We start from the raw sequence: 52728 nt of genomic DNA on the forward strand, positions 1-52728 counted from the left end.
CGCAGCGGTGGGCGGTGCAACGGCGCCGGCAGGTGCATCGGGCGCGGCGGTGGCCGCACCGGCTTCGGGATCGGCCGAATCGCCGAACCCGGCCAGCGAAACGAACGTGCCGGCGATGCAGGTGGCGCCGCCGTCGCCGGGCGGGTTCCGCTTCCCGAGCATCCGGCTGCACTGACGGATTTACATTCGTTACAGCCGGAAACGATTCAGTCGGTAGCGTGCGCGAACTTGCGCGTAAGCTACCTGCTCCAACCTCCGCATCGACTCATTCATGCAGGTCACTATGATGAAAAAACTGTTCCTGATCCCCGTTTTCGCGGCGCTGTTCTCGTTCGGCAGCGCAGCCCACGCGCAAGTCGACCAGTCGAACCCGCAAGCGCTGATCAAGACGGCGACGCAGCAGGTGCTCGACGAAGTCAAACAGCAGACGATCAAGCAGGGCGACACCAATCGCATCATTACGATCGTCAACAAGGACATCCTGCCGTACACCGATTTCCGCCGCACCACGCAGCTCGCGATGGGCCGCAACTGGCGCACCGCGACGGCCGAGCAGCAGCAACAGGTTCAGGAGCAGTTCAAGCTGCTGCTGATCCGCACGTATTCGGGCGCGCTGGCGCAGCTGAAGCCGGACCAGCAGATCCAGTACCCGCCGTTCCGCGCCGATCCGGCCGATACCGACGTCGTGGTCAAGACGGTCGCGATGAACAACGGCCAGCCGGTCCAGATCGACTACCGCCTGTACAAGTCGGCCAACGGCTGGAAGGTGTATGACCTGAACGTGCTCGGCGCGTGGCTGATCCAGACGTACCAGCAGCAGTTCAACGAGAAGATCCAGCAAAGCGGCGTGGACGGCCTGATCCAGTTCCTCACGCAGCGCAACCAGCAACTTGCCGCCGGCAAGCAAGCGTCGTGAGCGGCTTCGAAGCCGGCTCCTCGCTGACCGTCGCGAGCGCGAAGTCCGCGCTCGCGGACGGTCTTGCGCGCATCGGCGCGGGCGCGACCGCCGTCGATTGCGCGGCGCTGACGCAGTTCGACTCGTCCGCGCTCGCCGTGCTGCTCGCATGGCAACGTGCCGCCAAAGCGCGCGGCACGGCCCTCGACATCCTCAATCTCCCTCCGAAGCTCGCCAGCCTCGCGCGCGCCTACGGCGTCGACGCGCTCATCGAAGGCACCGGGCGACATTGACCCTGTCCGACCGGAGCCTGCCGCGCCGCCCGGCGCGCGCAAGCTTCAGGCCGCGTGCTTCCGGCACCGGCTCCACCAGCCGGTTTGCCCTATAATCAAGCGTTTTGCGGGGCAGCCAATCGGCGTCCGGCCCCCATTTTCATTCGCAGCAAGCACAGAATAGGCGTCGCGGCCCTTGCGTCGCGCACAGTCATGTCAGCCATAGAAATCCGTCACGTCAAGAAGCGCTACAAGTCGCTTCAGGCGCTCAAGGGCGTCAGCCTGTCGGTCGAGGAAGGCGAGTTTTTCGGTCTGCTCGGCCCCAACGGCGCAGGCAAGACCACGCTCATCAGTATCCTCGCCGGGCTTGCCCGGGCCGACGAAGGCAGTATCTCGGTGCGCGGTCACGACGTCGTCAAGGACTTCCGTGGTGCGCGTCGCGCACTCGGCGTCGTGCCGCAGGAACTCGTGTTCGATCCGTTCTTCACCGTCCGCGAGACGCTGCGGATCCAGTCCGGTTATTTCGGGCTGCGCCGCAACGACGACTGGATCGACGAAGTGATGGCCAATCTCGACCTCACCGAGAAGGCCGACGCGAACATGCGCGCGCTGTCGGGCGGGATGAAGCGCCGCGTGCTGGTCGCGCAGGCGCTCGTGCACCGGCCGCCCGTGATCGTGCTCGACGAACCGACCGCCGGCGTCGACGTCGAATTGCGCCAGACGCTGTGGAAATTCATTTCGCGCCTGAACCGCGAAGGCCACACGATCGTGCTGACCACCCATTACCTCGAGGAAGCCGAGTCGCTGTGCGACCGCATCGCGATGCTGCGCCGTGGCGAAGTGGTTGCGCTCGACCGCACCGACGCGCTGCTGCGCCGCTTCGCGGGGCTGCAGCTCTACCTGCGCCTCGCGACCGGCGCGCTGCCGTCCGAGCTGCGCGGGCTGGAGTCCGACCCGGCCGCCCGCGCGCCGGGCGAGCACCTGCTGCGCCTGACGAGCTACGACGATGTCGAGCGGATCCTCGCGCAATGCCGCGCGGCGGGCTGCACGTTCGACGAGATCGAGGTCCGCAAGGCCGACCTCGAAGATGTGTTCGTCCAGGTGATGAACGGGGCAGACGTCATCGAGGGATTGGCATGAGCGGGTTTCAAACGCTGTTCTACAAGGAACTGCTGCGTTTCTGGAAGGTGTCGTTTCAGACGGTGTGCGCACCGATCGTCACGGCGCTGCTGTACCTGACGATCTTCGGCCACGCGCTGTCGGGCCGCGTCGAGGTCTATCCGGGCGTCGAGTACGTGAGCTTCCTCGTGCCGGGCCTCGTGATGATGAGCGTGCTGCAGAACGCGTTCGCGAACAGCTCGTCGTCGCTGATCCAGTCGAAGATCACCGGCAACCTCGTGTTCATGCTGCTGCCGCCGCTGTCGTACCGCGACATCTTCGGCGCGTACGTGCTCGCGTCCGTGGTGCGCGGCCTCGCGGTCGGCACGGGTGTGTTCGTCGTGACGATCTGGTTTATCCCGATGCATTTCGCGGCGCCGCTGTTCATCATTGCGTTCGCGCTGCTCGGCTCGGCGATCCTCGGCACGCTCGGCCTGATCGCCGGGATCTGGGCCGAGAAGTTCGACCAGCTCGCGGCGTTCCAGAACTTCCTGATCATGCCGCTGACGTTCCTGTCCGGCGTGTTCTATTCGACGCACTCGCTGCCGCCCGTGTGGCGTGAGATCTCGCGTCTCAATCCGTTTTTCTACATGATCGACGGCTTCCGTTTCGGGTTCTTCGGCGCGTCCGACATCAACCCGTTCGCGAGCCTCGCGATCGTCACCGGTTTCTTCGTGCTGCTCGCGCTGATCGCGATGCGGCTGCTCGCGACCGGCTACAAACTGCGTCATTGATATCGACAGGCAGCGGGCCGCCATCCAGGCGGCGCGCGCCGACAGGAGCCTTACACCATGTTGCCGACTCCCGAACAGGTCAAGCAATACATCGCCGGCGGTCTCGCCTGCACGCATCTGGAAGTCGAAGGCGACGGCCAGCATTTCTTCGCGACGATCGTGTCCGCTGCCTTCGAAGGCAAGCGGCCGATCCAGCGGCACCAGCTCGTCTACGCGGCGCTCGGCGATCGCATGAAGCAGGAAATTCACGCGCTCAGCATGAAGACGCTGACGCCCGCCGAATGGCAGAACGCATAAACGGAAATCACTGAGTGCAAGTCACCGTCAACGAGCGCGACGCCGTCCAGAGCGTCGCCACGGCACACCCGGCCGCCAACGGGGAATCGCATGGCCATGGGATGGACAAGCTCGTGATCGAAGGCGGCCACCGTCTGTCGGGCGAGATCGTCGTGTCGGGCGCGAAGAATGCCGCGCTGCCGATTCTGTGCGCGGGGCTGCTCACCGGGGACCCGGTCGATCTCGACAACGTGCCGAATCTCAAGGACGTGCGTACCACGCTGAAGGTGCTGAACCAGATGGGCGTGAAGAGCGAGACCGACGGCTGCCGCGTGCAGCTCGACGCGTCGCGCGTCGACAACCTCGTCGCGCCGTACGAGCTCGTGAAGACGATGCGAGCGTCGATCCTCGTGCTCGGGCCGCTGCTCGCGCGCTTCGGCGAGGCGAAGGTGTCGCTGCCGGGCGGCTGCGCGATCGGTGCGCGTCCGGTCGACCAGCACATCAAGGGCCTGCAGGCGATGGGCGCCGAGATCAGCATCGAGCACGGCTTCATCGAAGCCCGCGCGAAGCGCCTGAAGGGCGCGCGCATCGTGACCGACATGATCACGGTGACGGGCACGGAAAACCTGCTGATGGCCGCGACGCTCGCCGATGGCGAGACGGTGATCGAAAATGCCGCGCGCGAGCCGGAAGTGAGCGATCTCGCACACTTGCTGGTCGCGATGGGCGCGAAAATCGACGGCATCGGCACCGATCGACTCGTGATCCAGGGCGTCGAGCGGCTGCACGGCGCACGCCATTCGGTGATCCCCGATCGTATCGAGGCCGGCACGTTCCTGTGCGCGGTCGCGGCGGCCGGCGGCGACGTGATGCTGACGGGCGTGCGCCCGCACATCCTCGACGCGGTGATCGACAAGCTGCGCGAAGCCGGCGTGTCGATCGAGGAAGGCGACAGTTGGCTGCGCGTGAAGATGGACCGCCGGCCGTCGGCGGTGACGATCCGCACGTCGGAATACCCGGCGTTCCCGACCGACATGCAGGCGCAGTTCATGGCCCTCAATACGGTCGCGACGGGTACCGCGCAGGTCGTCGAAACCATTTTCGAGAACCGTTTCATGCACGTGCAGGAGCTGAACCGGCTCGGCGCGAACATCACGATCGACGGCAACACCGCGCTCGTGACGGGTGTCGACAAGCTGTCGGGCGCGAACGTGATGGCGACCGACCTGCGTGCGTCGGCGAGCCTCGTGATCGCCGGGCTGCGTGCCGACGGCGAAACGCTGGTCGACCGCATCTATCACCTCGATCGCGGCTACGACCGCATGGAAGCCAAACTGACCGCCGTCGGCGCGAACGTGCGCCGCCTTTCCGGGAGCCAAGCATGACCGCGCCGCTGACCCTTGCCCTGTCGAAGGGCCGGATTTTCGAGGAAACCCTGCCGCTGCTGGCCGCGGCCGGCGTGCAGGTCACCGAGGATCCGGAAACGTCGCGCAAGCTGATCCTGCCGACGACGAACCCCGACCTGCGCGTGATCATCGTGCGCGCGAGCGACGTGCCGACCTATGTCGAATACGGCGCGGCCGACTTCGGCGTGGCCGGCAAGGACGTGCTGGTCGAGCACGGCGGCTCGGGCCTGTACCAGCCGATCGATCTGAACATTGCGCGCTGCCGGATGTCGGTGGCCGTGTCGGCCGGTTTCGACTATGCGAGCGCCGTGCGCCAGGGCGCGCGCCTGCGCGTCGCGACGAAGTACGTCGAAACCGCACGCGAACACTTTGCCGCGAAGGGCGTGCACGTCGACCTGATCAAGCTGTACGGCTCGATGGAGCTTGCGCCGCTGGTCGGGCTGGCCGACGCGATCGTCGACCTGGTCAGCTCGGGCGGCACGCTGAAGGCGAACAATCTGGTCGAGGTCGAGGAGATCATGGCGATCTCGTCGCGCCTCGTCGTGAACCAGGCTGCGCTGAAGTTGAAGCGCACGGCACTCAAGCCGATCCTCGACGCGTTCGAACGCGCGTCGCAGAATGGCGGTTGAGCGCATCACCGTAACGGAACTCCCATGTCCATCACCATCCGCAAGCTCGATTCGACGAGCGAAGGCTTCGGCGCCGCACTGCGCGCGCTGCTCGCATTCGAGGCGAGCGAAGACGCGGCGATCGAGCAATCGGTCGCGCAGATCCTCGCCGACGTGAAGTCGCGCGGCGACGCCGCGGTGCTCGAGTACACGAACCGCTTCGACCGGCTGAGCGCGAACAGCATCGCCGCGCTGGAGCTGCCGCAGGACGCGCTGCAGACGGCGCTCGACGGCCTCGCGCCGAAGGCGCGCGCGGCGCTGGAAGCGGCTGCCGCGCGAGTGCGCGCGTACCACGAGAAGCAGAAGATCGAGTGCGGCACGCATAGCTGGCAGTACACGGAAAGCGACGGCACGGTGCTCGGCCAGAAGGTCACGCCGCTCGACCGCGTCGGCCTGTACGTGCCGGGCGGCAAGGCCGCGTATCCGTCGTCGGTGCTGATGAACGCGATTCCCGCGCGCGTCGCGGGCGTCGGCGAGATCGTGATGGTCGTGCCGACGCCGGACGGCGTGAAGAACGACCTCGTGCTCGCCGCGGCGCTGCTCGGCGGCGTCGATCGCGTGTTCACGATCGGCGGCGCGCAGGCGGTTGGCGCGTTGGCATACGGCACGGCGACGGTACCGGCCGTCGACAAGATCTGCGGCCCCGGCAACGCGTACGTCGCGTCGGCGAAGCGCCGCGTGTTCGGCACGGTCGGCATCGACATGATCGCCGGGCCGTCGGAAATCCTCGTGCTGTGCGACGGCACGACCGATCCGAACTGGGTCGCGATGGACCTGTTCTCGCAGGCCGAGCACGACGAGCTCGCGCAATCGATCCTGCTGTGCCCGGATGGTGCGTTCCTCGAGCGCGTCGAAAAGGCGATCGACGAGCTGCTGCCGTCGATGCCGCGCCAGGACGTGATCCGCGCGTCGCTCGAAGGCCGCGGCGCGCTGATCAAGGTGCGCGACATGGCCGAAGCCTGCCGGATCGCGAACGACATCGCGCCCGAGCACCTGGAAATCTCCGCGCTGGAGCCGCAGCAATGGGGCCAGCAGATTCGCCATGCGGGCGCGATCTTCCTCGGCCGCTACACGAGCGAGAGCCTCGGCGACTACTGCGCAGGCCCGAACCACGTGCTGCCGACGTCGCGCACCGCGCGTTTCTCGTCGCCGCTCGGCGTGTACGACTTCATCAAGCGCTCGAGCCTGATCGAGGTCAGCGCAGAAGGCGCGCAGACGCTCGGCGAGATCGCATCGGAGCTCGCGTACGGCGAGGGGCTGCAGGCGCACGCGAAGAGCGCCGAGTTCCGGATGAGGCACTGACCACCCGCTGCGCGGGGCCGCGGCTGGCGCTGACGTGCCGCCCGGCCTGCCCCTGAAGGCCGGGGCTGGAGACACCTGTGCAGGGCGGCAGCCGCCGCCTTGCCGAACATTTGACGCCGGCGCGACGCACGCCGGCTTGAGACCATGACGACGCCACAAGACATCATCCGCCGCGACGTGCTCGCGATGACGAGCTACCCGGTGCCGGACGCGAGCGGGTTCGTGAAGCTCGACGCGATGGAGAACCCGTACCCGCTGCCCGAACCGCTCGCCGCGGCGCTCGGCGAGCGTCTCGCGCAGGTCGCGCTGAACCGCTACCCGGCGCCGCGCCCGGCCGCGCTGCTCGACAAGCTGCGCCACGCGATGGCCGTGCCGGCCGGCTGCGACGTGCTGCTCGGCAACGGCTCGGACGAAATCATCAGCATGATGTCGATGGCCTGTGCGAAGCCGGGCGCGAAGGTGCTCGCGCCGGTGCCGGGCTTCGTGATGTACGAACTGTCCGCGAAGCTCGCGCAGCTGGAATTCGTCGGCGTGCCGCTGAAGGCCGACCTGACGCTCGACGTCGACGCGATGCTCGCGGCGATCGCCGAGCATCGTCCGGCGATCGTCTATCTCGCGTACCCGAACAACCCGACCGGCACGCTGTACGACGATGCCGACATCGAACGGATCGTCGTGGCCGCGCGGCACAGCCTGGTCGTGATCGACGAGGCGTACCAGCCGTTCGCCGTTCGTTCGTGGCTGCCGCGCGCGGCCGAATTCGACAACGTCGTCGTGATGCGCACGGTGTCGAAGCTCGGCCTCGCGGGCATCCGTCTCGGCTATCTGGTCGGTTCGCCCGCGTGGCTGACCGAATTCGACAAGGTGCGCCCGCCGTACAACATCAATGTGCTGACCCAGGCGACCGCCGATTTCCTGCTCGACCACCTCGACGTGCTCGATGCGCAGGCGGCCGACCTGCGTGCGGAACGCACGCGTCTCGCACAGGAAGTGGCCGCGCTGCCGGGCACGAAGGTGTTCCCGAGCGCCGGCAATTTCCTGCTGGTGCGCGTGCCGGACGCGGCTGCCGTGTTCGACGTGCTGCTCACCGAGCGGGTGTTGGTCAAAAACGTGAGTAAAATGCATCCGTTGCTGGCTGAATGCGTGCGGCTGACCGTCGGTTCTCCCGACGAAAACGCGCGCCTGCTGGCCGCTTTGAAACTCGCGCTGCCCGGTTGAGCCTCTGGGCGCCGCAGCGCGAAACGATCAATCCCCATTTACATCGACTCAGTCAAGGAATTGCCATGCGTGTGGCGGAAGTCGTTCGCAATACCAGCGAAACGCAGATCCGTGTGAAGCTCAATCTCGACGGCACGGGCCAGCAGAAGCTGGCTACCGGCGTGCCGTTCCTCGACCATATGCTCGACCAGATCGCTCGACACGGTCTGGTCGATCTCGAGGTTGAAGCGCATGGCGATACGCACATCGACGACCACCACACGGTCGAGGATGTCGGCATCACGCTCGGACAGGCCGTCGCGAAGGCGATCGGCGACCGCAAGGGCATCCGCCGCTACGGCCATTCGTACGTGCCGCTCGACGAGGCGCTGTCGCGCGTCGTGATCGACTTCTCGGGCCGGCCGGGCCTCGAATTCCACGTGCCGTTCACGCGGGCGCGGATCGGCACGTTCGACGTCGACCTGTCGATCGAGTTCTTCCGCGGTTTCGTGAACCACGCGGGCGTCACGCTGCACATCGACAACCTGCGCGGGATCAACGCGCACCATCAGCTCGAAACGGTGTTCAAGGCCTTCGGCCGTGCGCTGCGCGCGGCGGTGGAGCTGGACGAGCGTGCGGCGGGGCAGATCCCGTCGACGAAGGGCAGTCTCTGAACCTGAACTGACCGGACGGAGCGTCAAGGACAACCTCACGGCTTCGGCGCGCGGCGCCGGCTTGCGATGGATCTGCTCAAATCGTTCATTTCGCTGCTTGCGCTGATCAACCCGGTCGGTGCGGTGCCGTTCTTCCTGAGCCTGACGGCGCAGCAGACGGATGCCGAGCGGCGGCGCACGATCCGGATCGCGTCGGTGTCGGTGTTCTGCGTGATCACGGTGACGACGCTGCTCGGGCAGCAGATCATCAACTTCTTCGGCATTTCGGTCGGGTCGCTCGAAGTGGGCGGCGGGATCATCATGCTGCTGATGGCGATCAACATGCTGAACGCGCAGATCGGCAACACGCGATCGACGCCGGAGGAGCGCCACGAGGCCGAGCTGAAGGACAACATCGCGGTCGTGCCGCTGGCGATTCCGCTGCTCACGGGCCCCGGCTCGATCAGCACGGTGATCATCTATGCGGCGAACTCGCATCACTGGTATGAGCGGGCCGGGCTGGTCGCGATCGGCGCGGTCCTGGCTTTTCTGTGTTTCGTCGCGATGCGGCTCGCCGAGCCGATCGCGAACTGGATCGGCCGCACGGGCATCAACATCGCCACGCGGCTGATGGGTCTGATGCTGTCGGCGCTGGCGGTGGAATTCATCGTCAATGGACTGAGGGCGCTACTGCCTGCACTGAGATGAAAACTTCGATTGCGATTGTGGATTATGGGATGGGCAACCTGCGCTCGGTCGCGCAGGCGCTCAGGAAGGCCGAACCGGCCGCCGACGTGGCGATCGTCGACACGCCGGCCGCGATCCGCGCGGCCGACCGTGTCGTGCTGCCCGGCCAGGGTGCGATGCCCGACTGCATGCGCTCCCTCGGCGAATCGGGCCTGCAGGAGGCCGTGATCGAGGCCTCGCGCACGAAGCCGCTGCTTGGCGTGTGTGTCGGCGAGCAGATGCTGTTCGACTGGAGCGCGGAAGGTGACACGAAGGGCCTCGGCCTGTTGCCCGGCAAGGTCGTGCGTTTCGAGCTCGACGGCCGCCTGCAGGACGACGGCTCGCGCTTCAAGGTGCCGCAGATGGGCTGGAACCGCGTGCGCCAGTCGCAGCCGCACCCGCTGTGGGACGGCGTGCCCGACGACGCGTATTTCTACTTCGTGCACAGCTATTACGTAACGCCGGACAACCCGGCTCATACGGTGGGCGAAACGGCTTACGGTGCGCCGTTTACGTCCGCGGTCGCGCGGGATAATCTCTTCGCGACCCAATTCCACCCCGAGAAAAGCGCGGAGGTCGGGTTGCGTCTGTATCGCAACTTCGTACACTGGAAGCCGTGAACGTCGCGTGCGTGCCACAGTCGGCGGGCCGGAAAGGCCTGTCGCATGGGGCTCGCGCGCCTAAGCGCCGAAAGAGTTGTACTAAACTAGCGAGACGGCGCGGTACCGGATTGGCCGGTACGCGCCGGATTCTTTTCTTTTTCCACGACGACACCCGATTGCTATGTTGCTGATTCCGGCCATCGATCTCAAAGACGGTCAGTGTGTGCGCCTCAAACAGGGCGATATGGACCAGGCTACGATTTTCTCCGAGGACCCGGCGGCGATGGCCCGCAAGTGGGTCGATCTCGGCGCCCGGCGGCTCCATCTCGTCGACCTGAACGGCGCGTTCGCCGGCAAGCCGAAGAATCTCGAGGCGATCGAAGCGATCCTCGACGAAGTCGGCGATGAAATCCCCGTACAGCTCGGCGGCGGCATCCGCAGCCTCGAGACGATCGAGAAGTATCTCGACGCGGGCCTGTCCTACGTGATCATCGGCACGGCGGCCGTGAAGGATCCGGGCTTCCTGCAGGACGCGTGCACCGCGTTCGCCGGCAGCATCATCGTCGGGCTGGACGCGAAGGACGGCAAGGTCGCGACCGACGGCTGGAGCAAGCTGACGGGCCACGAAGTGATCGATCTCGCGAAGAAGTTCGAGGACTACGGCGTCGAATCGATCGTCTACACGGACATCGGCCGCGACGGGATGCTGCAGGGCATCAACATCGAGGCGACCGTGAAGCTCGCGCAGGCGGTCGGCATCCCGGTGATCGCCAGCGGCGGCCTGTCGAACCTCACGGACATCGAGAACCTGTGCGAAGTGGAAGAGCACGGCGTCGAAGGCGTGATCTGCGGCCGTGCGATCTACTCCGGCGATCTCGATTTCGCGGCCGCGCAAAAGCGTGCGGACGAACTGAACGGCGAACTCGACAACGCGTAAGCGCGGTTGTCCCGCTCGCCGGGGCTGCCTGCGGGCGGCCCCGACCGGAAGCCTCGCGCGAGGCTTTCCGTAACCGGCCGTCCCATCGCGGCATTTGGCGCAACATCATGGCTCTAGCTAAACGCATCATCCCCTGCCTGGACGTGACTGCCGGGCGTGTCGTCAAGGGCGTCAATTTCGTCGAGCTGCGCGACGCCGGCGACCCCGTCGAGATCGCCCGCCGCTATGACGACCAGGGCGCCGACGAACTGACGTTCCTCGACATCACCGCGACGTCCGACCAGCGCGACCTGATCCTGCCGATCATCGAAGCCGTTGCGTCGCAGGTCTTCATTCCGCTGACCGTCGGCGGCGGCGTGCGTGCCGTCGAGGACGTACGGCGCCTGCTGAACGCGGGTGCGGACAAGGTCAGCATGAATTCGTCGGCGGTCGCGAACCCGCAGCTCGTGCGCGACGCAGCCGACAAGTACGGCTCGCAGTGCATCGTCGTCGCGATCGACGCGAAGCGCGTGTCGGCCGATGGCGAGACGCCGCGCTGGGAAGTCTTCACGCACGGCGGCCGCAAGAACACGGGCCTCGACGCGATCGAATGGGCGCGCAAGATGGCCGAGCTTGGCGCGGGCGAGATCCTGCTCACGAGCATGGACCGCGACGGCACCAAGTCGGGCTTCGACCTCGCGCTCACGCGCGGCGTGTCGGACGCGGTGCCGGTGCCGGTGATCGCATCGGGCGGGGTCGGCTCGCTGCAGCACCTGGCCGACGGCATCAAGGACGGCCGCGCCGACGCGGTGCTGGCCGCAAGTATCTTCCACTACGGCGAGCACACGGTTGGCGAGGCGAAGCGCTTCATGGCCGACCAGGGCATCCCGGTGAGGCTGTGATGAATACGGAAACGAATGCATTGCCCGCGTGGCTCGACAAGGTCCGCTGGGACGACAACGGCCTTGTGCCGGTGATCGCGCAGGAAGCGTCGACGAACGACGTGCTGATGTTCGCGTGGATGAACCGCGAGGCACTGGCGAAGACGATCGAGACGCAGCGCGCGGTCTACTATTCGCGTTCGCGCAAGCGCCTGTGGTTCAAGGGCGAGGAGTCGGGCCACGTGCAGCACGTGCACGAGGTGCGGCTCGATTGCGACGAGGACGTCGTGCTGCTGAAGGTCGAGCAGGTGTCGGGCATCGCGTGCCACACCGGCCGGCATTCGTGCTTCTTCCAGAAATTCGAAGGCACCGTCGACAACGGCGACTGGGTTGCGGTCGAACCGGTGCTGAAAGATCCCGAACACATCTACAAATGACGCAATCGACCGAAGACACGCTGCTGCGCCTCGCGGCCGTGATCGATAGCCGCAAGGGCGGCGATCCCGATCAATCGTACGTATCGCGCCTGTTCCACAAGGGCGACGACGCGGTGCTGAAGAAGATCGGCGAAGAGGCGACGGAAGTCGTGCTGGCCGCGAAGGACGTGCGCCAGGGCGGCGCGCCGACCGCGCTCGTCGGCGAGGTGGCCGACCTGTGGTTCCACTGCCTCGTGATGCTGTCGCATTTCGACCTGAGCCCGGCCGACGTGATCGCCGAGCTCGAGCGCCGCGAAGGGCTGTCGGGTATCGAAGAGAAGGCCCTGCGCAAGCGTCGCGAGCGCGAGGAAAACGGCGGGTGACAGGCCCTTGTCGCGGGATGGCCACAGTGCGGTAAGCTGTAAGAATTGTCATCTAACGGGGGTAGCATCATGACCGATACGCCAAGCCAGTTTCCGCCGCCGTCGGTGCCGGGGGCCGCGGACGCCGAGCGCCTGAACGGGCTGCGCACGCTGACTCACGTGCTCTACGGCCTCTATGCGTTTCATTGGCTGACGGGCGGCGTCACGGGCATCATCGCGATCATCATCAACTACGTGAAGCGCGACGATGTGGCCGGCACGCCGTATGCGGCTCACTTCGAGTGGCAGATCCGCACGTTCTGGCGCGCGCTGATCGCGTACGTGATCGGGTTCGCGCTGATGTTCGTGGTGGTCGGATTCGCAGTGATGTTTGTCACATGGATCTGGACGCTGTACCGTATCATCAAGGGTTGGCTGTACCTGAACGACAACAAGCCGCTCGATCCGCAGGCCTGGTTCTGACCGGCCACGGGCGGGCGTCTGCAGGAGCAACATGAGTCACGATCCGAATTGCCTGTTCTGCAAGATCGCGGCAGGCGAGATCCCGAGCACGAAGGTGCACGAGGACGACGAATTCGTCGCGTTCCGCGACATCCGCCCGGCGGCCGAGACGCACGTGCTCGTGATTCCGCGCCAGCATCTGCCGACGCTGTCGGCGGCGAGCGACGCCGATGCACCGATGCTCGGCCGGCTGATGCTGCTCGTCTCGCGTCTCGCCAGCCAGCTCGGCGTCGCGTATACGGGTGGCGAAACCGGTTTCCGTACGGTGATCAATACGGGCCCGGGCGGCGGGCAGGAGGTCTACCACCTGCACGCACATATCCTGGCCGGCCCGCGCCCCTGGCAGCGGATGGGTTGACGGCGCGGGGCGTTTCCCCGCATCGATAGTCGAAGCCGGCGCGTTGCCGGCGATTTGCGCCGCGTAGCGGCGTGGTTGAGGAGAGGTTTCATCATGGGTGGATTGAGCATTTGGCACTGGCTGATCGTGCTGCTGATCGTCGCGCTGGTTTTCGGTACGAAGAAGCTGCGCAACATCGGTAACGATCTCGGCAGCGCCGTGAAGGGTTTCAAGGACGGCATGAAGGACGGTGAAGCACCGGCGGACGCGCAGCAACTGCCGCGTTCGGGCTCGGTCGACGTCAACGCGAAGGAAACGACGCGTTCCGACTCGAACAAGGCGTAAAGCCGGCACGCTGACAGGCATTCGCGATGCTGGATCTCGGTCTTTCGAAGATGGCGCTGATCGGCGTCGTCGCGCTCGTGGTGCTCGGCCCCGAGCGCTTGCCGCGCGTCGCGCGTACGGCAGGCGCGCTGTTCGGCCGTGCGCAGCGGTACATCAACGACGTGAAGGCCGAGGTCTCGCGCGAAATCGAACTCGACGCACTGCGGACGATGAAGACCGATTTCGAGGCGGCCGCGCGCAATGTCGAAACGACGATTCACGACAACCTGCGTGAGCACGAGAAGGAACTGAACGACACGTGGCATTCCGCGGTCGGTGGTCTCAACGAAGCGGCGGGCGACGCCGGTTCGACCGGTTCCGGCACCTCCGCCGCGCCGTCGTGGCGCGGCAGTTCGGCCGCGCTCGCGCCAAAGCGACGCAACTGGCGCGTCAAGCAGGCGGCTGCGCCTGCCTGGTACAAGCGCGCGACCACCCGCCGTACGCACGTGCAGTCGGGCGCCGCGCGTGTCGCGCGCCACCAGCCGGCCAGCCTGCGCCGGCCGACGCGCTTCTTCTGAGCGAGCGCATGCTCGCTCGTCAATCCTACCGAGGGCCGGCGTGAGCGACCCCCAGCAGAACCCGGGCGACGCCCCGGAAGAAACCTTCATTTCCCATCTCGTCGAGCTTCGCGATCGCATCATTCGCGCGGGCGCGGCCGTGATCGTCGTGTTCCTCGGGCTCGTCTACTGGGCGCCCGACATCTTCCGGCTGCTCGCGCGGCCGCTGATGGAGAATCTGCCGAAGGACGGCAAGATGATCGTCACCGACGTCACCGGCTCGTTCTTCGTGCCGATGAAGGTCACGATGCTCGTCGCGCTCGTGATCGCGCTGCCGATCGTGCTGTACCAGATCTGGGCGTTCGTCGCGCCGGGGCTGTACCAGCACGAGAAGAAGCTCGTCGCGCCGCTCGTCGGCAGCAGTTACCTGCTGTTCCTGTGCGGGATGGCGTTCGCGTACTTTCTCGTGTTCCCGACGATCTTCCGCGTGATGGCGCACTACAACGCGCCGCTCGGGGCGGAAATGACAACCGACATCGACAACTACCTGAGCTTCGTGCTCGGGATGTTCATCGCGTTCGGGGTCACGTTCGAGGTGCCGATCGTCGTCGTGCTGCTCGTCCGGATGGGCGTGCTGTCGCTGAAGAAGCTGAAAGAGATGCGGCCGTACGTGATCGTCGGCGCGTTCGTCGTCGCGGCGGTCGTCACGCCGCCGGACGTCTTCTCGCAACTGATGCTCGCGCTCCCGCTGGTCGTGCTGTTCGAGATCGGGCTGCTGGCCGCGCGGTTCTTCGTGCCGAAGAAGCCGGCCGAGGAAGGCGAGGCGGAGAACGGCGAAGCCGCCAGTTGATGGCAGTGCACCGGGCGGTGCGCGGCGGCCGGGCTTCCGGCGCCAGGCTTGAGCAAAGCCTAATGGCGTAGTTGGTCGGAAAGCGGATGGCGAGGCCATCCTCCCGGCAACAAGATGATCTTTCGATGCAAAGCAAAAGGGCAGCCAACCGGCTGCCCTTTTTCGTTTCTGACGTGTCCGGCATGCGGCTGCACGCCGCTCGCCTGACGTCACTCGGTATCGCTGTCCTGCTCGTCGAGCGTCTGCTTCGGTGGCGGCGGGCGCTTGCCGATCACCACGTTCACGTCGAACTCCTTGCCCTTGCGCACGACGTGCACCTTGGTCGGCGTGCCGGGCTTGATCTGCGCGACGGTGTTCAGCAGCTTCGTGGTGTCGGTGATCTCGTCGCCGTTGACCGAGACCAGGATGTCGCCTGGCTTGATGCCGGCCTTGTCGGCCGGGCCGCCCTGCAGCACGCCGGCGACGATCGCGCCCGATTTCTGGGTCAGCCCGAACGACTCGGCGATCTCCGGCGTGACGTCCTGCGGTTCGACGCCGATCCAGCCGCGCGTGACCGAGCCGGACGTGATGATGCTCTCCAGCACCGTGCGCGCGGTCGATACGGGGATCGCGAAGCCGATGCCGAGCGAGCCGCCCGAGCGCGAGTAGATCGCCGTGTTGATGCCGAGCAGGTTGCCGTTCACGTCGACCAGCGCACCGCCCGAGTTGCCGGGATTGATCGGCGCATCGGTCTGGATGAAGTTCTCGAACGTGTTGATGCCGAGGTGATTGCGGCCGAGCGCGCTGATGATCCCCATCGTGACCGTCTGGCCGACGCCAAACGGGTTGCCGATCGCGAGTACGACGTCGCCGACCCGCGACTGGTCGGAGCGGCCGAGCGTGATCGTCGGCAGGTTCGTCATGTTGATCTTGAGCACGGCGAGATCGGTTTCGGGATCGCTGCCGATTACTTTCGCGGTGGCCGTGCGGCCGTCGGCGAGCGCGACTTCGATCTGGTCCGCGCCGTCCACGACGTGCTGGTTCGTTAGAATGTAACCTTCAGGGCTCACGATAACGCCCGAGCCGAGGTTGGCGGCTGGTTCGTCCTGCTGCTTGCGGGCGTTGCGGTCGCCGAAGAAGTAGCGGAACAGCGGATCTTTCGCGCGAGGGTCGGGCGGCAGCGAGCCGTCCTTGCTGGAGAAGACGTTGACGACGGCCGGCATCGCCTTCTGCGCGGCTTCGGCGTACGACGTGGTCGCCGGCGCACCGCCGATGCCCGGCGCGACTTCCCGCAGCGCAACGATCGGCGTGGCGAGCTGCTTGCCGAGCTGTCCTTGCCGTTGCAGCCATTGCGGCTTGAGCGTCACGACGATGAACATCAGCGCGAGCAGCACGGTAACCGCCTGCGCGAAGAACAGCCAGAAGCGTCTAAGCATCTGAATGGATTAGAGGTTTATATGGATCGGATCGAACTTGAATTGTACTTGAACAATACCCTTGAAACCGCGCGCTTCAAGGACTATTGCCCGAATGGCCTCCAGGTCGAGGGGCGCCGCAAGATCGAGAAGATCGCCACTGGCGTGACGGCGTCGGTCGCGTTTCTCGAAGCCGCGCTCGAATGGGGGGCAGATGCCGTGCTCGTCCATCACGGCTATTTCTGGCGCAACGAGCCGCCGCAGATCACCGGCCGCAAGTACCAGCGCCTGAAGCTGCTGCTCGCGAACGACCTGAACCTGTTCGCGTTCCACCTGCCGCTCGACGCGCATCCCGAATTCGGCAACAACGCGCAGCTCGGCGAGCGGCTCGGCCTGATCGGCGAGCAGCGTTTCGGCGAAGGCGACCTCGGCTGGATGGCGACGCTGCCGATGCCGGTCACGCTCGAGCACTTCGTTGCGAAGGTCGAGCGCACGCTCGGCCGTACGCCGCTCGTGCTCGGCGATCTGGACATGCAGCTGCGCCGCATCGCGTGGTGCACGGGCGCCGCGCAAAGCTATTTCGACGCGGCGATCGAGGCCGGGGCGGATGTGTTCCTGACCGGCGAGGTGTCCGAATACGTGACGCACACGGCCGCCGAGAGCGGCGTCGCGTTCGTTGCGGCAGGGCACCATGCGACCGAGCGCTACGGAATCCAGGCACTTGGCGCCCACTTGTCCGAAGAATTCGATATCGAACACCTTTTTATCGATATCCATAACCCGGTCTGAATATCGGATTTGCGGCAGCGCATCGAAATTTCGCAATGTAGTGGATGCTTAAAAGCGAAATGATTTAATCGCTCCGATAGTGGGGGAAAACCCTTGACTATCAATCACTTCGAAGGGATTTTCATCTCCGGGCCTTGTAAATGGCGGCTCCATTCGAGCAAACTAGCGGCGGAATGGAAAGTCGTGACGGAAAATCCAACTCAGAAGTGGGGCGTGTGATGCGAGACAAGGAAGAGAAACGCGTCGACAGCGGCCGCCGTACCTGGCTGATTGCGACATCCGTAGCAGGTGGCGTGGGAGGCGTAGCCACCGTCATACCTTTCGCGGCGTCGCTTGCGCCGTCCGCGAAAGCGAAAGCGGCCGGTGCACCGGTCGAAGTCGACATCAGCGGGCTGAAGCCCGGTGAAATGGTGACCGTGCCGTGGCGCGGCAAGCCGGTGTGGATCCTGAACCGCACCGATGCGATGCTGGCCGACGTGGTCAAGGCCGACAAGGAAGTGGCCGATCCGACCACTGAAAAGCCCTATACGATGCCGTTGCCCGCGTATTGCGCGAACGAATATCGCTCGCGGGCCGATCGCAAGAACATTCTCGTCGTGATGGCCGTGTGTACGCACCTCGGCTGCACGCCAAGCCAACGCTTCACGCCGGGTCCGCAGCCGAACCTGCCGGACGACTGGCCGGGCGGTTTCCTCTGCCCGTGCCATGGTTCGACCTACGACCTCGCCGGCCGTGTGTTCAAGAACAAACCGGCGCCTCAGAATCTCGACATCCCGCCCTACATGTTCACGTCGGCAACGACCCTCGTGATCGGCAAGGACGAGAAAGGAGAAGCGTGATGGCCGACAACAAGGAAGTCTCCACGACAGGTCTCACCGGCTGGATCGATCAGCGCTTCCCGCTCACGTCCACCTGGAAGAAGCACGTTTCCGAGTACTACGCGCCGAAGAACTTCAACTTCTGGTACTTCTTCGGCTCCCTCGCGCTGCTGGTGCTCGTCAACCAGATCGTCACGGGCATTTTCCTGACGATGAACTACAAGCCCGACTCGACGCTCGCGTTCGCGTCGGTCGAGTACATCATGCGCGAGGTGCCGTGGGGCTGGCTGATCCGCTACATGCACTCCACGGGCGCGTCGATGTTCTTCGTGGTCGTTTATCTGCACATGTTCCGCGGGCTGCTTTACGGGTCGTACCGCAAGCCGCGCGAACTCGTGTGGATCTTCGGCTGCGCGATCTTCCTGTGCCTGATGGCCGAGGCGTTCTTCGGCTACCTGCTGCCGTGGGGCCAGATGTCGTTCTGGGGCGCACAGGTGATCGTCAACCTGTTCTCGGCGATCCCGTTCGTCGGCCCTGACCTGTCGCTGTGGATTCGCGGCGACTACGTCGTGTCGGACGTCACGCTGAACCGCTTCTTCGCGTTCCACGTGATCGCGATTCCGCTCGTGCTGGTCGGCCTCGTGATCGCGCACCTCGTCGCGCTGCACGAAGTGGGGTCGAACAACCCGGACGGTATCGAGATCAAGGCGAAGAAGGACGAGAACGGCATTCCGCTCGACGGCATCCCGTTCCACCCGTACTACTCGGTGCACGATTTCCTCGGCGTGTGCGGGTTCCTGATGGTGTTCGCGCTGATCGTGTTCTTCTCGCCGGAGATGGGCGGCTACTTCCTCGAGGCGAACAACTTCGTCCCGGCGAATCCGCTGCAGACGCCGCCCGAGATCGCGCCGGTCTGGTACTTCACCGCGTTCTACGCGATGCTGCGTGCGACCACCGACCCGTTCAAGATCGTGCTGATGATCGTGATTGCGCTGCTCGGCGTGCTCGCGCTGATCCGCGCGCGCGGCAAGTGGAAGGTTGGCCTGCCGGTGCTGGCCGCGGCGATCGTCGTGTTCATGTACCTGACGGAGTCGAAGTTCTGGGGTGTCGTCGTAATGGGTTCGGCGGTTATCACGCTGTTCTTCCTGCCGTGGCTCGACCGCAGCCCGGTGAAGTCGATCCGCTACCGGCCGCTGTTCCACAAGGTGTTCCTCGGGATCTTCGTCGTGGCGTTCCTGACCCTCGGGTTCCTCGGCACGCGACCGCCATCCCCGGCCTCGACACTGATCGCGCAGGCCTGTGCGCTGATCTACTTCGCGTTCTTCCTCGGCATGCCCGTCTGGACGCCGCTTGGCACGTTCAAGCAGCCGCCGGAGCGGGTGCGCTTCAAGCCCCATTAACGTGAGCGAGGAGAGAACGACATGAAGAAACTGCTTTCGACACTCGCGCTGATCGGGGCGACGGCGTGCGCACTGCTGGTGGCGCCGGCGGTTCGGGCGGAAGGTAATTTTCCGCTCGACCGGGCGCCCGATAACACGGAAAATCTCGTTTCGCTTCAGCACGGCGCGCAATTGTTTGTAAACTATTGCCTGAACTGCCACAGCGCGAACCTGATGCGCTACAACCGTCTGACGGATCTGGGCATATCCCAGAAGGAGATCGAAAAGAATCTCCTGTTCACGACCGACAAGGTCGGCAACACGATGTCCGTCGCGATGCGGCCCGAAGACGCGAAGAACTGGCTCGGCACCTCGCCGCCCGACCTGTCGGTCGAGGAGCGCGCGCGCGGCCGCGACTGGCTGTATACGTATCTGCGGAGTTTCTACCGCGACGATACGCGGCCGAGCGGCTGGAACAACGCGGTGTTCGAGAACGTCGGCATGCCCCATGTACTGTGGCAGCTGCAGGGGCAGCGCACTGCCAAATTCGAAGACAAGACGGACGAGGAGACGGGCGAGAAGGCCCATACGCTCGTCGGCTTCCAGCAGGTCACACCGGGGACATTGTCCGCGGTGGATTATGATTCTGCGGTTGCCGACCTGGTGGCGTACATGACCTGGATGTCCGAGCCGGCTCAGCAGACCCGCAAACGCCTCGGCGTATGGGTGCTGATCTTTCTCGGTGTCCTGACTTTCCTGGCCTGGCGGCTCAATGCCGCGTACTGGAAAGATATCAAGTAATCACGCCTGACCGGCGTGGGGCCGGCGCAAGGTGGAACCCCGGAAGGGGTTCGCCGCGTGCCGGCCCTCGGCTTTTTTGAGGAAACGCAAACATGATGGTTCTGTATTCCGGCACAACTTGCCCGTTCTCCCAGCGTTGCCGGCTGGTGCTGTTCGAGAAGGGCATGGACTTCGAAATCCGTGACGTCGACCTGTTCAACAAGCCGGAAGACATTTCGGTGATGAACCCGTACGGTCAGGTGCCGATCCTGGTCGAGCGCGACCTGATCCTGTACGAATCGAACATCATCAACGAGTACATCGACGAGCGCTTCCCGCATCCGCAACTGATGCCGGCCGACCCCGTGCAGCGCGCACGTGCACGCCTGTTCCTGCTCAACTTCGAGAAGGAACTGTTCGTCCACGTCAGCACGCTCGAGAACGAGAAGGGCAAGGCAGCAGAGAAGAACCACGAGAAGGCACGCCTCGCGATCCGCGATCGCCTGACGCAGCTCGCGCCGATCTTCGTGAAGAACAAGTACATGCTCGGCGAGGAATTCTCGATGCTCGACGTCGCGATCGCGCCGCTGCTGTGGCGTCTGGATCACTACGGCATCGAGCTGTCGAAGAACGCTGCGCCGCTGATGAAGTACGCCGAGCGGATCTTCAGCCGTCCGGCCTACATCGAAGCACTGACGCCGTCCGAAAAGGTCATGCGTCGTTGATGGTGCAATGAGTGCATGACGGAGAGGGCGGCGCGGCATGCCGCGCCCCCGCTCCGGGTTCGAGGATTGTGATGCAAGAGATTTCAACGAAGCCTTATCTGCTGCGCGCGCTGTACGAGTGGTGCACCGATAACGGTTACACGCCGCATATCGCGGTGAGGGTCGACAACTCGACGCGCGTGCCGCGTCAGTTCGTGCGTGACGGCGAGATCGTGCTCAACATCAGCTTCGAGGCGACGAGCCAGTTGCAGATGGGCAACGAGTGGATCGAGTTCACGGCCCGGTTCTCCGGGAAGGCGCACAAGATCGAGATTCCGGTTGCCAACGTGCTTGCGATCTATGCGCGCGAGAACGGGCAGGGCATGGCGTTCCAGGTCGATGCGGTTGCGGGCGAAGGCGCGGATTCGGGTGCGTTCGACGATGAAGCTGTGCAGACGGATGATGCGCAGCGCGACGAATCGCCTGCTGCGTTGACGCCGGTTGCCGACAGCGGCGCGAACGAGGAACCCTCCGAAGGCGCCGACGAGCCGCCGAAAACCGACGGCGATGGCGACGGTGCAAAAGGTGGCAGCAGACCTCGCCTCAAGATCGTGAAATGAGGTAGAATCTCGCGCTACGCCGGCTTAGCTCATCTGGTAGAGCAGTTGATTTGTAATCATCAGGTGGCGGGTTCGAGTCCTGCAGCCGGCACCAAATTGAACGAAGGGCCGGGAGATCTTGTCTCCCGGCCCTTTGTCGTTTCTGCGGTCGCGTTCCCTTTGCCCAGAAAAAGAAAAATGCAGATCGGTAAGATGTGGTGCTTCACCGTCTTGGTTTCGGTACTGGCAGGTGGTAGTACTGCCGCGTTTTCCCGACCGTTGGCGCAAGACTGTCTGACGCAAGCCGAAGTCCAGGAGATGGATCGCAACTTCTGGGCGACATTCCCGTCGCCGGACGGTTTCGCGACGTATGCGGCGCCGACGTTTTCGCTGGGGACCAACATCACGGAACTGTCGCAGTCGCTTGCGGCCATGACGAGCGGTCCGGCACGGGCGCGTGCTGTTGCCACATTCCTGGCACAGCATCCGGACGTGTTCGGGTCGTTCAAGAACGCGCATGACTCGGCATATCTGTTCTATCCCGGACACGACCACAGCCCCGATGCCGTGCGTACGTCGTCGACGCTCCCCGTCGGGCAGTGCGTTTCCGAATTCAATTACTCGATCGATACAAGCCGTGCCCAGTGCGTGGCCGGGCAGCGCATTCGCGCATACAGCCTGTCGTTCATCAAGAACAAGGGACGCGTGATGCTGCGAACGGGTGTGCTCGGGCTCGACGCCTGTAATTGAACCGCGCGCCGGCGAACGGCATGGCGGTAGCGTCATCCCTCAGGGGGCAGCGCATGGAGGCAGATAACATCGCATCTCCCCGAACAACCCGCATACGCACGACTGACCGGCGGCATCTCCCGCTGCCCGTGCACGCGAATCCGCAACCGTCCCAACAGATCGCGCTCGACACGATCGATCGCTGCGTACGCGACGATCACGCCGCGATGCGCCTGCGCGAACCGCTCCGGATCGAGCCGCTGCATCAGTTCCTTGAGCGGCGTGCGAATCACGAGCCGTTCGCCGGCCGTGACGACTTCCGTGTATTTCTCCGATGTCTGGAGGTACAGCATGTCGTTGACCGATATGAGACGCGTTGCATCTTTCACGCCTATGTTAGCCAGCGGATCTGTGTGGCGTCCCACGCTTGCGCTGCCTGTGCGAGCGCATCGTCCCGCGCTTGCGTCTGCCCGGCGACGCGAGCCTGCTCGTCACGTTGATGCTGACGTTCGTCGCCGAAACCGGCATCCATTACGCGGTCGCCGTGCACGCGCCGTGGGCCGCGACGAGTGGCTTCGTGATGCTGTCGTTCGCGGTATGGGGCGTGCTCGTCGGGATGACGCTCGGGCGCGCGCCGAACGTGGTCGTGCGCCGCATGCGCCATGCGAACGGATCGAAGCATGGGAGTTTCCCGTATTCGGTCGATCCGCGATGAAGGGTGCGAAACGGCTTGCGAGCGGGCAACTGGCGGCCTGACAAGCGATGCGGCCCGTCTTCGTCAATCGTCGGGGCACCGAACCGAAACCGTGTGTGGCGCGCACCGATTTGCGCCCCGTTTTCCTGTCACGGTCGCGTCATGACGCGACCATAACGTTGCACGTTCCCGTCGCGGCGGCACCGCCGGACCGGGAACGTGCGCGACCCGCTCGCGACGACGTGCCCGCGTCGCAGGTGGGGGCCGATCGGGATCTCGCTCCCGGCGGCGCAGCGGTCATGCATCGCGCCATTTCATTCGAAAATACGATCGACGACGGTTCGAACCGGACCGCGGACGATCAGGAGACAGGGACCATGCTGAGTCCGCATGAATTCTCGATGCTGTTGCGCGTTGCGCGTGCGCCGGACAGCGTCGATCCGTCGAATCCGGCCTTTGCCGTGCTGGTCGAGAAGCGGCTGGTCGACGATACGCAGGTGCGCATGAATGCCGTGGCCGCGCGTCCGGCGCTGACACCGATCGGCCAGATGCTGCTGGCGCGCTTCGACGAAGCGGCTTGAGGGGAAGCGTCACGCCTTCATCGAGACGAAGGGCGTGACGCGTTGAAGCGCCGGGCTGCTTACTGTGCGACCGGCACGGTCACGTCGCTGCCGAACCAGTGCATCGAGATCTTCTTCAGCGTGCCGTCCTTGTGCAGTGAGTCGAGCGCGTCGTTGATCGCCTTCTCGAACTTCGGGTTGCCCTTGCGGAACGGGATCGCCATTTCCTGCTTGCCGCCGTTCAGCACCGCACCCGCGCGCAGCGGCAGGTTCGACGTCTTGATCATGTACGGCAGCATCAGACGATCGTCGAGCGTCGCCTCGATCCGGCCCGCGGCGAGGTCGCGCAGCTTCTCCGGCGCGCCCGGATACGTCTGCACCTCGATGCCCGGCACGGTGCGCGCCATCTGGTCATAGTTGGTGCCGAGCGTCACGCCGAGCTTCTTGCCCTTGAAGTCGTCGAGCGACTTGAAGTTGCGCGTGTCGTCCTTGCGCTGGATCAGCTGCGCGGCCGAGTACGTGTATGGCTCGCTGAAGTCGAGCGCTTCCTTGCGCTGCGGCGTGATCGTGACCTGGTTGACGATCACGTCGAACTTGCCGGCTTGCAGGCCGGCGATGATGCCGCTCCATTCGGTCGGGACGAACTGCGTCTTCACGCCGAGCTTGCCGGCGACCGCGTTCGCGACGTCGACGTCGAATCCCTCGAGTTGCCCCGACGTCCCGCGCGAGTTGAACGGCGGATACGTGCCTTCGAGGCCGACGCGCAGCACACCGGCTTTCTTCACCGAATCGAGCAGGTCGTCCGCGTGAGCGGCGACGGCCGTGAAGCCGAGGGCCGACGCGAGCAGCAGGCCCGACAGCAGGAACTTCGAACGTTTCATCGCAGATCTCCAGTAGTCAGCGTGGTGTGGGGGAGCGCCGGGCGCGGCGGGCCGCAATACAGGCACGTAGACACTACTCGCAACCGGGACGCACCGGAAGTCGAATTGGCCCTGATTGAAAGCGATTTCATGGGGCGCTGCGGACGACAAACAGCCGATGGAATCGTCACGCGTCGGCCGGTTGGCGGCGTGCAATCGGCCTGCCTGACCCGCGCTGACTGGTTTCGATTGTCGAGAAAATGTTCTTTTAAATCAGGTCATTTTTTCAAATCGTGCCGTAATTTGTCTGTAAAATCGCGCGGAAGAAATCGAATACTGCGCCATCCGAGGGCGCGTCAGAAGAAGAAAGGCCGTTGCCATGAACATGCAGAACACAATCGCCGCATTGCGCGGCGGATTGCTTCAGCAGGACCGGTTGTTGAAGCTCGATACGCCATTGGGGGCCAACGTCCTGACCGTTCAGCGGGCGGTCGGCCGCTCGCGTATCGGGCGCGCGTACGAGTTCACGCTCGACGTGCTGTCGACCGACAGTAATGTGGAGCTTAAAAAGCTGATCGCACAGCCTGTCACGTTGTGGATCCAGCAGGGCGATCTCGGCTACCGGCCGATCAACGGGTACGTGCATACCGCGCGCCGATTGGGCGCCGATGGCGGGCTCACGACCTATCAGCTCGCGTTCGCCGATTTCACCCATTTCCTCAAGTTCCGTCGCGATCAACGACTCTGGAACGACACGACCGTCGACCAGATCATCTCCGACGTGCTGAACAAGCACCCGCAGGCACAGGGGCATTTCCGCTTCGCGCTGTCGAAGCCGCTGCCGAGCCGGTCGTACACGCGCCAGCACGACACCGACTGGCATTTCGTGCATCGGCTGATGGAGAGCGAAGGGCTCTACTGCGCATGGCAGCAGGCCGACGACGGCAAGTCGCATACGCTCGTCATCACCGACAACCTGCAGGCGTTCGCGCCGCTGTCGCCGGAAACCGTGCGCTTTTATCGCGGCGGCGCGGCCAGCGAAGCTGACGCGTTCACGCAATGGTCGGGTACGCGCATGCTGCAGAGCGTGACGCGCACCACGCGCACGTTCGACTACAAGAATCCTTCGCAGCCGTCGAACCCGAAAGGCACGTCGCTGCCGACGATGGGCGGCCAGGGCGAGTTGCCGGATCAGCTCGAAGTCTACGAATACACCGGCGCCTACACGTATCTCGACCAGACGCGCGGTGACCATCTGACGAAGGTCAGGATGGAGGAGTGGGAGTCGCAGGCGAAGCGTTTCCATGCCACAGGCGGTGTGCGCGCGATCGATGCCGGCCGGCGCTTCACGCTTGCCGATCATCCCGTGCATGACCGCGATCCAGCCGATCAGCGCGAGTTTGCCGCGATCGAGGTGGCGTGGTGGATCGAGAACAACCTGCCTGTCGCAAGCGACGCCGCGGACTTTCCATATAGTCTGCGCGAAGCGTTGGCGCAGGTGCAGGATGGCCACGGCGCCGATCCCGCGTTTCGCGTGCCGCACCATGACGGTTCCGTCGGCTTCTATCTCGTCGAAGTCGAAGCGCAACGCGTGAGCGTGCCGTATCGCAGCCCGTTCGAGCATCACAAGCCGGAGATGCATCTCGAGACGGCCATCGTCGTCGGGCCGCAGGGCGAAGAGGTTTATACCGACGAGCTGAACCGGATTCGCGTGCAGTTCGTGTGGGACCGGTTGAATCCCGGCGACGAGAATGCGTCGTGCTGGGTGCGTGTCGTGCAGTCGGATACGGGCGGCGGCTACGGCGGCGTGCACGTGCCGCGCATCGGCGAGGAAGTGCTGATCGATTACGTCGGCGGCGACTGCGACCGGCCGCTGGCGGTCGGGCGCGTGTACAACGGCGCGAACCAGCCGCAATGGCATTCCGACGGGATTCTTTCCGGGTATCGGTCGAAGGAGTATTCGGGCGGCGGCTACAACCAGCTCGTGATGGACGACGCGACCGGGCAGAACCGCGTGCAGCTGATGAGCAGCAGCGCGAACAGCCTGCTGCATCTGGGCTACATCATCGACCAGAGCGGCAATTCGCGCGGGTCGTATCTCGGCAGCGGGTTCGATTTGCGCTCGGATGCGTATGGCGCCGTGCGGGCGAGCCAGGGGCTCTATGTGACCACGCATCCGAAGGCGGCGAACAGCCAGCCGCTCGACGTGAAGGAGGCGCAGGAGCAGCTCGTGACGGGCGAGAGCCTCGTCGAGGCGATGTCGGGTGTGAGCGAGCAGCATCAGGCGGAAAGCCTGAAGGACGCGCACGACACGATGCGCGCGTTCACCGATGCGACGCAGGACAGCGCATCGGGCACATCGTCGGGCGGACGCACGGCGAACGGCGGGACGGGCAACGCGAACGCGTTCAAGGAGCCGGTGATGCTGTTCGGCAGCCCGTCAGGGATCGGGATGTCGACGCAGCAGTCGGTGCATGTGGCCGCGAACGATCACGTGAACGTGGCGAGCGGACAGAGCGTGCACGTTGCGGCGGGCAAGTCTCTGATCGGGAGCATCGGGCAGAAGCTGAGCCTGTTCGTGCAGAACGCGGGGATGAAGCTGTTCGCGGGCAAGGGCAAGGTCGAGATCCAGGCGCAGTCGGACAACATCGAGGTGACCGCGCAAAAGGCGGTGAAGGTGGTGTCGGCGACGGACCGGATCGAGATCGCGGCCGATCAGGGGATTCTGCTGACGAGCGGTGGCGGGTATATCCGCATTCAAGGCGGGAACATCGAGATCCATACGCCGGGGGCGGTGGATGTGAAGGGGGCGTCGCATACGTTCGCGGGGCCGGCGAGCATGGGGTATCCGTTGCCGAGTCCAAGGCCGGATCAGCCGGGGCAGTTGGAGCTGTTTCACAAGTATGTGAACGGCGAGGCGGTGAAGGGCGGGTTGTTCACGGTGAGAGACGTGAACGGTGCGGTGCTGAAGAAGGGGGCGCTCGACAACAGCGGGTATACGGTTGTGAGCGGGCTGCCACCGGGGGCGGTGCGCGTCGAGTTCGGGAAGGATCCGCGCGAGTCGGATCAACCGGCGAATTATTTCAAGGAAGCGAAGTGGCCGGCGGAGCCGGTCGCACCGTCGCCGGAGGTCGCGCAGGCGGCGGCGACCGGGCAGCTCGCCAGCCAGTTGAAGGGGATGGCGCCCGCGGCGGCGACGGCTGCGATGGGGCTGGCGAGTGGAGGTGGTGCCGGTGCTGCGCTGGGCGGACTGGCAAGCTCTGCGTTGCCGGCTGCGGCTGGTGCGCTAGGTGGTGCAGGCGCGGTGTCTGCATTGCAGACGGCTTCGAGTCTGGGCAGCGCCGCGAAGCAGGTGGCCGGAATGGTGCAGGCCGCGCGTCAGGGCGGGCTCGCGGCGTTGGCCGCGCCTGCTGCGAACGCGGCATCCGGGGCGTTGCAGGGTGTGCTGCCGGGTGTTGCAGGGATCGCCGGCAAGGGCGCCACGACGGTGGCATCGGCTGCCGGTGCCACTGGTATGAAACTGCCGACCAGTGGGTTCGGCGGACCGCTGAAATCCTGAGAGGGCGGCGTATCAGCCGTCTAGAACAACAAATCGCGATTTGAACGAAGAACGACATGGCACAACAACTTCCGCCGGGCGCCGAGAAGGAACAGGCCGTTACCTGGCTCAGCGATGTTTCGGCCAAGGACGTCGCGGCAGTCGGCAACCGCTTTGATGCGTGGTTGCGCAAGATCAGCGGCAACCACATCACGTTTGAGGACGTGAAGACGTTTGCCGGTGCGGTGCCGATTGTCGGCAACATCATGGCAATGGTTGACGCGCTCGGCGATATCGCCGAAATCGTCGAGAAGCGCGGCGGCCAGGTGCTCGACTACATGAGCCTCGCGATCAACCTGCTCGGCATCATTCCGATTCCGCCGACGCTCGCGCCATTCCGGATGTCGGCGCGCCCGCTGCTCGCACTCGTTCGTCACGAATTGCTGATGACGCGCAACAATCTCGGCGCGGCGATCATCTCCGTGCTGGTTACGCACATCAACGCGACTTGCGCGACCGAGATCGAGGATTTTCTCAACAAGTTGAAGGTCGGCCTCGTCGAACTGCTCAACGGATGCGCGTCGAAGTGCGAGGAGCTGATGCTCGCGCTGGCGACCGGCATGGACAAGGCGCTGCACGGACAGCTCTTCGATGCCAACGCCAATCTGAAGCGCCAGCAGCAGCTCGCGAAGAAGATGGCGGACAACAGGCCCTGGTACAGCCCCAGTCGGGTGGGTGACGGCATCCAGTTCGCGTACGAGGGCACGAAGGCGCTCGGCAAGAAGGTCGCCAACAAGACGGCGGGCACGATGGCGAAACTCGCGCCGGATGCCTGGCTCGAGCCGTTTCGCGGCACGGTGACCTTCCTTCGGACCGAAGCGCCGAAGATCGCGACGTCGATCCGTTCGCTCGCCGGCAGCGAGGAAGGCAAGATGATGTGGCTGGTTTTGCAGCTGATCGAGGCTGTTGGGCGCGTCAAGGCACGCGCGAAGCTTCACGAGCAGAGTGCGGACGTCAAGGCGGGCGGGAAGAGTCAGGCGAAGAAGACGCGGGAGCAGGAGGGGCTCGAGAAGACCAACGGTCAGGCGCCGGCGGAGGGGCCGGGGAAGAGCGGATGCAAGGCATGCGGGCTGGGTGCGTCGCCGGCCTCGATCGATTTCGCGTTCGGCGACGAAACGTTCTCGCACGTGGATTTCGAGTTGCCGGGCGCGCTGCCGCTCGTCTGGGAGCGTACGTATCGTTCGCGGCTCTCCGCGTATGACGATGGCGAACTGGGCGCGCGCTGGATTACGCCGTATACGACCCGGATCGATATCGAGAACGGGCGGTGGGTCTATCGCGATGCGGAAGGGCGCAGCATCGACTATCCGGCGCTCGCGGCCGGCGCGGTGCACGACGACCTGTCGGAGAACCTGACGCTGTCGCGTCTCGACGAGACGTGGGTGACGATCGCCTACGGCCACGCCGCGCTGCACGTGTACGAGCGCCGCGGCGACGCGTTCCGGCTCGCGATGCAGAAGGACCGCGCAGGCAACACGATCACGCTCGACTACGATACGCTCGATCGCCTCGCGCGCCTGATCGACGCGAGCGGCAACGTGCTCGCGTTCGAGCACGACAAGCATGGCCGCATCGTGCAGATCGAGCAGGTGCTGAAGGACGGCGGGCGCCGCGCCCTGGCGAGCTACGAATACGACGGCGAAGGCGATCTCGTGCGCGCGGCCGATCGCCATCGCAACACCCGGACCTATCAGTACCATCGCCATCTCGTGACGCGCTATACCGATCGCACGGGGCGCGGGATGACGCTCGAGTGGGACGGCGCGGATGCGGACGACAATGCGGACGCGAAGTGCATCCGCGAATACGCGGACGACGGCAGCCTCGATATCCGGCTCGCGTGGAACCCGAACATCCGCCTGACCTATGTGACCGATGCACTGGGCCAGATGACGCGGTACTACTTCAACATCCACGGCTACGTGTACCGGATCGTCTATCCGGACGGCAACCAGGAGTGGTTCCGGCGCGACGCCCATCACAATCTGGTGCTGCACATCCGGCAGGACGGCGGCATCGAACGGATGGAGTACGACGCACGCGGCAATCTCGTTCAGCATGAGCGCGCGGACGGCAGCGTCGTCGAGATGGCATACGACGACAAGGACCAGATGGTTCGCCTCGTCGATCCGAACGGGCATGCGTGGCAGCGGAAGTACGACGATGCGGGCAATCTCGTCGAGGAGATCGATCCGCTCGCGCACGCGACGAAGTACGGCTACAACGACCAGGGGCTGCCGGTGACGATCACCGATGCCAAGGGCGGCTCGAAGTCGATCGAATACACCGACGCGGGGCAATTGGCGAGCTATACCGATTGTTCCGGAAAGAAGACGGAGTGGCGGTACGACGACGTTGGCCGCGTGTCCGAATCGAAAGACGCGTCCGGCGGCGTGGTTGCCTATGGTTATGGCCCGAACGGGCAGTTGGCCGAGATTCGTTCGCCCGCCGGCGTCGAGCGGGTGCAATACGATGCCGAGGGGCGGCTGCTGCGGCATACCGATCAGCTCAACCGGTCGACCGGATACAGCTACGATGCCGCCGGCCGGATCGCGAGCCGCGCCGATGCGCTCGGGCAGACGCTGGCGTATCGCTACGATCGCCTGGGCCGGCTGAGCGTGCTGACCGATGCGAACCTTGCGACGTACCAGTTCCGCTACGACCCGGCGGGGCGCCTGATCGAGGAAGTTGGCTTCGACGGGAAGTCCACGCGCTATGGATACGATCAGGAAAGCGGCAGCCTCGCTTCCGTCGATGAGGCGGGGTGCGTGACGTCGATCGATTCGGACGCGTACGGCCGCCTGCTGAAGCGGGTTGCCGGGGAGCGCGACGAGCGCTTTGCCTACGATCCGGGCGGCCGGTTGATCGAGGCGGTGAATCGATACAGCCGCGTCCAGTTCTTCTTCGATCCTGTCGGCAATCTGGTGCGCGAACATCACGCTTACGACCTGTTCGGCGAGCGGCGCAGCTATGTGTGGCACCACGAATACGACGAACTCGGCAATCGGCGGAAGACCGTGCGCCCGGATGGCCACACGGTCGACTGGCTGATGTATGGCTCGGGGCACGTGCATGGGATGCTGCTGGACGGCGAGGAGCGCGTGCAGTTCGAGCGCGACGACCTGCACCGGGAAACGGTGCGCGTGCTGTCGAGCGAAGTCGGGCAGCGCACGGCCTACGATCCGGCGGGGCGGGTGTTGCAGCAGACGGTTCAGCGGTCGACGTCGCCGGCGCCGTTGGTCGAGCGGCGGTATCGCTACGGTGCGGCGGGGCAGTTGTCGCGCATCGAGGACAGCCGCAAGGGCGGGACGGACTATCGGTACGATCCGGTCGGCCGGTTGATCGAGGCGATCAGCCCGGTCGCGAAGGAGCGGTTTGCGTTCGATCCGGCGAGCAACATCGTCGATCCGGTGCAGGCAAGAGAGGTGCCGGCGTCGCGGCCGAGCCCGGTCAGGGCGGAGAGCACGCTGCCGGTCGATGTGCCGAAGGTGCTGGGCAATCTGTTGAAGTCATATGCGGGGACGCACTTCGAGTACGACGCGCGCGGGAACCTGGTGCGCAAACGCACGCCGGCGGGCGAGCAGGAATACGAGTGGGACGAATTCAATCGCCTGCTGTCGGCGCGGGTTGCCGAGGCGTCGAGGCAGAGCCAGTCACGGTATTTCTACGACGCGTTCGGTCGGCGGATCGCGAAGGAGGTGAACGGCGAGCGCACGGTGTTCGGGTGGGACGGCGACACGCTGGCGTATGAAAGCGATGGCGAGCGCGGGACGCACTATATCTACGAGCCGGGCACGTTCGTGCCGCTGGCGCAGTACGTGGCCGAGCCGGTCGAAGGGATCGAGACGCCGGAGTGGAAGAGTACCGACCGGTATGTGCCGGAGGAGGACCCGCTTCAGAAGGTGCCGGAACGGCGGGCCGGCGCGAAGCTGTTCTATTACCACTGTGACCAGATCGGCACGCCGCAGCTTCTCACGGATGACTATGGGGACGTGGTGTGGGAGGCGTCGTACAAGGCGTGGGGGGAAGCGCGGGAGGTGATTGCGCGGGCCTCGAAGGCGGCGGGGATCGTGGCGCGGAATTCGTTGCGGTTTCAGGGGCAGCAGGTTGATGAGGAGTCGGGGCTCGCCTATAACCGGCACCGATACTATGATCCGAGTAGCGGACGGTTCATCTCGAAAGACCCGATCGGGCTCGCTGGCGGCATCAATGTCTATCAGTACGCGCCTAACCCGACGCTGTGGATTGATCCATTGGGGTTGAGCCGCTTCAAGAAGACGACATGGGGGCCGTGTAAGAGAGGGACAGGTCTTTCGTACACTGTTTTCCAGCAAGATATCGACTGGGATATGGAGCACCGGGGAAAGACGAATTTGCAGCGAGCGATGGAAGGTGGAGCGCCTTTCATGATGAAGGATGGTGTACCGCAACAAATTCAGTTGCACCATTCGCGTCAACAATCGATAGGTCCGCTATTTGAGGTAACGACTAGCACGCATAGAGCGGCAAGCGGCGCCGGCCGGGAGGCGCTGCATCCGTTCGGGAGTCAAAAGAATCCAGATTTCCCAGTGGACCGGAGCGCGTTCGACGTAGACAGAAATCAATATTGGAAAGATCGCGCTGCTGCTGCCAATGAGTCTAGGAATGGAGGGTGTAAGTGATGATTCCATCGAAGGTTGAATCGCATCTGGCTACGGCCACCGGTGACGTGACTCGAACTGATCCGAAATCGGCAGAGCAAGTGCTCCGCAGTTTGGGCATAGACTCGGGTTCCGAATTTGGCGAGTTCTATCTGAAATATCAAGGGAGCTTTGTAAGCCCACGCCCTGTAGCAGAGCTTCTTGATATCGAAGGACCAGCGATACCAGCGATACCCGATCAGACAGACTATGTCCGCGATCGATACCATGTTCCTGAGCGATACCTTGCGCTTACTTCAGATGAGAGCGAGGGGATGTATCTGTATTGCAAGGACGATGAGGCCGTCTACGACCTCGACATTGGGGCGCTAGATGACTTCTTGGATGGGAATGTGCCAGCGCGCTGGGCGACCTTCAATGACTTCTTAGTTTGGTACTTTGATTTGGTGCCGTAACGACGGAGGGCCGCGTAAGCGGCCCTTGTTGTTTTAGGGCGGGCAACTCGGTGTAATCCGGTAGATTGGGCCCGTGTGCCTAGATCGAAAAAGTTCGTATCGAAGGATCCCATCGGGCTGGCGGGCGGGATCAACGTTTATCAATACGGCCGAAACCCGATTGGTTGGACAGACCCCCTAGGGTTGATGCCTTGGAAGTGGAATGAAAACGGCATGGGCCACCACATGGTATGGAGAAAGAAGGCCGAATCGTGTGGATTGAAGCACTTGGCTACTAAGCGTGACACTCCAACGTATTTCCCGAAACCGTATAAAAAGGGTGATCATGAGGAATTGCACCGAGTGCAAGGTGTATTCCTAGGGGGGCGTCAAGGAGATTGGTCGGGCACCCCTGACGAACTGCTCGCTGCCTCTGGTAAAGGACTCGAAGGTATGACAATGAAAGGGGATCTCAGAATTCCATCGACTGGTGAGGTTCTCGCTAAGGATGTCACCCCTTCAGAAGCCTACAAGACGTTAATGGAGTGGCATGCCACTCAGCTTAAGAAAGACTGCTCGTAACATGAGGAAACGGCAATGGTAATTGGCGAAATTGACGTTGAAGCAAACGGTATTGTTTTGTTGGATCAAGAGGTACTTCATGAGACTCTCGGGTGGAGACCGGTGGTGCCCGGTGAGCGTGATCTTATGAGTGAATTCTTCAGCTCCGATCTCGGGGATGAGGTTGTCAAAAAGGGAGCGATAGTCCCGCTACTATCAATTGATGACGGCGGCTATGAGATTATTTGTCGATTGTCCAGTGAGCGAAGTACTGTTGAAGATCTTGTCGTTACAAGAAATGGTTGCTTTCCCTTGTTGGTAGAGGAGGGCGCACGCTTCTATGACCTGGAAAATTTGATGCACTGGCCACCTAGTGAGGTTGGTGTAGATTCGCAGCTGAGATCCGGGTTCTACTCAGTGACAATAAACGGATTTAGATCTGTCGAGTCTGGAAGAATTGTCAGAGCTGGTTATGAATTCGTATGTGAACCCACTGACGAGTTAATTGAATTTTCTGCGGAAATCGATAAATATATGCGTGTTTTTTTCTAAATGGCTGAAACTCTGAATGTCGTATCGACGTCTCCCCCGATTTGAGTAGCGCGGCGATTTAGAGTCCAATCACGTAGTCAGGAGATTGGACATGAAGAAGCGATTCACCGAAGAGCAAATCATCGGCTTCCTGCGGGAGGCAGACCTGACCCCATCCGGCGTTGTGTTTTTCGACGACGTCGAGGATCCCGGAGCCTGTCGACGTGCCGCATTTGCGGCGGATGGAGGCGGTCTGATTGTGTTGACCATTCACGCCGCCGCGGTGGGAGACGTCGTCATGTTTGCGTCCGACAGGCACATCGATTCCGCGCGGCATTGGCGTGTCGTGGCGCCGGGCGCGTTCGCACACTGGAATGAAGCTTTTGACTTCGTGTATTTCCGGGAGCCGATATAAGGTCGCTTTTTTGGGGGCATACCCGTGCCACTGGCTTGGTCAAACGAGGAATTCGACCGCGAGCAACTTGGCCGGGAACAATGGCAGGCGGATCTCACGGGTACGAAATTGGCATAATCACGGCTCGCTGCACGAGCGCGACAGCAACCACGCGCGTGCGCCGTGATGCAATCCAAGGCGGAGAAGGCGGCGATTCGCCGGCTCGATCCACGCCCCGACGCATTTGCCCCAGCCATAACCGCACTACCCATGTCGACCACTTTCGTGACTGAAGCATCGCTGAAACACATCCTCGAACGCCCGGGCGACTTCGCCGGATGGCTTTACTTGCCGCCCATGCCGTGGACGCTCGATACCGAAGGCGTGTTCTCCGAAGACACCATGGATGCGGACGACGATGCTGTATCTGCCATCGCGAATCAACCCGGCTGGCGGATCACCTTGGACAGCGCGACGATCGAGGACATCGTGATCAACGCCCACGATCAGGTTGACGAACCGACCGTTGGGCAACTGCTCGACGCGTTCGTTTTCTATGTCGAGAACGATGCGTTCATCCTGTTCTGACGACATGGCCTGCAGCGAGTCGCCATGAAATCCTGGCATGACGTGCTGATTGCAGCCGATCCGCCCGTACGATTTCTAGAGCGGCATGCATTTTGGGGTGCCGCCTATCGTGGCGACCCGGTGGCACATAACGTTGTCCGGGATGCGGCGATCGCACGTCACTTCGCGACCGATGATTCGTTCGACGACCCCGACCATCCTGAATTCTCGGCGCGGACCGGGCTTCCATTCGAAAACGGTGTCGAGGATCTGGACGAATACTTTGCAGGCATGCTGCTCGACGACAGGGGCTGGCCCATGCAGTCATGTATTACGTCAACGCCCCGATAAAAGGCGTGGTCGTCAGTGTCGATTCGCAGGTGAAATCGGCGCATGCGGTAGACGTTGTGAAGGAGCGGTTTGGTTTGGCTGCCACCGATTTAAAGTGGGTTACGAGTATCGAGTAGCGTATCGAGCCGAGTGCAACGAGCCGAACGTCGCTCGGTCAACGTAATCCGTCCGTTTGAGCAAGCAGCGAAGGCCACCGAATGCGAACGACAAAAGTGATCGAGGAAACCTACATCGGTAACCGTTCGCACGTGACGGAAGCGCAATGCGACAGTGTTGCGCAAGCCATCTCGGCAGTCGACAGGTTGAATGGTCGCGATCGCTCGACTGTCTCATTCGAGACGAGCGATGGAGTGGTGATGACGATTGGCGGCGGTAACGACGGCCGGTATGTCGTCTTTATCGCATCGAGCTTCGATGCCGAGTTGCTGAGCCTGACGACACCTGAGGCGCCGATGGAAGTAGCGATCGAACTCGTTGCCGGCGGCCAGCGTGGCAGTTACCCAGCGCAGGAGTGCGTGGATCGCATGACGACTGCGAAAGCGGTCGCCTATTTCGTATCGTCTGGTCTGGCCGATCCACAGCTATGCTGGCAAGCTGGTTAGTGCGCCACGGGACAGGAAGAGCATGACGAACATGACAGACGATCCGGCTGGGCTGCGTGCCCGTCAGGAAGCCATTTGTGCGCGATACAACCTGCCTGTTGTCGAACCTGAAGACATGGTTGCCGTCGCTATGTCGACGCTCGGGAACGCGCCTGTCTATGGCACGCGCATCACGCTGTCCGAAGGTCAGAACGTAAGCTGGTTTTTTCATTGCGGCGAATACTCGGATGCCGACGATTTTTATCAGCCACTGCATGCCACGCATCTATCTGCATTCCTGCCGCTGGTCTTGCCTTATCTGATGCTGCCGGCCGGCGCACGTTTCATCATCGATGACACTGGCTACGAGGACATCTGGATGGATCCGCTCGACAGCGAGGCATCGCGGTGAGTGCACGGCAGACCTTCCGCAAGGCATTGATGCTGCTGGATCGTGGCATGACGGATCGTGGCGAAGCAGCGCTGTGTCTCGCGCTGGCCGAGGCCGAGCAGGAAGGGGATCGCGTGGCGCTCGCGCAGTCGCTCGTCGCACTCGGGGATCTGATGTGTGAAACGTCACGTGGCGTATCGGCACGACCGCTCGTGGAGCGGGCGCTTGCAGCAGCAAGCGATACCGATGCCGGCGTGCTGGCGTTCGAGCGTGACAAGGCAGAGCAATTGCTGGCACGTATCGAGTGCGAACGTATCGGATTGCATATTCATGGGCTGGAAGATTTCAAGAATAGAACCTTCAAGCTGGCCGAATTCATTGCCGTTGTCCGTGCGAAGGCTGAACGGCGGGAGGGTTACGATCCCGCGTGGCTATACGATGTCTACGGTGAGGACAGCGACGCGCAACTGCGTCCGCACCATACGATTTACATCGGCGATACGGTACAGGTCGACGACGAGGAGCGCGAGATCTACCCTGAAAAGGTCGCCGAGCTGGGTTACGTATTCCAGTACTCGTGCGAGCACTTTCAGGACGTCGTCGATCTGGCCTATCGTCAGAAACCGGACGCATCGATCGAGGATGTCGTCCGCTGCCTCAACCATTTCGATCGCTACGACGACTTCCTCGATCTGGGGCCGTATGGCGAGCAGTCGCAAGCGTGACTGAACAAGATGCGACAATAAAAAAGGACCGCTCGGCGATCCTTTTTTATTGTAAAGCGTTGCCCGGGCAACTCGCACCCCTCAAGGCAACGAAATCGTCAAATTAGCCGACTCCGGCCCCACCTTGATGACTTGAGAATAAGGCGCCAGCGCCTGCAGCGTCTTGTCCTTCAGATACGTATTCAGCCCGAGATACCCGAGCAGCGCCACCAACGCAAACACCGCCCCAATCGCCCAAACCGGCACTTCACGCTTGAGTCGATGCGCGATCTGATCCGGCAGCGGCCAATGCGGCGCGAACGGCGCCCGCTTGCCCTTCATGTGCGCGATCTCGTCCCCCAGCCGCGCGGTGAGGTACGCCAGCTTCTCCGGCCCTTCCAGCAGATACTTCCCCTGGAACCCGAGCAGCAGGCACATGTGAAACACCTCGAGCGACTGCAGCCGCGCCGCGCCCTGCGCGCGACATTCCTCGAGATACTGGAAGAACTTCTCGCCCGCGAGCTGCTCACCGAACAGCACGAGCTGCAGCGGCCGGCGTTCCCAGTCCGTGCGGATCTTGAACTGCGACGACAGCACCATCTCGTCGATCGCCGCGCAGAACGCGAACTTCGCGCCGTACACGTCTTCTGCCGCGATATTCAGCTTCTTCGCGCCGCGCTCGAAATCCGACAGGAATTCCTGGATCCGCGTGCTGAATTCGCCCGCGCTCTCCGGCTCCCGCCCATTCTTGAGCAGGAACAGCATGAAGAACCCGTCGTATAGCAGGTCGAGCAGCGAACGGGCCTGGAACGAGGCGTCGGTCGACGCCGGCGTATGCAAGGGGGCCGGCGCGTTGTCGCCGAACAGGGAAGGCGCGTAGCTCATGATGTGACCGCGATCAGTTCGAATTTCAGGTCATTGATGCCAGTCGGCGCGTAGATCATCGCGGACTGGGCCTGCAGCATGCGCTCGTACAGCGCGCCACGCGAATCGAGCGCGAAGTAGCAGGCGCCCGGGCGTACCGGAATCGCGGGCGGCACCTGCGGCGTGTACGAGAGCCGCACGCCGGGCATCGCCGACAGCACGAGCTTGTCGACGTCGTCGGGCGCACCGACCTTGAAACGGGCCGGCACCGCATCGACGAGCTCGACGCTCGGCATGTCCGCGGACACCGCCAGGTAGAACTCGGTCTTGTCGTCGATCTTGCCGGAATCGAGGCGGCCGAGGTGGAACGACGGGCGCACCTCGTCGAGCGTGATCGCGAAGTAGCGCGTCGAGATCACGGTGTCGAGCAGCTCGCGCAGCATCAGGTCGAGACGCGCGAAGCTCGGGCCCGGATCGTCGTGGCGGTACACCGGCAGGTCGGCGAGCGTATAGCCCTTCGAGAACGTCATCAGCTGGCCTGCGAGGCGCAGCAGTTCCTGGAACAGCCGCTCCGGATGCAGCGCCGAATGCTGGTGCAGGTGCGCGAGCGTTGCGAACGCGGCGTTCGCGGTGTGCAGCAGCCAGAACGACGCGATGTCGCCCGAGCGGAATTCGATGATGTTCTTCGACGGCTCGCGGTGGAAGCCGTACAGCGCGTTCACCTTCGCCTGCAGCGCGTCGACGAGCTGGCGCAGCCGCTGGTGGAGGATCGGCGACGCGTCGATCGCGAGGCACGGCGGCACGAAGCTGTCGTCGATCTCGAAGCCGGACGTCGCGGTGCGGCGCACGCGCACGAGCGGCACCGACAGCAGCTGGTCGCGCGGTTCGCTGTGCGCGATCAGCTTGACCTGCGTCTTCAGGAACGTGATGTCGGCTTCGGCCGCATCGGTAAAGTTGTCGCCGACGCTGGTCTGCTCGCTGACGAAGCGCGTCATGAAGCCGGCGGCCGGATCGTCGCTGTAGTTGGTGCCGTTCTCGCGCAGCGGGTGCAGCGCGAGATAGAACACGAATTCGTTGATGCCGTCGGGCAGCGTGTCCAGCGCGATCGGCGGCGGCAGGTCGTCGGCCTGCGGCGCGGCATACAGCGCGCCGTCCGGGAACACGAGCGCCAGCTCGGCGACCCGCAGCACGTTGCTGCCGAGCGCATCGCGGTCGATGCGCACCGAGCGCACGCCCCAGTTGTACGGCTGGATCGCCTGGATCGATTCGAACAGGCGCGCTTCGTGGTACGCGTCCTGCCGCTGAAAGTGTTGAGGCCGGAGGAACAGCCCTTCCCCCCACAGCACCTTGGCCGAATAACTCATGTCAAATCCGGTTAATGTCGCGTTGCGATGTAATCGATTTGTTCGTGCCCGAATTAAATCGCCAATTGTTAACTCTTGTTAATTGACATTCGTGCGTCATTGTTTAACCGCAGGAGACCGAAGAAAGCAAATTCAGCGGTTGCGAAGGCGCACCCTGTTGCGGTGCGATGACAGTGCCGTCGGTGACCGTCATCGCGCAATTATGCAGGCCGATGATTATGCCGGATTTCTCCGACTTCACCGGATCGAACGTCAGTTTCCATCGTTGTAGTGCGGGATCGCGGAACAGCGCGACGATGCCGAATGCCTGTGCTTCGCGCGAAACCTTCTCGGTCGCCGTATAGCGCTGGCCCGGAATCAGCGTGATTTCACGCACGTTCAGCAGATCCGCGCCCAATGCGGCCTTTTCCTTGGTCGGATCCGTAAAGGCGTCGAACGGCGCCTGCTGGAACGACGTCGGGTCCTTCAGCGTATAGAGCCGCACGACGAGCGCGAGCGGCTTGTTGTCGGTCGCGGCATTCAGGTTCGGCGCCGCGGCGAGCGTGATGCCGAGGTTGCGCGGCGGCTTCTGCGCGTCGGGCAGCTCGGGCTTGCCGATGCCGGCCGCGGACATCACGGCGCTCGCGGCCGAGCCGAGCAGCGGGGCGGCCGCACATCCGGCCAGGAGGGCGCAGGCAACCAGTGGCAGCGCGTAGCGAATCATCAACGATCTCATCGGTTTTCCGGCGGGCTGCCTTTTATCCCTGTCAAATCTGCCGGGAATTTCCGCGTTCGCTGCGTATCCCCGACATTGCACCGTTCAACTATTAAGCACGCCCGCATCATGGCAGGCGTCCGGAAAATTTTTCCGCCGTCCGGGCGGTGCGTCGCGAAACCAGTAAAACTTGCCCATTCCGGCCGAAAGAAAAATCGCTGCGAGCCCGCTGCGAGAGGCCATTGGAGGGGGTAGCGCCCGGTTTTAAAAGGAATTACTCTTCACACGACGATTGAATTATGAAAAATTGATCGGTACTATACCCGCGCGCTTCTTGCAAAGCAAAAGAACCAGATTCTCAACGATTTAAAACTCACGCGCCGGTGGATATAACGATGAAAGACCGTCTCTTCGCAAAACTGTCTGGGGTAGTAGTGGCTTGCGGCGTGATCGCCGGTTGTGCGAGCCAGCCTCCCGCACCGCCGACTGCCGAAGTGTTCAACAAGTCGCTGGCGGATGCGGACGCAGTTGCGAAGGCGGGGGACCAGGACAAGGCCCTCGGCCTGTATCAGCAGCTCGCGAAGTCGGATCCGACGCGCGAAGAGCCGTGGTCACGCATCGCGCAAATCCAGTTCGCCCAGAACCACTACGGCCAGGCAATCGTTGCCGCGCAGGAAGCCCTGCAGCGCGACGCGACCGACCGTCAGGCGAAGAGCGTGCTGGCCGTGGCCGGCCTGCGGATCGCGACGCAGTCGCTCGGCGAGCTGCGCCAGGATTCGTCGCTCGCGGGTGACGCGAAGTCGGACGCGCAGGCGCTCGCGAAGCAGCTGCGCGATACGCTGGGTGAATCGGCGCTGTTCCCGCCGGAAACGAAGGCCGTGAAGCCGCGCCAGACGCGCCGTGTCGTTCATCGTGCGAAGACGGGCGGCGCTGCACCGACGGCCGAGGCGGCCGCCACTGCGCCGACGCCGCCCACCACGCCGCAAAAGGGCGGCGCTGACCCGTTCGGCGCACTGCGCAACTGACCGCAAAACTGACGCGATAACCACAACTAACCTGGGAGCCGTCGAGATGGCCAAGAAAGAAAGCATTCAGAAAAGCTTGCAGAAAATACGGCCGCCGCGCGTCCAACTGACCTACGAGGTCGAGAAGGGCGATGCGATCGAGGTGAAGGAACTGCCGTTCGTCGTCGGGGTCGTCGGCGATCTGGCGGGCCAGTCCGAAATCGAGCAGCCGAAGCTGCGCGACCGTAAATTCGTCAACATCGATCGCGACAATTTCGACGACGTGATGAAGGCGATCGAGCCGCGCGCCGCGTTCCAGGTGGAAAACCGCCTGAGCCCGGAAGGCGGCAAGTTCGCGGTCGACCTGAAGTTCCGTTCGCTGTCGGATTTCAGCCCGGACGAAGTCGTCGAACAGGTCGAGCCGCTGCGCCGCCTGCTCGAGGCGCGCTCGAAGCTCGCCGACCTGCGCAACAAGCTCGCCGGCAACGACAAGCTCGAGGATCTGCTGTCCGAGGTGCTGAAGAACACGCAGCAGCTGCAGGAGCTCGCGAAGGGCACGGGCGGCGAAAAAGACGGCGAATGACGACGGAGTGTTGAGATGAACCAGCAAACGGCTGCGGCCCAAGCGAGCGGCGCGGACTACGCCGCCGGGACTTCGCTGCTCGACGACATCGTCGAGAAGAGCAAGGTCGCGAAATCCGATTCCGAGCATGCGCGTGCGAAGGACCTGATCGGCGAACTCGTGCACCAGGTGCTCGACGGCACGGTGATCGTGTCGGACAACCTGTCGGCCACGATCGACGCGCGCGTCGCGGAACTCGACCGCCTGATTTCCACGCAGCTTTCCGCAGTGATGCACGCGCCGGAATTCCAGCGCCTCGAAAGCACGTGGCGCGGGATGGACTACCTGGTCAAGGAAAGCAACACCGGCCAGACGATCAAGATCAAGGCGCTGCACGCACCGAAGCGCGACCTCGTGCGCGACTTCAAGGGCGCGAGCGAGTTCGACCAGAGTGCGCTGTTCAAGAAGGTCTACGAAGAAGAGTTCGGCACGTTCGGCGGTTCGCCGTTCGGTGCGCTGATCGGCGATTACGAGATCTCGCGCCAGCCGGAAGACATGTACTTCATCGAGCAGATGTCGCACGTCGCGGCGGCCGCACATGCGCCGTTCATCGCGTCGGCATCGCCCGAGCTGCTCGGCCTCGAGTCGTTCTCCGACCTCGGCAAGCCGCGCGACCTGGGCAAGGTGTTCGATACGGTCGAATATGCGAAGTGGAAGTCGTTCCGCGACGCCGAAGATTCGCGCTACGTCGGCCTGACGCTGCCGCGCTTCCTCGGCCGCCTGCCGTTCAATCCGAAGGACGGCCAGACCGCGGAGAACTTCAACTTCGTCGAGGACGTCGACGGCACCGACCACGACAAGTACCTGTGGTGCAACGCCGCGTGGGCGTTCGCTGCGCGCCTGACGGCCGCATTCGACGACTTCGGCTGGTGCGCGGCGATCCGCGGCGTCGAAGGCGGCGGGCTCGTCGAGGACCTGCCGACCCACACGTTCAAGACCGACGACGGTGAAGTCGCGCTGAAGTGCCCGACCGAAATCGCGATCACCGATCGCCGCGAGAAGGAGCTGAGCGACCTCGGCTTCATCCCGCTCGTCCATTGCAAGAACTCAGATTACGCCGCGTTCTTCGCTGCGCAGTCGGTGCAGAAACCAAAGAAATACAGCACCGACAGCGCGAATGCGAACGCCGTCCTGTCCGCCCAGCTTCAGTACATCTTCTCGGTATCGCGCGTCGCGCACTACCTGAAGGCGATGATGCGGGACAAGATCGGCAGCTTCGCGTCGGCGCAGAACGTGGAGACTTTCCTTAACCGGTGGATTTCGCAGTACGTCCTGCTCGACGATAACGCCTCGCAGGAACAGAAAGCGCAATTTCCGCTGCGCGAGGCATCCATACAAGTGTCAGAGATTCCGGGCAAGCCGGGCTCGTATCGTTCGGTCGCGTTCCTGCGCCCGCACTTTCAGCTCGACGAACTCTCGATTTCTCTGCGACTTGTCGCTGATCTGCCCAAACCGGCAAATTCATAAGCGAGTAAATCGCCCGGGCGGGCCGCCTGGGTAGGACGTTAAAACCACCTCTTTGGGGAGTCGAAGGGCCATGTTACATATGCACTTGCAGTTTGGTAGTCCCGCGGTGAAGGGCGAATCCGCGGACAAGGACCACCAGGGCTGGATCGAACTGAAATCGTGGGATCACTCGATCGTTCAGCCGCGTTCGGCAACCGCATCGACCGCTGGCGGTCACACGATGACGCGTTGCGAACACGGCGACATGATTTTCACGAAGGAAATCGATTCGTCGAGCCCGCTGCTGTACCAACACGCTTCGGGCGGCACCACGTTCGACGAGGTGACGGTCCATTTCTCGCGCGCTGACGGTGAAGGCAAGCGCGTGCAGTATCTGGAAGTCAAGCTCAAGTACGTGATCATCTCGAGCATCGCCCCGAGCGTTCGCGAAGAAGGTCTGCCGCTCGAGACGTTCTCGCTGAAGTACGCAGCTGTGCAGTGGAAGCAAACCCAGCAGAAGATCGGCGGCAACCAGGGCGGCAACACGCAAGGCGCCTGGAGTCTGACGAAGAACGACAAGACCTACGCGGTCTAAAGTCGGTTGCGGCAACGGGGCGCGCGGCGTCCCCGTTGCCGTTTTCGCTGTGAATCAGGGCCGATGAAACGATTCGAACCCAGTTTTCTCGACAAGCTGTTCGACGACGAACCGCACCTGCCGGCCTCGGCAGCGATGCGGCAATTGTCGCTGGACGAGCTCAAGAACACGGTCGCCCGCGACGTCGAGGCGATCCTCAACACCCGTATCGCTCACACCGAGATCGAGCTGGCCGCGCTGCCGGAGTGCCAGAAGTCGGTGCTGACCTACGGGCTGAACGATTTCGCGGGGCTGAGCCTCGCGAGTCACTACGATCGCGCGTTCATCTGCAAGTCGATCCAGCAGGCCATCGCACGCCACGAGCCGCGCCTGCAGCAGGTGCAGGTGACGTTCGAGCTGAACGAGCAGGCCACCAACGCGCTTTACTTCGCGATTCAGGCGCTGCTCGTCGTGCACCCGGCCGAGGAGCCGGTGAGTTTCGACGCGATGCTGCAGCCCTCGACGCTGCAGTATTCGGTCACGCGCGCACGCGCCGCAAGAATGCAGTAAATCATGCCGCCGAGCGGGCCGGACCGCCCGGTGGTGGATCAGGGTCCGGCAGGAAATATTGAGGTTCGGGGTCGTCGATGGAAGAATTGCTGCCGTATTACGAGCGCGAATTATCGTTTTTGCGGCGCTATTCGCGAGATTTCGCCGAACGTTATCCGAAGATCGCGGCGCGGCTCGCGCTGTCCGGCGAGCATTGCGAGGATCCGCACGTCGAGCGGATGATCGAGTCGTTCGCGCTGCTCGGCGCGCGCATCAACAAGAAGCTCGACGACGATTACCCGGAATTCACCGAAGCGCTGCTGGAAGTGCTGTACCCGCACTACCTGCGGCCGTTCCCGTCGTGCTCGATCGCGCAGTTCACGCCGGCGTCGCCCGGCCAGCAGACCGAGCCGGTCGTGATCGATCGCGGCACCGAGCTGAAGAGTCGCCCGATTCGCGGCGTGCAGTGCCGGTTCCGCACCGCCTATGACGTGACGCTCGCGCCGATCCGCATCTCGGAAGCGCGCTATACGCCGGTGGCGCTCGCGCCGAGCGCGACGGTGCTGCCGTCGAATGCGACGGGCGTGATCTCGATCACGTTCGAATCGCTCGCCGCGCAGCTCGATCTCGGCGCACTGAAGCTGCCGACGCTGCGCGCGCATCTGCACGGTGAGCAGTCGTTCGTCGCCGCGCTGACCGACTGCCTGTTCGTCAACGTGCTCGGCGCGTATGTCGAGCCCGAACGCAACGGCCGCTGGACCGCGCTGCGCAAGCTGCCGATCGCGCACGCCGGCTTCGACGAGGACGACGCGCTGATCGACTACCCGGCGAAATCGCATCCCGCGTATCGCCTGCTCACCGAATACTTCGCGTTCCCCGACAAGTTCGATTTCGTCGACTTCGACATCGCGGCGATCGCGCGCGCGACGGGCCGCTGCCAGCGCGCGACACTGCATCTCGTGCTGCAGGACGTGCGCAGCGATTCGCACGTCGCGCGGTTGCTCGAACTGCTGACGGCGAGCCACTTCCGGCTGTTCTGCACGCCGATCGTCAACCTGTTCCGCCAGCACGGCGAGCCGATCCGTATCACGCACCGCGCGGTGTCCTACCCGGTGATCGCCGAGGCGCGGCGCGCGTTCGCGTACGAGGTGTATTCGATCGACTCGGTGAAGCTCGTCAGGCAGCAGGCGCACGAGGAATCGGTGATCGAATTCCGGCCGTTCTATTCGTTGCATCACGGCGAATCGGCGCGGATCGGCCATTACTGGTTCGCGCGTCGCAACGACTGGGTCGCGCAGAAGAGCCCCGGCTACGAAACCGAGATCTCGATCGTCGACATCGATTTCGAGCCGACCTCGCCGCAGACCGACACACTGAGCCTCGACCTCACCTGCACGAACCGCGACCTGCCGGCGATGCTCGCGTTCGGGCTCGAAGGCGGCGACCTGTTCCAGGAAGGCGGCGCGCAGACGAGCGGCATCGCGCTGCTGCGCCGCCCGACGCAGAGCGTGCGTTTCGAGCGCGGTCGCGCCGCGCACTGGCGGCTCGTGTCGCACCTCGCGCTCAATCACGTGTCGCTGGTCGCGCACGGCCTCGCGCCGCTGAAGGAAATGCTGACACTGTACGACCTGCGGCGCACGGCGGTGTCGATGCGCCAGATCGACGGCCTCGCCGGCGTCGAGCAGCGCGGCGCGGTGCAGTGGCTGCCCGGCAAGCCGTTCGCGACCTTCGTGCGCGGCATCGAGATCCGCCTGACGATCGACGAGGAGCACTTCGTCGGCGCGAGCCTCGCGTCGTTCATACGCGTGCTCGACAGCTTCTTCGGGCTGTACGTCCACCTCAACAGTTTCGTTCAATTAGTCGTCGTGTCGAAGCGCACCGGCGAGGAGATCATCCGATGCAAGCCCCGCACCGGCGAATCGATCCTGGCGTAGTCGACGCGCTGCTCGACGAACCGCACCGCTTCGAGTTCTTCCAGGCCGTGCGCGTGCTCGAAGGGCTGTTCGCGCGGCAGGCGTCCGATGCGCCCGGCGCGTGGCGGCAGGGCGACGTGGTCGCGCAGCGCATCGAATTCCGCAACACGCTGTCGCTCGGCTTTCCGCCGAGCGAGATCGAAGGCGCCCGCTCGTTCGACGACGACGGCACCCAGCTCAAGACGGGCGAGGCGCGCGGCGCCGCGCTCGCGGCCGGCGAGCTCGGCCACGTCGAGCTGACGCCCGCGTTCTTCGGGCTGCTGGGCGGGCAGGGTGCGCTGCCGCTGCATTACACCGAGCAGATCGTCGCGCGCGAGCACCTGAAGCGCGACCATGCGGCGCGTGCATTCTTCGACGTGTTCTCGAACCGTGCGACCGCGCTGTTCTATGCCGCGTGGAAAAAATACCGGCTGCCGTTCCACTACGAGCTCGATCGCGACGAGCGCTATCTGCCGCTGCTGCTCGCGATCGCGGGCGTGCCGAGCGACGAGGTGCGCGACAGTCTCGCGGCCGGCGTGGGCGGCGTGCTCGACGAGGCCGTCGCCGGCTATGCGCTCGCCGCACGGCACCGGCCGATGTCGGCCGCGTACCTGCAGCGCACGCTGTCCGACTATTTCCGCGTGCCGGTGAAGATCGACCAGTTCGTCGGCAAGTGGTACGACGTGCCGCCCGACCAGCTGAGCGTGCTCGGCGAAGTCAACGCGGTGCTCGGCGCGACGGCGCTCGTCGGCGAACGCGTGTGGCAGCGCGACATGCGCGCGCGGATCGTCGTCGGCCCGCTGTCCAAGCGCGACTACGAGGCGTTCCTGCCCGGCGGTGCGCACGCTATCGCGCTGGAGCGGATGCTGACGCTGCTCGCAGGCGTCACGCTCGAATACGAAGTGAAGCTCGTGCTCAAGCGCACCGAGGTCGGCGCCAGCGTGCTCGGCGCGGGCTCGCGGCTCGGCTGGGATGCGTTCCTGTGTACGCGCGACGCGATCGAGGACCGCTCCGACGCCCGCTACGAGCTGCACGTGATTCACTGATTCCGAACGACAACAAACACGCAATCGAACCTGAGACTGAGATCGACGCCATGAGCACGCCTCTGAAGACCCTGATCACGAAACTGAACCCGCTGTGCCGCCACGCGACCGAGCGTGCGGCAAGCGCGTGCCTGGCGCGCGGCCATTACGAGGTCGATCTGGAGCACCTGTTCCTCGCGTTGCTCGAGGAAGCGACGGGCGACCTGCCGCTTGCGCTGCGTGCGAGCCGCGTCGATCCGCACGCGCTGCACGCCGATCTCGAGCGCGAACTGACGCGCCTGAAGACGGGCAACACGCGTACGCCGGTGTTCTCCGTGCACCTGATCGCGCTGTTCGAGCAGGCATGGCTGATCGCGTCGCTCGACTCGCAGCTCGGCCGCATCCGTTCGGGGCACCTGCTGCTCGCGTTGCTGACCGCGTCCGATCTCGCGCAGTTCGCGCAACGGATGTCGTCGCAGTTTGCGGAAATGAACGTGACGGACCTGAAGCACAAGTTCGACGAGATCATGGCCGGCTCGAGCGAAGCCGAGCCGCGTCAGGCGGACGACGAGGGTAGCGACGTCGCGTCGGCCGCCGATGGCATCGCACCGGCGGCCGGCCCGTCGAAGACGCCCGCGCTCGACACGTACACGACCAACCTCACGCAGCGCGCCCGCGATGGCAAGATCGACCCGGTGATCGGCCGTGAAGCCGAGATCCGCCAGGCGATCGACATCCTGATGCGCCGCCGCCAGAACAACCCGATCATGACCGGCGAGGCCGGTGTCGGCAAAACCGCGGTCGTCGAGGGCCTCGCGCTGCGCATCGCGGCCGACGACGTGCCGCCGCCGCTGCGCGGCGTCGCGCTGCACGTGCTCGACATGGGGCTGCTGCAGGCCGGCGCGAGCGTGAAGGGCGAGTTCGAGAACCGCCTGAAGAGCGTGATCGACGAGGTGAAGAAGAGCGCGCATCCGATCATCCTGTTCATCGACGAGGCGCACACGATCATCGGCGCGGGCGGCCAGGCCGGCCAGAACGACGCGGCCAACCTGCTGAAGCCGGCGCTCGCGCGCGGCGAGCTGCGCACGATCGCGGCGACGACGTGGAGCGAATACAAGAAGTACTTCGAGAAGGATGCGGCGCTTGCGCGGCGCTTCCAGGTCGTGAAGGTCGAGGAGCCGAGCGAGCCGCTCGCGGCCGCGATGCTGCGCGGCATGTCCGGCCTGATGGAGAAGCACTTCAACGTGCGGATCCTCGACGACGCGATCACCGAGGCCGTGCGCCTGTCGCACCGCTACATCAGCGGCCGCCAGCTGCCGGACAAGGCGATCAGCGTGCTCGACACCGCGTGCGCGAAGGTCGCGCTCGCGCACAGCGCGACGCCGGCGGCGATCGACGACACGAAGAAGCGCATCGAGCGGATCGACGCGGAAATCGCGTCGCTGGAGCGCGAGGCGGCCGGCGGCGCGTCGCACGACGAGCGGCTCGGCGAGCTGCGCGGTACGCGCGACGTGGCGCTTGAACAACTGGCGAAGGACGAGGCGCGCTACGAAGCCGAGCGCGTGATCGTCGCCGAGATCACCGAACTGCGCGAAGCGCTCGACAAGGCACGCGGCCCGTCGGAAGACGGCCAGCCGGTCGACGTGCAGGCGACCCGCGACAAGCTCGCCGAGCGCGTCGCGGCGCTGCACGCGCTGCAGGGCGGCGAGCCGATGGTGCCGCTGCAGGTCGATGGCCACGTGGTCGCCGAAATCGTCGCCGCGTGGACGGGCATTCCGCTCGGCCGGATGGTGAAGGACGAGATCGACACCGTGCTGAACCTGCAGCCGCTGCTCGCCGCGCGCGTGATTGGCCAGGACCATGCGCTCGACGCGATCGCACAGCGTGTGCGCACCGCGACCGCGAGCCTCGAGGATCCGAACAAGCCGCGCGGCGTGTTCATGTTCGTCGGGCCGTCGGGCGTCGGCAAGACCGAGACGGCGCTCGCGCTGGCCGACATCCTGTACGGCGGCGAGCGCAAGATGGTCACGATCAACATGAGCGAGTACCAGGAAGCGCACAGCGTGTCGGGCCTCAAGGGCTCGCCGCCGGGCTACGTCGGCTACGGCGAAGGCGGCGTGCTGACCGAGGCCGTGCGCCGCAACCCGTACTCCGTCGTGCTGCTCGACGAGGTCGAGAAGGCGCACCCGGACGTGCTCGAGATGTTCTTCCAGGTGTTCGACAAGGGCGCGATGGACGACGCGGAAGGGCGCGAGATCGACTTCCGCAACACGCTGATCATCCTGACGTCGAACGTCGGTTCCACCGCGGTGATGCAGGCGTGCCTGAACAAGCCGGCCGAGGAGCTGCCCGATCCGGACGCGCTCGCCGAGACGCTGCGCCCGCAGCTGTACAAGACCTTCAAGCCCGCGTTCCTCGGGCGGATGAAGGTGGTGCCGTACTACCCGATTTCCGACGACGTGCTGGCCGAGATCATCGAGCTGAAGCTCGAGCGGATCCGCCGCCGGATCGAGGCGAACCACAAGGCGGCGTTCGAATGGGACGAGTCGCTCGTCGATGCGGTGCTCGCGCGCTGCACCGAGGTCGATTCGGGCGCCCGCAACGTCGACCACATCCTGAACGGCACGCTGCTGCCGGAGATCGCGGGCCACGTGCTTGGCCGGATCGCCGACGGCGAGGCCATCGCGCGCATCGCGGTGCGCGCGGACGAGGCCGGCGAATTCACGTACACCGTCGAATGAGCTCGGCCGTGCAACGCAAGCATTTGATGAACTGACGAACCATGCCGATCAATCTCCCCGAGCTGCTGACGCCGATCAGCGATGCGTCGCCCAGCGGCGACGACCTGCTGTTCTCGAACGAATTCGACGCGATCCAGGACGCGCGGCGCTACGACGATCCGACGCTCGACCAGGGCGAGTGGGTGACCGAGATCAAGGAGGCCGACTGGGGCTTCGTGGTCGACCATGCGGGCGAGCTGCTGCGCACGCGCACGAAGGACCTGCGGCTCGCCGTGTGGCTGACCGAGGCGCTCGCGCTCGAGGACGGCATCACCGGCCTCACCGAAGGCTATGCGCTGCTCGAGGGCCTGTGCCGCGACTTCTGGGACACCGTGCACCCGCTGCCCGAAGACGACGACACCGAGCACCGGCTCGGCAACGTCGCGTGGCTGTCCGGCCGCACGGCCGAGCTGCTGCGTGCGGTGCCGATGACGGACGGTGCGTCCAACGCGTTCAGCACGCTCGACTGGGAAGTGGCGCAGCACGTCGCGCAGGCGATCAAGCGCGACCCCGAACACGCGGACGACATCGCACGCGGCAAGCCGTCGATCGACCAGATCGATTCGTCGCGGCGCGTGACGTCGATCGCGTTCTACACCGCGTTGCTCGCGAACCTGAAGGCGTTCGAGTTCGCGCTCGATGCGTTCGAGGAGCGGCTCGTCGAGCGTGCGGGCGATTCGGCGCCGAGCTTCCGGCAGGCGCGCGACGCATTCGAGACCGTGTACCGGCTCGCCGAGCGCTTTGCGCGCGAGCAGGGCTATACGGGCAGCGCACCGCACACGCAGTCGGCACCGCAGGCGCAGCCCGAGCGCATCGAGCCGGTGTTCGGCAACCCGATTCAGTCCGAGGAGACTCACGTGCAACCGCAGCCCGTTCCGCGCGCCCCGGTGCCGCAGATGATCGCCGGCATCCAGAACCGTGCGCAGGCGGTCGACCAGTTGCGCGCGGTCGCCCGCTATTTCCGCCAGACCGAGCCGCACAGCCCGGTCGCGTATCTCGCCGACAAGGCTGCCGAATGGGCCGACATGCCGCTGCACAAGTGGCTCGAGAGCGTCGTGAAAGACGACGGCTCGCTGTCGCATATTCGCGAGCTGCTGGGCGTGCGGCCGGACGAGCAGTCGTAAACGCAAAACGGGCGGCGCATCGCTGCGGCCGCCCGTTTTTGCCTGCCGTGTCGCTCCGGTAGGAGCGGCAGCAGGCGTCCTTTATTGCCCCACTCGGAACTCGATCCGCCGGTTCCGTGCCCGTCCATCCGCCGTATCGTTCGGCGCGATCGGCTGATCCGGCCCGACGCCCGTCGTCGTCATCTGCTGCGGCTGAATGCTCTTCGTGATCAGGTAGCCCTTCACCGCATCCGCACGCGCCTGGCTTAGCGCGATGTTCGACGTGCGGTTCCCCGAGTTGTCGGTGTGGCCGATGATGTCGACCGTGCGGTTCTGCATCTTCGAGAGTGCCGCCGCCATCTGGTCGAGGATCAGCCTGCCCTGCGGCGTGAGCGTCGCACTGCCGGTCTCGAACTCGATCGTCCGGTTCGCGAGCGTCTGGTCGAGCACGCCCTGTTCGGACGCCGACACGCGCAGCCCGTTCTTGATCGTATACGTCGGGTTCAGCGTGTTCGCCATGTCGCTCGCGAGCTGCTGGCGTTGCGCTTCGTTGTGCACCTCGCCCTTCATCTCGATCTGCGTGCCGTTGATCTTCAGCTGCCCCTTGCTGATCTGCTTGAGCTGCGTGCCGAGCAGCTTCTGCACGTTCGCGCTCCAGTTCGGCGGCGTTGCAACGTCACCCACTTCGATCTGGTCGACGACGTTCGCCGCGCCGTAGGTATCGCGCAGCTTCTGCAGCACGGCGGCCTTGGTCGCCTCGTCGGGCACCTTGCCGCCGACGACCACCTGGCCGGGCGTCGCGGTCGCGGGCGGCGGCGTGAGGGTGTTCGCGGTGCCGGCCGTGCCGTGCACGATGGCGCCGGAGGCCGTCCCCGGTGCGGCGCCGGTGTTCGCGGACAGCGCGGTCGTCGTGACCGTGCCGTTGCCGACCGGCGTGACGGTTGCGCCCGTGTTCTGTGCGAAGGCCGTGCTGCTGGCGAAGAGCCCGGCAGCGAGGAGGGCGGTGACGGCGGGCGAGAAGGCGACCGAAAAGCGCGCGCGCCGAACCTGAATCGTGCGATGCATCCTGTCAGCCTCCGATGAACGCTTCGCGGAACGCGTCGATGGCGACGCGCAGCGAGAGTTGCGGTTGGTCGAGGTAGCTGACGAGTTTGCTGATCTGGTGATCGTTTTGCGCATGGGCGTCGATCCACTCGGGATCGTCGATGTCGATGTTGTGGGCGGCGTAGGTCTGCGGGTCGACGACGCTCAGCAGCGTCTTCGCCGACGCACCGTTGAAGCCGATGATGAGCCGTTCGCGCTCGGCGATCGTGCCGATGAAGATCGCGAGCTCGAAATCGGCCTGCGCGACGAACGGCGCGATCAGTTCGAGCCAGAACGCGGCGACGAGGCTGCGGTAGAACGGATCGACCGGCAGCGGCAGCGTGAGGCCGCGCTCGATGTGCGACGAACCGCTCTGCATCACCGGCCGCAGCAGCGAGCCGAGCGCGAGCATCGCGCCGCGCAGCCGCACCGGATGACCGCTTTCGAGCAGCATCTCCTGGAGGCCGTACAGCGACTGGTGTTCGACGAAATCGTTGAAGGTGCCGTCATGCGACGTGCCGGGGCCGCCGACGTCGATCGGCACCTGCGTGTCGCC

Annotated in this window: 55 protein-coding genes, 1 tRNA gene and 4 pseudogenes; 52 read left to right on the forward strand and 8 right to left on the reverse strand. The window is 64.3% G+C overall.

The window, feature by feature from the left end; genetic code table 11:
* The 22 genes and pseudogenes from G3N99_RS41745 to tatC form a co-directional block, all read left to right on the forward strand.
* A pseudogene (locus G3N99_RS41745) lies at positions 1 to 175 on the forward strand (VacJ family lipoprotein); the annotation flags it as partial.
* 111 nt (positions 176 to 286) lie between these two features.
* Positions 287 to 916, forward strand: a complete 630-nt coding sequence (locus tag G3N99_RS03825) for an ABC transporter substrate-binding protein (protein ID WP_041492999.1) — start codon at positions 287 to 289, stop codon at positions 914 to 916.
* Positions 913 to 1188, forward strand: coding sequence for an STAS domain-containing protein (locus G3N99_RS03830; protein WP_006477133.1), 276 nt, complete (start codon positions 913 to 915; stop codon positions 1186 to 1188). Before G3N99_RS03825 ends, G3N99_RS03830 begins: the two co-directional genes overlap by 4 nt.
* A 192-nt stretch (positions 1189 to 1380) precedes the next feature.
* Positions 1381 to 2307, forward strand: coding sequence for an ABC transporter ATP-binding protein (locus tag G3N99_RS03835; protein ID WP_011350722.1), 927 nt, complete (start codon positions 1381 to 1383; stop codon positions 2305 to 2307).
* Entirely contained in the window at positions 2304 to 3059 is a 756-nt protein-coding gene (locus G3N99_RS03840) for an ABC transporter permease (RefSeq protein WP_011350723.1), read from the forward strand. The genes G3N99_RS03835 and G3N99_RS03840 overlap by 4 nt, the downstream gene beginning before the upstream one ends.
* Before the next feature lie 57 nt (positions 3060 to 3116).
* On the forward strand, positions 3117 to 3356 hold the full coding sequence (locus tag G3N99_RS03845; RefSeq protein ID WP_006477131.1) for a BolA family protein: 240 nt from the start codon (positions 3117 to 3119) through the stop codon (positions 3354 to 3356).
* A gap of 14 nt (positions 3357 to 3370) precedes the next feature.
* A complete protein-coding gene (gene murA / locus G3N99_RS03850) occupies positions 3371 to 4720 on the forward strand; it encodes a UDP-N-acetylglucosamine 1-carboxyvinyltransferase (protein WP_174939793.1) in 1350 nt (449 codons plus the stop codon).
* The gene (hisG, locus tag G3N99_RS03855; RefSeq protein WP_011350725.1) at positions 4717 to 5370 is read left to right on the forward strand and encodes an ATP phosphoribosyltransferase; all 654 of its coding nucleotides are present in this window, start codon (positions 4717 to 4719) and stop codon (positions 5368 to 5370) included. The genes murA and hisG overlap by 4 nt, the downstream gene beginning before the upstream one ends.
* Positions 5371 to 5394: 24 nt before the next feature.
* Positions 5395 to 6711, forward strand: a complete 1317-nt coding sequence (hisD, locus tag G3N99_RS03860; RefSeq protein ID WP_174984360.1) for a histidinol dehydrogenase — start codon at positions 5395 to 5397, stop codon at positions 6709 to 6711.
* 144 nt (positions 6712 to 6855) lie between these two features.
* Entirely contained in the window at positions 6856 to 7929 is a 1074-nt protein-coding gene (hisC, locus tag G3N99_RS03865; RefSeq protein ID WP_206121716.1) for a histidinol-phosphate transaminase, read from the forward strand.
* Positions 7930 to 7994: 65 nt separating this feature from the next.
* On the forward strand, positions 7995 to 8582 hold the full coding sequence (gene hisB / locus G3N99_RS03870) for an imidazoleglycerol-phosphate dehydratase HisB (RefSeq protein WP_011350728.1): 588 nt from the start codon (positions 7995 to 7997) through the stop codon (positions 8580 to 8582).
* 66 nt (positions 8583 to 8648) lie between these two features.
* Complete coding sequence (locus G3N99_RS03875) at positions 8649 to 9269, forward strand: YchE family NAAT transporter (RefSeq protein ID WP_011350729.1); 621 nt, start codon at positions 8649 to 8651, stop codon at positions 9267 to 9269.
* Positions 9266 to 9907 carry an imidazole glycerol phosphate synthase subunit HisH gene (gene hisH, locus G3N99_RS03880; protein ID WP_174984366.1) on the forward strand — a complete coding sequence of 214 codons (642 nt, stop codon included), beginning with the start codon at positions 9266 to 9268 and terminating at the stop codon, positions 9905 to 9907. The genes G3N99_RS03875 and hisH overlap by 4 nt, the downstream gene beginning before the upstream one ends.
* Before the next feature lie 163 nt (positions 9908 to 10070).
* Complete coding sequence (gene hisA, locus G3N99_RS03885) at positions 10071 to 10826, forward strand: 1-(5-phosphoribosyl)-5-[(5-phosphoribosylamino)methylideneamino]imidazole-4-carboxamide isomerase (RefSeq protein ID WP_122944235.1); 756 nt, start codon at positions 10071 to 10073, stop codon at positions 10824 to 10826.
* Between the two features lie 107 nt (positions 10827 to 10933).
* Positions 10934 to 11707, forward strand: coding sequence for an imidazole glycerol phosphate synthase subunit HisF (hisF, locus tag G3N99_RS03890; RefSeq protein ID WP_011350732.1), 774 nt, complete (start codon positions 10934 to 10936; stop codon positions 11705 to 11707).
* Positions 11707 to 12123 (forward strand): phosphoribosyl-AMP cyclohydrolase, encoded by a 417-nt coding sequence (gene hisI, locus G3N99_RS03895; protein WP_011350733.1) that lies wholly within the window; start codon positions 11707 to 11709, stop codon positions 12121 to 12123. The genes hisF and hisI overlap by 1 nt, the downstream gene beginning before the upstream one ends.
* On the forward strand, positions 12120 to 12485 hold the full coding sequence (locus G3N99_RS03900) for a phosphoribosyl-ATP diphosphatase (protein WP_006485344.1): 366 nt from the start codon (positions 12120 to 12122) through the stop codon (positions 12483 to 12485). Before hisI ends, G3N99_RS03900 begins: the two co-directional genes overlap by 4 nt.
* A 69-nt stretch (positions 12486 to 12554) precedes the next feature.
* Complete coding sequence (locus G3N99_RS03905) at positions 12555 to 12947, forward strand: membrane protein (RefSeq protein ID WP_046544796.1); 393 nt, start codon at positions 12555 to 12557, stop codon at positions 12945 to 12947.
* Positions 12948 to 12978: 31 nt separating this feature from the next.
* Positions 12979 to 13344, forward strand: coding sequence for a histidine triad nucleotide-binding protein (locus tag G3N99_RS03910; RefSeq protein ID WP_046544797.1), 366 nt, complete (start codon positions 12979 to 12981; stop codon positions 13342 to 13344).
* A gap of 93 nt (positions 13345 to 13437) precedes the next feature.
* Positions 13438 to 13668, forward strand: a complete 231-nt coding sequence (tatA, locus tag G3N99_RS03915; RefSeq protein WP_021161850.1) for a Sec-independent protein translocase subunit TatA — start codon at positions 13438 to 13440, stop codon at positions 13666 to 13668.
* Between the two features lie 26 nt (positions 13669 to 13694).
* Positions 13695 to 14225 (forward strand): Sec-independent protein translocase protein TatB, encoded by a 531-nt coding sequence (gene tatB, locus G3N99_RS03920; protein ID WP_206121717.1) that lies wholly within the window; start codon positions 13695 to 13697, stop codon positions 14223 to 14225.
* A 40-nt stretch (positions 14226 to 14265) separates the two neighbouring features.
* Complete coding sequence (gene tatC, locus G3N99_RS03925; protein WP_046544799.1) at positions 14266 to 15054, forward strand: twin-arginine translocase subunit TatC; 789 nt, start codon at positions 14266 to 14268, stop codon at positions 15052 to 15054.
* 209 nt (positions 15055 to 15263) lie between these two features.
* Here tatC and G3N99_RS03930 read toward each other — a convergent pair whose 3' ends face one another.
* Positions 15264 to 16469 (reverse strand): Do family serine endopeptidase, encoded by a 1206-nt coding sequence (locus G3N99_RS03930; RefSeq protein WP_174939786.1) that lies wholly within the window; start codon positions 16467 to 16469, stop codon positions 15264 to 15266.
* A 21-nt stretch (positions 16470 to 16490) separates the two neighbouring features.
* On the opposite strand from G3N99_RS03930, the gene G3N99_RS03935 reads away from it, so the two are divergent.
* The 8 genes from G3N99_RS03935 to G3N99_RS03970 all read left to right on the forward strand — a co-directional run bounded on the left by G3N99_RS03935 (position 16491) and on the right by G3N99_RS03970 (position 22267).
* On the forward strand, positions 16491 to 17237 hold the full coding sequence (locus G3N99_RS03935) for a Nif3-like dinuclear metal center hexameric protein (RefSeq protein WP_206121718.1): 747 nt from the start codon (positions 16491 to 16493) through the stop codon (positions 17235 to 17237).
* A 218-nt stretch (positions 17238 to 17455) separates the two neighbouring features.
* Positions 17456 to 18076 carry a ubiquinol-cytochrome c reductase iron-sulfur subunit gene (gene petA, locus G3N99_RS03940; RefSeq protein ID WP_011350741.1) on the forward strand — a complete coding sequence of 207 codons (621 nt, stop codon included), beginning with the start codon at positions 17456 to 17458 and terminating at the stop codon, positions 18074 to 18076.
* Positions 18073 to 19455: a cytochrome bc complex cytochrome b subunit gene (locus G3N99_RS03945; protein ID WP_174939782.1), complete on the forward strand. Its 1383-nt coding sequence runs from the start codon at positions 18073 to 18075 to the stop codon at positions 19453 to 19455. The genes petA and G3N99_RS03945 overlap by 4 nt, the downstream gene beginning before the upstream one ends.
* A 21-nt stretch (positions 19456 to 19476) precedes the next feature.
* Positions 19477 to 20235: a cytochrome c1 gene (locus G3N99_RS03950; RefSeq protein ID WP_011350743.1), complete on the forward strand. Its 759-nt coding sequence runs from the start codon at positions 19477 to 19479 to the stop codon at positions 20233 to 20235.
* Between the two features lie 92 nt (positions 20236 to 20327).
* The gene (locus G3N99_RS03955) at positions 20328 to 20939 is read left to right on the forward strand and encodes a glutathione S-transferase N-terminal domain-containing protein (RefSeq protein ID WP_006400565.1); all 612 of its coding nucleotides are present in this window, start codon (positions 20328 to 20330) and stop codon (positions 20937 to 20939) included.
* A gap of 71 nt (positions 20940 to 21010) precedes the next feature.
* Entirely contained in the window at positions 21011 to 21538 is a 528-nt protein-coding gene (locus G3N99_RS03960) for a ClpXP protease specificity-enhancing factor (protein ID WP_206121719.1), read from the forward strand.
* A gap of 18 nt (positions 21539 to 21556) precedes the next feature.
* A tRNA-Thr gene (locus G3N99_RS03965) sits at positions 21557 to 21632 on the forward strand.
* 2 nt (positions 21633 to 21634) lie between these two features.
* On the forward strand, positions 21635 to 22267 hold the full coding sequence (locus tag G3N99_RS03970; protein WP_206121720.1) for a hypothetical protein: 633 nt from the start codon (positions 21635 to 21637) through the stop codon (positions 22265 to 22267).
* A 32-nt stretch (positions 22268 to 22299) separates the two neighbouring features.
* Here the strand turns inward: G3N99_RS03970 and G3N99_RS41750 are convergent.
* Positions 22300 to 22667: pseudogene (locus tag G3N99_RS41750) on the reverse strand (LytTR family DNA-binding domain-containing protein); the annotation flags it as partial.
* A 33-nt stretch (positions 22668 to 22700) separates the two neighbouring features.
* Here G3N99_RS41750 and G3N99_RS03980 point away from each other — a divergent pair.
* A pseudogene (locus G3N99_RS03980) lies at positions 22701 to 22961 on the forward strand (hypothetical protein); the annotation flags it as partial.
* A 356-nt stretch (positions 22962 to 23317) separates the two neighbouring features.
* Complete coding sequence (locus G3N99_RS03985) at positions 23318 to 23521, forward strand: hypothetical protein (protein ID WP_011350748.1); 204 nt, start codon at positions 23318 to 23320, stop codon at positions 23519 to 23521.
* Positions 23522 to 23580: 59 nt separating this feature from the next.
* On the opposite strand, the gene G3N99_RS03990 is transcribed toward G3N99_RS03985, so the two are convergent.
* Positions 23581 to 24381 carry a transporter substrate-binding domain-containing protein gene (locus tag G3N99_RS03990; protein ID WP_174939780.1) on the reverse strand — a complete coding sequence of 267 codons (801 nt, stop codon included), beginning with the start codon at positions 24379 to 24381 and terminating at the stop codon, positions 23581 to 23583.
* 358 nt (positions 24382 to 24739) lie between these two features.
* Between G3N99_RS03990 and G3N99_RS03995 the strand changes: the two genes are divergently transcribed.
* The 11 genes from G3N99_RS03995 to G3N99_RS41755 all read left to right on the forward strand — a co-directional run bounded on the left by G3N99_RS03995 (position 24740) and on the right by G3N99_RS41755 (position 37133).
* A complete protein-coding gene (locus G3N99_RS03995; protein ID WP_206121721.1) occupies positions 24740 to 27919 on the forward strand; it encodes a type VI secretion system Vgr family protein in 3180 nt (1059 codons plus the stop codon).
* 56 nt (positions 27920 to 27975) lie between these two features.
* Positions 27976 to 32619 carry an RHS repeat-associated core domain-containing protein gene (locus G3N99_RS04000; protein ID WP_206121722.1) on the forward strand — a complete coding sequence of 1548 codons (4644 nt, stop codon included), beginning with the start codon at positions 27976 to 27978 and terminating at the stop codon, positions 32617 to 32619.
* Complete coding sequence (locus G3N99_RS04005) at positions 32616 to 33053, forward strand: hypothetical protein (protein ID WP_206121733.1); 438 nt, start codon at positions 32616 to 32618, stop codon at positions 33051 to 33053. The genes G3N99_RS04000 and G3N99_RS04005 overlap by 4 nt, the downstream gene beginning before the upstream one ends.
* A 75-nt stretch (positions 33054 to 33128) precedes the next feature.
* Positions 33129 to 33614, forward strand: a complete 486-nt coding sequence (locus G3N99_RS04010) for an RHS repeat-associated core domain-containing protein (RefSeq protein WP_206121723.1) — start codon at positions 33129 to 33131, stop codon at positions 33612 to 33614.
* A 15-nt stretch (positions 33615 to 33629) separates the two neighbouring features.
* Entirely contained in the window at positions 33630 to 34145 is a 516-nt protein-coding gene (locus G3N99_RS04015) for a hypothetical protein (protein ID WP_206121724.1), read from the forward strand.
* A gap of 91 nt (positions 34146 to 34236) precedes the next feature.
* Complete coding sequence (locus tag G3N99_RS04020; RefSeq protein WP_206121725.1) at positions 34237 to 34539, forward strand: hypothetical protein; 303 nt, start codon at positions 34237 to 34239, stop codon at positions 34537 to 34539.
* Between the two features lie 249 nt (positions 34540 to 34788).
* The gene (locus G3N99_RS04025) at positions 34789 to 35106 is read left to right on the forward strand and encodes a hypothetical protein (RefSeq protein WP_206121730.1); all 318 of its coding nucleotides are present in this window, start codon (positions 34789 to 34791) and stop codon (positions 35104 to 35106) included.
* 24 nt (positions 35107 to 35130) lie between these two features.
* Entirely contained in the window at positions 35131 to 35436 is a 306-nt protein-coding gene (locus G3N99_RS04030) for a hypothetical protein (RefSeq protein WP_206121726.1), read from the forward strand.
* 197 nt (positions 35437 to 35633) lie between these two features.
* The gene (locus G3N99_RS04035) at positions 35634 to 36038 is read left to right on the forward strand and encodes an Imm1 family immunity protein (RefSeq protein ID WP_206121727.1); all 405 of its coding nucleotides are present in this window, start codon (positions 35634 to 35636) and stop codon (positions 36036 to 36038) included.
* A 22-nt stretch (positions 36039 to 36060) separates the two neighbouring features.
* Positions 36061 to 36429: a hypothetical protein gene (locus tag G3N99_RS04040; RefSeq protein WP_241011464.1), complete on the forward strand. Its 369-nt coding sequence runs from the start codon at positions 36061 to 36063 to the stop codon at positions 36427 to 36429.
* Positions 36426 to 37133: a hypothetical protein gene (locus G3N99_RS41755; protein WP_241011465.1), complete on the forward strand. Its 708-nt coding sequence runs from the start codon at positions 36426 to 36428 to the stop codon at positions 37131 to 37133. Before G3N99_RS04040 ends, G3N99_RS41755 begins: the two co-directional genes overlap by 4 nt.
* An 81-nt stretch (positions 37134 to 37214) precedes the next feature.
* Here G3N99_RS41755 and icmH read toward each other — a convergent pair whose 3' ends face one another.
* From icmH to tssJ, 3 genes are all read right to left on the reverse strand, one after another.
* Complete coding sequence (icmH, locus tag G3N99_RS04050; protein ID WP_011350755.1) at positions 37215 to 37997, reverse strand: type IVB secretion system protein IcmH/DotU; 783 nt, start codon at positions 37995 to 37997, stop codon at positions 37215 to 37217.
* Complete coding sequence (gene tssK, locus G3N99_RS04055; RefSeq protein ID WP_011350756.1) at positions 37994 to 39340, reverse strand: type VI secretion system baseplate subunit TssK; 1347 nt, start codon at positions 39338 to 39340, stop codon at positions 37994 to 37996. The genes icmH and tssK overlap by 4 nt, the downstream gene beginning before the upstream one ends.
* A 103-nt stretch (positions 39341 to 39443) precedes the next feature.
* On the reverse strand, positions 39444 to 40055 hold the full coding sequence (gene tssJ, locus G3N99_RS04060) for a type VI secretion system lipoprotein TssJ (protein WP_039352027.1): 612 nt from the start codon (positions 40053 to 40055) through the stop codon (positions 39444 to 39446).
* A 374-nt stretch (positions 40056 to 40429) separates the two neighbouring features.
* On the opposite strand from tssJ, the gene G3N99_RS04065 reads away from it, so the two are divergent.
* From G3N99_RS04065 to tssA, 9 genes are all read left to right on the forward strand, one after another.
* Positions 40430 to 41059 carry a tetratricopeptide repeat protein gene (locus tag G3N99_RS04065; protein ID WP_174939759.1) on the forward strand — a complete coding sequence of 210 codons (630 nt, stop codon included), beginning with the start codon at positions 40430 to 40432 and terminating at the stop codon, positions 41057 to 41059.
* Positions 41060 to 41105: 46 nt separating this feature from the next.
* On the forward strand, positions 41106 to 41621 hold the full coding sequence (gene tssB, locus G3N99_RS04070; protein WP_206121728.1) for a type VI secretion system contractile sheath small subunit: 516 nt from the start codon (positions 41106 to 41108) through the stop codon (positions 41619 to 41621).
* A gap of 15 nt (positions 41622 to 41636) precedes the next feature.
* A complete protein-coding gene (gene tssC, locus G3N99_RS04075) occupies positions 41637 to 43127 on the forward strand; it encodes a type VI secretion system contractile sheath large subunit (RefSeq protein WP_011350759.1) in 1491 nt (496 codons plus the stop codon).
* A 70-nt stretch (positions 43128 to 43197) separates the two neighbouring features.
* Positions 43198 to 43701, forward strand: a complete 504-nt coding sequence (locus G3N99_RS04080) for a type VI secretion system tube protein Hcp (RefSeq protein ID WP_006477093.1) — start codon at positions 43198 to 43200, stop codon at positions 43699 to 43701.
* Between the two features lie 63 nt (positions 43702 to 43764).
* A complete protein-coding gene (gene tssE / locus G3N99_RS04085) occupies positions 43765 to 44250 on the forward strand; it encodes a type VI secretion system baseplate subunit TssE (RefSeq protein WP_043191646.1) in 486 nt (161 codons plus the stop codon).
* 77 nt (positions 44251 to 44327) lie between these two features.
* Positions 44328 to 46163 (forward strand): type VI secretion system baseplate subunit TssF, encoded by a 1836-nt coding sequence (tssF, locus tag G3N99_RS04090; RefSeq protein WP_174939757.1) that lies wholly within the window; start codon positions 44328 to 44330, stop codon positions 46161 to 46163.
* Positions 46127 to 47227: a type VI secretion system baseplate subunit TssG gene (tssG, locus tag G3N99_RS04095; RefSeq protein ID WP_011350761.1), complete on the forward strand. Its 1101-nt coding sequence runs from the start codon at positions 46127 to 46129 to the stop codon at positions 47225 to 47227. Before tssF ends, tssG begins: the two co-directional genes overlap by 37 nt.
* Before the next feature lie 50 nt (positions 47228 to 47277).
* Complete coding sequence (tssH, locus tag G3N99_RS04100; protein ID WP_174939753.1) at positions 47278 to 49947, forward strand: type VI secretion system ATPase TssH; 2670 nt, start codon at positions 47278 to 47280, stop codon at positions 49945 to 49947.
* 41 nt (positions 49948 to 49988) lie between these two features.
* Positions 49989 to 51110 (forward strand): type VI secretion system protein TssA, encoded by a 1122-nt coding sequence (gene tssA, locus G3N99_RS04105; protein ID WP_206121729.1) that lies wholly within the window; start codon positions 49989 to 49991, stop codon positions 51108 to 51110.
* 81 nt (positions 51111 to 51191) lie between these two features.
* Here tssA and G3N99_RS04110 read toward each other — a convergent pair whose 3' ends face one another.
* Together G3N99_RS04110 and G3N99_RS04115 are read right to left on the reverse strand one after the other, a co-directional pair.
* The gene (locus tag G3N99_RS04110) at positions 51192 to 52154 is read right to left on the reverse strand and encodes an OmpA family protein (protein WP_174939749.1); all 963 of its coding nucleotides are present in this window, start codon (positions 52152 to 52154) and stop codon (positions 51192 to 51194) included.
* 4 nt (positions 52155 to 52158) lie between these two features.
* A pseudogene (locus tag G3N99_RS04115) lies at positions 52159 to 52728 on the reverse strand (type VI secretion system-associated protein TagF); the annotation flags it as partial.

Source organism: Burkholderia sp. Ac-20392 (assembly GCF_017104585.1).
In the GTDB taxonomy this organism is placed as follows: Bacteria; Pseudomonadota; Gammaproteobacteria; order Burkholderiales; family Burkholderiaceae; genus Burkholderia; species Burkholderia lata.

Excerpts from the sequence above, each read along its gene's own strand:
- G3N99_RS03825 (WP_041492999.1), top strand. The coding sequence starts at position 287 with ATGAAAAAACTGTTCCTGATCCCCGTTTTCGCGGCGCTGTTCTCGTTC.
- G3N99_RS03835 (WP_011350722.1), top strand. The coding sequence starts at position 1,381 with ATGTCAGCCATAGAAATCCGTCACGTCAAGAAGCGCTACAAGTCGCTT.
- G3N99_RS03840 (WP_011350723.1), top strand. The coding sequence starts at position 2,304 with ATGAGCGGGTTTCAAACGCTGTTCTACAAGGAACTGCTGCGTTTCTGG.
- G3N99_RS03845 (WP_006477131.1), top strand. The coding sequence starts at position 3,117 with ATGTTGCCGACTCCCGAACAGGTCAAGCAATACATCGCCGGCGGTCTC.
- hisG (WP_011350725.1), top strand. The coding sequence starts at position 4,717 with ATGACCGCGCCGCTGACCCTTGCCCTGTCGAAGGGCCGGATTTTCGAG.
- hisD (WP_174984360.1), top strand. The coding sequence starts at position 5,395 with ATGTCCATCACCATCCGCAAGCTCGATTCGACGAGCGAAGGCTTCGGC.
- hisC (WP_206121716.1), top strand. The coding sequence starts at position 6,856 with ATGACGACGCCACAAGACATCATCCGCCGCGACGTGCTCGCGATGACG.
- hisB (WP_011350728.1), top strand. The coding sequence starts at position 7,995 with ATGCGTGTGGCGGAAGTCGTTCGCAATACCAGCGAAACGCAGATCCGT.
- G3N99_RS03875 (WP_011350729.1), top strand. The coding sequence starts at position 8,649 with ATGGATCTGCTCAAATCGTTCATTTCGCTGCTTGCGCTGATCAACCCG.
- hisH (WP_174984366.1), top strand. The coding sequence starts at position 9,266 with ATGAAAACTTCGATTGCGATTGTGGATTATGGGATGGGCAACCTGCGC.
- hisA (WP_122944235.1), top strand. The coding sequence starts at position 10,071 with ATGTTGCTGATTCCGGCCATCGATCTCAAAGACGGTCAGTGTGTGCGC.
- hisF (WP_011350732.1), top strand. The coding sequence starts at position 10,934 with ATGGCTCTAGCTAAACGCATCATCCCCTGCCTGGACGTGACTGCCGGG.
- hisI (WP_011350733.1), top strand. The coding sequence starts at position 11,707 with ATGAATACGGAAACGAATGCATTGCCCGCGTGGCTCGACAAGGTCCGC.
- G3N99_RS03900 (WP_006485344.1), top strand. The coding sequence starts at position 12,120 with ATGACGCAATCGACCGAAGACACGCTGCTGCGCCTCGCGGCCGTGATC.
- G3N99_RS03905 (WP_046544796.1), top strand. The coding sequence starts at position 12,555 with ATGACCGATACGCCAAGCCAGTTTCCGCCGCCGTCGGTGCCGGGGGCC.
- G3N99_RS03910 (WP_046544797.1), top strand. The coding sequence starts at position 12,979 with ATGAGTCACGATCCGAATTGCCTGTTCTGCAAGATCGCGGCAGGCGAG.
- tatA (WP_021161850.1), top strand. The coding sequence starts at position 13,438 with ATGGGTGGATTGAGCATTTGGCACTGGCTGATCGTGCTGCTGATCGTC.
- tatB (WP_206121717.1), top strand. The coding sequence starts at position 13,695 with ATGCTGGATCTCGGTCTTTCGAAGATGGCGCTGATCGGCGTCGTCGCG.
- G3N99_RS03930 (WP_174939786.1), bottom strand. The coding sequence starts at position 16,469 with ATGCTTAGACGCTTCTGGCTGTTCTTCGCGCAGGCGGTTACCGTGCTG.
- G3N99_RS03935 (WP_206121718.1), top strand. The coding sequence starts at position 16,491 with ATGGATCGGATCGAACTTGAATTGTACTTGAACAATACCCTTGAAACC.
- petA (WP_011350741.1), top strand. The coding sequence starts at position 17,456 with ATGCGAGACAAGGAAGAGAAACGCGTCGACAGCGGCCGCCGTACCTGG.
- G3N99_RS03950 (WP_011350743.1), top strand. The coding sequence starts at position 19,477 with ATGAAGAAACTGCTTTCGACACTCGCGCTGATCGGGGCGACGGCGTGC.
- G3N99_RS03955 (WP_006400565.1), top strand. The coding sequence starts at position 20,328 with ATGATGGTTCTGTATTCCGGCACAACTTGCCCGTTCTCCCAGCGTTGC.
- G3N99_RS03960 (WP_206121719.1), top strand. The coding sequence starts at position 21,011 with ATGCAAGAGATTTCAACGAAGCCTTATCTGCTGCGCGCGCTGTACGAG.
- G3N99_RS03985 (WP_011350748.1), top strand. The coding sequence starts at position 23,318 with ATGCTGAGTCCGCATGAATTCTCGATGCTGTTGCGCGTTGCGCGTGCG.
- G3N99_RS03990 (WP_174939780.1), bottom strand. The coding sequence starts at position 24,381 with ATGAAACGTTCGAAGTTCCTGCTGTCGGGCCTGCTGCTCGCGTCGGCC.
- G3N99_RS03995 (WP_206121721.1), top strand. The coding sequence starts at position 24,740 with ATGAACATGCAGAACACAATCGCCGCATTGCGCGGCGGATTGCTTCAG.
- G3N99_RS04000 (WP_206121722.1), top strand. The coding sequence starts at position 27,976 with ATGGCACAACAACTTCCGCCGGGCGCCGAGAAGGAACAGGCCGTTACC.
- G3N99_RS04015 (WP_206121724.1), top strand. The coding sequence starts at position 33,630 with ATGGTAATTGGCGAAATTGACGTTGAAGCAAACGGTATTGTTTTGTTG.
- G3N99_RS04020 (WP_206121725.1), top strand. The coding sequence starts at position 34,237 with ATGAAGAAGCGATTCACCGAAGAGCAAATCATCGGCTTCCTGCGGGAG.
- G3N99_RS04025 (WP_206121730.1), top strand. The coding sequence starts at position 34,789 with ATGTCGACCACTTTCGTGACTGAAGCATCGCTGAAACACATCCTCGAA.
- G3N99_RS04030 (WP_206121726.1), top strand. The coding sequence starts at position 35,131 with ATGAAATCCTGGCATGACGTGCTGATTGCAGCCGATCCGCCCGTACGA.
- G3N99_RS04035 (WP_206121727.1), top strand. The coding sequence starts at position 35,634 with ATGCGAACGACAAAAGTGATCGAGGAAACCTACATCGGTAACCGTTCG.
- G3N99_RS04040 (WP_241011464.1), top strand. The coding sequence starts at position 36,061 with ATGACGAACATGACAGACGATCCGGCTGGGCTGCGTGCCCGTCAGGAA.
- icmH (WP_011350755.1), bottom strand. The coding sequence starts at position 37,997 with ATGAGCTACGCGCCTTCCCTGTTCGGCGACAACGCGCCGGCCCCCTTG.
- tssK (WP_011350756.1), bottom strand. The coding sequence starts at position 39,340 with ATGAGTTATTCGGCCAAGGTGCTGTGGGGGGAAGGGCTGTTCCTCCGG.
- tssJ (WP_039352027.1), bottom strand. The coding sequence starts at position 40,055 with ATGAGATCGTTGATGATTCGCTACGCGCTGCCACTGGTTGCCTGCGCC.
- G3N99_RS04065 (WP_174939759.1), top strand. The coding sequence starts at position 40,430 with ATGAAAGACCGTCTCTTCGCAAAACTGTCTGGGGTAGTAGTGGCTTGC.
- tssB (WP_206121728.1), top strand. The coding sequence starts at position 41,106 with ATGGCCAAGAAAGAAAGCATTCAGAAAAGCTTGCAGAAAATACGGCCG.
- tssC (WP_011350759.1), top strand. The coding sequence starts at position 41,637 with ATGAACCAGCAAACGGCTGCGGCCCAAGCGAGCGGCGCGGACTACGCC.
- G3N99_RS04080 (WP_006477093.1), top strand. The coding sequence starts at position 43,198 with ATGTTACATATGCACTTGCAGTTTGGTAGTCCCGCGGTGAAGGGCGAA.
- tssE (WP_043191646.1), top strand. The coding sequence starts at position 43,765 with ATGAAACGATTCGAACCCAGTTTTCTCGACAAGCTGTTCGACGACGAA.
- tssF (WP_174939757.1), top strand. The coding sequence starts at position 44,328 with ATGGAAGAATTGCTGCCGTATTACGAGCGCGAATTATCGTTTTTGCGG.
- tssG (WP_011350761.1), top strand. The coding sequence starts at position 46,127 with ATGCAAGCCCCGCACCGGCGAATCGATCCTGGCGTAGTCGACGCGCTG.
- tssH (WP_174939753.1), top strand. The coding sequence starts at position 47,278 with ATGAGCACGCCTCTGAAGACCCTGATCACGAAACTGAACCCGCTGTGC.
- tssA (WP_206121729.1), top strand. The coding sequence starts at position 49,989 with ATGCCGATCAATCTCCCCGAGCTGCTGACGCCGATCAGCGATGCGTCG.
- G3N99_RS04110 (WP_174939749.1), bottom strand. The coding sequence starts at position 52,154 with ATGCATCGCACGATTCAGGTTCGGCGCGCGCGCTTTTCGGTCGCCTTC.